This is a genomic window from Tenacibaculum xiamenense (assembly GCF_964513065.1).
Classification (GTDB): domain Bacteria; phylum Bacteroidota; class Bacteroidia; order Flavobacteriales; family Flavobacteriaceae; genus Polaribacter; species Polaribacter xiamenense.
In genome coordinates this window covers 271,067-328,737 of record NZ_CAZEQU010000034.1, presented here as the reverse complement: position 1 = coordinate 328,737, position 57,671 = coordinate 271,067, and the positions used below count along the sequence as shown (strand labels likewise).

51 protein-coding genes (2 of these 51 running past the window's edge) are annotated in these 57,671 nt (G+C 32.1%); 25 read left to right on the top strand and 26 right to left on the bottom strand.

Features of this window, described 5'->3' with window-relative positions; translation table 11 throughout:
* On the top strand, window positions 1–225 hold the end of the coding sequence (locus tag ACKTTV_RS16125; protein WP_408031895.1) for a TonB-dependent receptor. 444 nt of this gene lie to the left of the window's left edge; the window shows 225 of its 669 coding nt (coding positions 445–669); its start codon lies beyond the left edge, outside the window; the stop codon is at window positions 223–225.
* An 18-nt stretch (window positions 226–243) separates the two neighbouring features.
* Here the strand turns inward: ACKTTV_RS16125 and ACKTTV_RS16120 are convergent, their stop codons facing one another.
* The 3 genes from ACKTTV_RS16120 to ACKTTV_RS16110 all read right to left on the bottom strand — a co-directional run bounded on the left by ACKTTV_RS16120 (window position 244) and on the right by ACKTTV_RS16110 (window position 3,217).
* Window positions 244–1,329, bottom strand: a complete 1,086-nt coding sequence (locus ACKTTV_RS16120) for a methyltransferase (RefSeq protein WP_408031894.1) — start codon at window positions 1,327–1,329, stop codon at window positions 244–246.
* Between the two features lie 32 nt (window positions 1,330–1,361).
* A complete protein-coding gene (locus tag ACKTTV_RS16115; protein ID WP_408031893.1) occupies window positions 1,362–2,873 on the bottom strand; it encodes an FMN-binding glutamate synthase family protein in 1,512 nt (503 codons plus the stop codon).
* 92 nt (window positions 2,874–2,965) lie between these two features.
* Window positions 2,966–3,217, bottom strand: coding sequence for a type B 50S ribosomal protein L31 (locus ACKTTV_RS16110; RefSeq protein WP_408031892.1), 252 nt, complete (start codon window positions 3,215–3,217; stop codon window positions 2,966–2,968).
* A 190-nt stretch (window positions 3,218–3,407) separates the two neighbouring features.
* Here ACKTTV_RS16110 and ACKTTV_RS16105 point away from each other — a divergent pair, with 190 nt between their 5' ends.
* The 5 genes from ACKTTV_RS16105 to rlmB all read left to right on the top strand — a co-directional run bounded on the left by ACKTTV_RS16105 (window position 3,408) and on the right by rlmB (window position 11,678).
* The gene (locus ACKTTV_RS16105) at window positions 3,408–4,451 is read left to right on the top strand and encodes a glutaminyl-peptide cyclotransferase (protein WP_408031891.1); all 1,044 of its coding nucleotides are present in this window, start codon (window positions 3,408–3,410) and stop codon (window positions 4,449–4,451) included.
* Between the two features lie 56 nt (window positions 4,452–4,507).
* Window positions 4,508–6,004 (top strand): choice-of-anchor Q domain-containing protein, encoded by a 1,497-nt coding sequence (locus ACKTTV_RS16100; protein ID WP_408031890.1) that lies wholly within the window; start codon window positions 4,508–4,510, stop codon window positions 6,002–6,004.
* Between the two features lie 201 nt (window positions 6,005–6,205).
* Window positions 6,206–9,370: a SusC/RagA family TonB-linked outer membrane protein gene (locus ACKTTV_RS16095; protein WP_408031889.1), complete on the top strand. Its 3,165-nt coding sequence runs from the start codon at window positions 6,206–6,208 to the stop codon at window positions 9,368–9,370.
* A gap of 6 nt (window positions 9,371–9,376) precedes the next feature.
* Complete coding sequence (locus tag ACKTTV_RS16090) at window positions 9,377–10,852, top strand: RagB/SusD family nutrient uptake outer membrane protein (RefSeq protein WP_408031888.1); 1,476 nt, start codon at window positions 9,377–9,379, stop codon at window positions 10,850–10,852.
* A gap of 85 nt (window positions 10,853–10,937) precedes the next feature.
* Window positions 10,938–11,678 (top strand): 23S rRNA (guanosine(2251)-2'-O)-methyltransferase RlmB, encoded by a 741-nt coding sequence (rlmB, locus tag ACKTTV_RS16085; RefSeq protein ID WP_408031887.1) that lies wholly within the window; start codon window positions 10,938–10,940, stop codon window positions 11,676–11,678.
* Between the two features lie 23 nt (window positions 11,679–11,701).
* Here rlmB and ACKTTV_RS16080 read toward each other — a convergent pair whose 3' ends face one another.
* Window positions 11,702–12,418, bottom strand: a complete 717-nt coding sequence (locus ACKTTV_RS16080; protein ID WP_408031886.1) for a rhomboid family intramembrane serine protease — start codon at window positions 12,416–12,418, stop codon at window positions 11,702–11,704.
* Window positions 12,419–12,534: 116 nt separating this feature from the next.
* Here ACKTTV_RS16080 and ACKTTV_RS16075 point away from each other — a divergent pair, with 116 nt between their 5' ends.
* Complete coding sequence (locus ACKTTV_RS16075; RefSeq protein WP_408031885.1) at window positions 12,535–13,806, top strand: replication-associated recombination protein A; 1,272 nt, start codon at window positions 12,535–12,537, stop codon at window positions 13,804–13,806.
* Between the two features lie 53 nt (window positions 13,807–13,859).
* Here ACKTTV_RS16075 and ACKTTV_RS16070 read toward each other — a convergent pair whose 3' ends face one another.
* From ACKTTV_RS16070 to ACKTTV_RS16055, 4 genes are all read right to left on the bottom strand, one after another.
* A complete protein-coding gene (locus ACKTTV_RS16070) occupies window positions 13,860–14,597 on the bottom strand; it encodes a hypothetical protein (RefSeq protein WP_408031884.1) in 738 nt (245 codons plus the stop codon).
* A 52-nt stretch (window positions 14,598–14,649) separates the two neighbouring features.
* A complete protein-coding gene (locus ACKTTV_RS16065) occupies window positions 14,650–16,026 on the bottom strand; it encodes a DUF5723 family protein (protein ID WP_408031883.1) in 1,377 nt (458 codons plus the stop codon).
* Entirely contained in the window at window positions 16,026–16,574 is a 549-nt protein-coding gene (locus ACKTTV_RS16060) for a hypothetical protein (RefSeq protein WP_408031882.1), read from the bottom strand. Before ACKTTV_RS16060 ends, ACKTTV_RS16065 begins: the two co-directional genes overlap by 1 nt.
* A 117-nt stretch (window positions 16,575–16,691) precedes the next feature.
* Complete coding sequence (locus ACKTTV_RS16055) at window positions 16,692–17,372, bottom strand: YjjG family noncanonical pyrimidine nucleotidase (RefSeq protein WP_408031881.1); 681 nt, start codon at window positions 17,370–17,372, stop codon at window positions 16,692–16,694.
* A 62-nt stretch (window positions 17,373–17,434) separates the two neighbouring features.
* Between ACKTTV_RS16055 and ACKTTV_RS16050 the strand changes: the two genes are divergently transcribed.
* Together ACKTTV_RS16050 and ACKTTV_RS16045 are read left to right on the top strand one after the other, a co-directional pair.
* On the top strand, window positions 17,435–18,571 hold the full coding sequence (locus ACKTTV_RS16050) for a glycosyltransferase family 4 protein (RefSeq protein WP_408031880.1): 1,137 nt from the start codon (window positions 17,435–17,437) through the stop codon (window positions 18,569–18,571).
* A complete protein-coding gene (locus ACKTTV_RS16045; protein ID WP_408031879.1) occupies window positions 18,558–19,814 on the top strand; it encodes an oligosaccharide flippase family protein in 1,257 nt (418 codons plus the stop codon). Before ACKTTV_RS16050 ends, ACKTTV_RS16045 begins: the two co-directional genes overlap by 14 nt.
* On the opposite strand, the gene ACKTTV_RS16040 is transcribed toward ACKTTV_RS16045, so the two are convergent.
* Genes ACKTTV_RS16040 through radC form a run of 3 tightly spaced genes read right to left on the bottom strand, consistent with a single transcriptional unit; the run spans window position 19,804 to window position 22,724 of the window.
* Window positions 19,804–20,709 (bottom strand): hypothetical protein, encoded by a 906-nt coding sequence (locus ACKTTV_RS16040; RefSeq protein WP_408031878.1) that lies wholly within the window; start codon window positions 20,707–20,709, stop codon window positions 19,804–19,806. The genes ACKTTV_RS16045 and ACKTTV_RS16040 overlap by 11 nt on opposite strands.
* Entirely contained in the window at window positions 20,709–22,013 is a 1,305-nt protein-coding gene (locus ACKTTV_RS16035) for a DUF7033 domain-containing protein (RefSeq protein WP_408031877.1), read from the bottom strand. Before ACKTTV_RS16035 ends, ACKTTV_RS16040 begins: the two co-directional genes overlap by 1 nt.
* A gap of 24 nt (window positions 22,014–22,037) precedes the next feature.
* Entirely contained in the window at window positions 22,038–22,724 is a 687-nt protein-coding gene (gene radC / locus ACKTTV_RS16030) for a RadC family protein (RefSeq protein ID WP_408031876.1), read from the bottom strand.
* A gap of 98 nt (window positions 22,725–22,822) precedes the next feature.
* Here radC and trkA point away from each other — a divergent pair, with 98 nt between their 5' ends.
* The 9 genes from trkA to ACKTTV_RS15985 all read left to right on the top strand — a co-directional run bounded on the left by trkA (window position 22,823) and on the right by ACKTTV_RS15985 (window position 35,039).
* Window positions 22,823–24,169 (top strand): Trk system potassium transporter TrkA, encoded by a 1,347-nt coding sequence (gene trkA / locus ACKTTV_RS16025; RefSeq protein WP_408031875.1) that lies wholly within the window; start codon window positions 22,823–22,825, stop codon window positions 24,167–24,169.
* The gene (locus ACKTTV_RS16020) at window positions 24,170–25,669 is read left to right on the top strand and encodes a TrkH family potassium uptake protein (protein ID WP_408031874.1); all 1,500 of its coding nucleotides are present in this window, start codon (window positions 24,170–24,172) and stop codon (window positions 25,667–25,669) included.
* A gap of 230 nt (window positions 25,670–25,899) precedes the next feature.
* Window positions 25,900–26,463 carry a phage tail protein gene (locus tag ACKTTV_RS16015; protein WP_408031873.1) on the top strand — a complete coding sequence of 188 codons (564 nt, stop codon included), beginning with the start codon at window positions 25,900–25,902 and terminating at the stop codon, window positions 26,461–26,463.
* 228 nt (window positions 26,464–26,691) lie between these two features.
* Entirely contained in the window at window positions 26,692–27,249 is a 558-nt protein-coding gene (locus ACKTTV_RS16010; RefSeq protein ID WP_408031872.1) for a phage tail protein, read from the top strand.
* A 36-nt stretch (window positions 27,250–27,285) separates the two neighbouring features.
* The gene (locus ACKTTV_RS16005; RefSeq protein WP_408031871.1) at window positions 27,286–31,125 is read left to right on the top strand and encodes a T9SS type A sorting domain-containing protein; all 3,840 of its coding nucleotides are present in this window, start codon (window positions 27,286–27,288) and stop codon (window positions 31,123–31,125) included.
* A gap of 18 nt (window positions 31,126–31,143) precedes the next feature.
* Window positions 31,144–31,308: a hypothetical protein gene (locus tag ACKTTV_RS16000; protein WP_176829879.1), complete on the top strand. Its 165-nt coding sequence runs from the start codon at window positions 31,144–31,146 to the stop codon at window positions 31,306–31,308.
* A 233-nt stretch (window positions 31,309–31,541) separates the two neighbouring features.
* Entirely contained in the window at window positions 31,542–34,352 is a 2,811-nt protein-coding gene (locus ACKTTV_RS15995) for a lamin tail domain-containing protein (RefSeq protein WP_408031870.1), read from the top strand.
* Between the two features lie 16 nt (window positions 34,353–34,368).
* A complete protein-coding gene (locus ACKTTV_RS15990; RefSeq protein WP_408031869.1) occupies window positions 34,369–34,530 on the top strand; it encodes a hypothetical protein in 162 nt (53 codons plus the stop codon).
* A gap of 284 nt (window positions 34,531–34,814) precedes the next feature.
* Window positions 34,815–35,039: a hypothetical protein gene (locus tag ACKTTV_RS15985; RefSeq protein ID WP_408031868.1), complete on the top strand. Its 225-nt coding sequence runs from the start codon at window positions 34,815–34,817 to the stop codon at window positions 35,037–35,039.
* Window positions 35,040–35,117: 78 nt separating this feature from the next.
* Here the strand turns inward: ACKTTV_RS15985 and ACKTTV_RS15980 are convergent, their stop codons facing one another.
* The 3 genes from ACKTTV_RS15980 to ACKTTV_RS15970 all read right to left on the bottom strand — a co-directional run bounded on the left by ACKTTV_RS15980 (window position 35,118) and on the right by ACKTTV_RS15970 (window position 40,377).
* A complete protein-coding gene (locus tag ACKTTV_RS15980) occupies window positions 35,118–38,771 on the bottom strand; it encodes an ABC transporter permease/M1 family aminopeptidase (RefSeq protein ID WP_408031867.1) in 3,654 nt (1,217 codons plus the stop codon).
* Window positions 38,772–38,803: 32 nt separating this feature from the next.
* Entirely contained in the window at window positions 38,804–39,694 is an 891-nt protein-coding gene (locus tag ACKTTV_RS15975; RefSeq protein ID WP_408031866.1) for an ATP-binding cassette domain-containing protein, read from the bottom strand.
* A 152-nt stretch (window positions 39,695–39,846) separates the two neighbouring features.
* Complete coding sequence (locus tag ACKTTV_RS15970) at window positions 39,847–40,377, bottom strand: DUF4136 domain-containing protein (protein ID WP_408031865.1); 531 nt, start codon at window positions 40,375–40,377, stop codon at window positions 39,847–39,849.
* 731 nt (window positions 40,378–41,108) lie between these two features.
* Here ACKTTV_RS15970 and ACKTTV_RS15965 point away from each other — a divergent pair.
* Together ACKTTV_RS15965 and ACKTTV_RS15960 are read left to right on the top strand one after the other, a co-directional pair.
* Entirely contained in the window at window positions 41,109–44,555 is a 3,447-nt protein-coding gene (locus ACKTTV_RS15965) for a methylmalonyl-CoA mutase family protein (protein WP_408031864.1), read from the top strand.
* A gap of 55 nt (window positions 44,556–44,610) precedes the next feature.
* Window positions 44,611–44,910 (top strand): hypothetical protein, encoded by a 300-nt coding sequence (locus ACKTTV_RS15960; RefSeq protein WP_408031863.1) that lies wholly within the window; start codon window positions 44,611–44,613, stop codon window positions 44,908–44,910.
* A gap of 25 nt (window positions 44,911–44,935) precedes the next feature.
* On the opposite strand, the gene ACKTTV_RS15955 is transcribed toward ACKTTV_RS15960, so the two are convergent.
* Both ACKTTV_RS15955 and ACKTTV_RS15950 read right to left on the bottom strand, forming a co-directional pair.
* Complete coding sequence (locus ACKTTV_RS15955) at window positions 44,936–45,670, bottom strand: thioesterase II family protein (RefSeq protein WP_408031862.1); 735 nt, start codon at window positions 45,668–45,670, stop codon at window positions 44,936–44,938.
* 138 nt (window positions 45,671–45,808) lie between these two features.
* On the bottom strand, window positions 45,809–46,426 hold the full coding sequence (locus tag ACKTTV_RS15950; protein WP_408031861.1) for a TetR/AcrR family transcriptional regulator: 618 nt from the start codon (window positions 46,424–46,426) through the stop codon (window positions 45,809–45,811).
* Between the two features lie 76 nt (window positions 46,427–46,502).
* Here ACKTTV_RS15950 and ACKTTV_RS15945 point away from each other — a divergent pair, with 76 nt between their 5' ends.
* From ACKTTV_RS15945 to ACKTTV_RS15935, 3 genes are all read left to right on the top strand, one after another.
* Window positions 46,503–47,618: an FAD-dependent monooxygenase gene (locus ACKTTV_RS15945; RefSeq protein WP_408031860.1), complete on the top strand. Its 1,116-nt coding sequence runs from the start codon at window positions 46,503–46,505 to the stop codon at window positions 47,616–47,618.
* Window position 47,619: 1 nt separating this feature from the next.
* The gene (locus tag ACKTTV_RS15940; protein WP_408031859.1) at window positions 47,620–48,126 is read left to right on the top strand and encodes a DUF2867 domain-containing protein; all 507 of its coding nucleotides are present in this window, start codon (window positions 47,620–47,622) and stop codon (window positions 48,124–48,126) included.
* A 106-nt stretch (window positions 48,127–48,232) separates the two neighbouring features.
* A complete protein-coding gene (locus ACKTTV_RS15935; protein ID WP_408031858.1) occupies window positions 48,233–48,361 on the top strand; it encodes a hypothetical protein in 129 nt (42 codons plus the stop codon).
* A gap of 18 nt (window positions 48,362–48,379) precedes the next feature.
* On the opposite strand, the gene ACKTTV_RS15930 is transcribed toward ACKTTV_RS15935, so the two are convergent.
* The 8 genes from ACKTTV_RS15930 to ACKTTV_RS15895 all read right to left on the bottom strand — a co-directional run bounded on the left by ACKTTV_RS15930 (window position 48,380) and on the right by ACKTTV_RS15895 (window position 52,684).
* Window positions 48,380–49,087 carry a YqjF family protein gene (locus tag ACKTTV_RS15930; RefSeq protein WP_408031857.1) on the bottom strand — a complete coding sequence of 236 codons (708 nt, stop codon included), beginning with the start codon at window positions 49,085–49,087 and terminating at the stop codon, window positions 48,380–48,382.
* A gap of 9 nt (window positions 49,088–49,096) precedes the next feature.
* The gene (locus tag ACKTTV_RS15925) at window positions 49,097–49,576 is read right to left on the bottom strand and encodes an SRPBCC family protein (protein WP_408031856.1); all 480 of its coding nucleotides are present in this window, start codon (window positions 49,574–49,576) and stop codon (window positions 49,097–49,099) included.
* A gap of 3 nt (window positions 49,577–49,579) precedes the next feature.
* Window positions 49,580–50,473, bottom strand: a complete 894-nt coding sequence (locus ACKTTV_RS15920; protein ID WP_408031855.1) for a TIGR01777 family oxidoreductase — start codon at window positions 50,471–50,473, stop codon at window positions 49,580–49,582.
* 88 nt (window positions 50,474–50,561) lie between these two features.
* Window positions 50,562–50,930, bottom strand: a complete 369-nt coding sequence (locus tag ACKTTV_RS15915; RefSeq protein ID WP_408031854.1) for a hypothetical protein — start codon at window positions 50,928–50,930, stop codon at window positions 50,562–50,564.
* 17 nt (window positions 50,931–50,947) lie between these two features.
* Entirely contained in the window at window positions 50,948–51,442 is a 495-nt protein-coding gene (locus ACKTTV_RS15910; RefSeq protein WP_408031853.1) for a pyridoxamine 5'-phosphate oxidase family protein, read from the bottom strand.
* Complete coding sequence (locus ACKTTV_RS15905; protein WP_408031852.1) at window positions 51,439–51,789, bottom strand: hypothetical protein; 351 nt, start codon at window positions 51,787–51,789, stop codon at window positions 51,439–51,441. The genes ACKTTV_RS15910 and ACKTTV_RS15905 overlap by 4 nt, the downstream gene beginning before the upstream one ends.
* Window positions 51,786–52,139: a hypothetical protein gene (locus ACKTTV_RS15900; protein ID WP_408031851.1), complete on the bottom strand. Its 354-nt coding sequence runs from the start codon at window positions 52,137–52,139 to the stop codon at window positions 51,786–51,788. The genes ACKTTV_RS15905 and ACKTTV_RS15900 overlap by 4 nt, the downstream gene beginning before the upstream one ends.
* A 38-nt stretch (window positions 52,140–52,177) precedes the next feature.
* A complete protein-coding gene (locus tag ACKTTV_RS15895) occupies window positions 52,178–52,684 on the bottom strand; it encodes a GbsR/MarR family transcriptional regulator (RefSeq protein ID WP_408031850.1) in 507 nt (168 codons plus the stop codon).
* A gap of 162 nt (window positions 52,685–52,846) precedes the next feature.
* Between ACKTTV_RS15895 and ACKTTV_RS15890 the strand changes: the two genes are divergently transcribed.
* Both ACKTTV_RS15890 and ACKTTV_RS15885 read left to right on the top strand, forming a co-directional pair.
* Complete coding sequence (locus ACKTTV_RS15890) at window positions 52,847–53,329, top strand: RNA polymerase sigma factor (protein WP_408031849.1); 483 nt, start codon at window positions 52,847–52,849, stop codon at window positions 53,327–53,329.
* A complete protein-coding gene (locus tag ACKTTV_RS15885; protein WP_408031848.1) occupies window positions 53,313–53,930 on the top strand; it encodes a hypothetical protein in 618 nt (205 codons plus the stop codon). The genes ACKTTV_RS15890 and ACKTTV_RS15885 overlap by 17 nt, the downstream gene beginning before the upstream one ends.
* A gap of 52 nt (window positions 53,931–53,982) precedes the next feature.
* Here the strand turns inward: ACKTTV_RS15885 and recQ are convergent, their stop codons facing one another.
* Together recQ and ACKTTV_RS15875 are read right to left on the bottom strand one after the other, a co-directional pair.
* On the bottom strand, window positions 53,983–56,085 hold the full coding sequence (gene recQ / locus ACKTTV_RS15880; RefSeq protein WP_408031847.1) for a DNA helicase RecQ: 2,103 nt from the start codon (window positions 56,083–56,085) through the stop codon (window positions 53,983–53,985).
* Between the two features lie 125 nt (window positions 56,086–56,210).
* A protein-coding gene (locus ACKTTV_RS15875) for a S41 family peptidase (RefSeq protein WP_408031846.1) crosses the window boundary here: on the bottom strand, window positions 56,211–57,671 show its end. It continues 1,701 nt past the right edge of the window; only the last 1,461 of its 3,162 coding nucleotides appear in the window; its start codon lies beyond the right edge, outside the window — the gene reads right to left on this strand; its stop codon occupies window positions 56,211–56,213.

The following is a 57,671-nucleotide window of genomic DNA, read 5'->3' as shown; positions in this document are numbered from 1 at the left end:
TACTCTATTACAAACAACATATCTGACATTTATGAATTAGGAGTAAGACCAGGAATTACTTTTTTCCTAGCAAAAAATATTGCTTTTGAAGCTAGTTTTGGTTTTTTAACCTACAACATAGCTTCTACCACATCTGATAATCCATATCAAGAGATCACCTCTAATAACTTCGATTTAGATTTCAATTCTGAAAACTTAGTTTTTGGTCTAGCAATATTCCTTTAAAACGAGTACTTAGAAATACTATTTCAAACACTCATAAATCACAAACCTCCTATTTTCTTTTATGACTCGAACTGAAGTAAATATATTACTCAAATGCGTTCTGTAATTCAAATGTTTATTTGCTACTAACACAAAACGGCCTCCAATTTTTAAACAATCAAACACCATTTTAAATAAAGATAAGCTTACTTCAATATTATTTTCAAACTCAAAATGAAACGGAGGGTTAGAAACTACAATATCAAAGTTGCTTCCTTTAAGATCTTCGATCGTTTCACTACACTTAAACACCGCTTTCTTATTAGCTAAGTTAAGCTTAGAAGACTCTATGGCAAGGTTAAAATCATCAACAAAAGTAACTTCAGCTTCTTGATTTTGTTCAGTTACCACATACCCAATAATCCCATTACCACTAGCTAAATCAAGTACCTTAACTTCATTATTTTTTATTTTGAGGTGCTCAAGAAAGAACTTTGTTCCAATATCAATTCCACTAGAAGAAAAAACACCATAATATTGCATAAATCTTTTGCCCTTAAACTCAAAGGAGTTTATTAACTCTTTAGATGGTATATCTTTCTTAGGATTCTTCAAAACCAATAGTCTAGCCTTTTTCCAAGCCTTTGTTTGTTCAGTGGTTTCAAAATATGATTCCGCTATCTTCAATATACTTTTAGAGAAATATTTGGTCATAAAGCAACAAATAACACGTGTGTTTTTGTGAGCACTTCTATGTATATTATGCAAAAAGAGTTCGAAAAGCTCTAAAGATTTTGGGATTTTTATCAACGCCAAATCAATATCAATATACTCATCTAATGGATTTACATATGGCACATCGATATTCAATGAATTTCTTTTTAAGTTTTCCGATATTGCTTTTTTTTGGCTTGCATGAGTAACCACGGACCGAACATCTAGATCATTCAAAACACAATTCCAAACACCAAATCGATCGTTAAACGTATAAATTTTTTTATCACTACAGTCATCTATGAAATCCAGCACCATTAACTCAGCATTACTCCAAGCACGTAAATTATTATCTTTTGTTTCAGGATATCGTTTTAATAAAAACTTCCCCCTATTTGTATCTAAAACCAATTAGTATATTTTGTTTTTTAAACACTTAATATTTAGTTGTAATATATTTCATCTAGTGAAGCTATTTTCTCGCTCTTATCTCTTCTAAATATATTTTTAGCTTCAACATTTGAAATAGATTCTTTCCCTATAGCCGCAATCATTTCTTTTACAGCAGCCACCGTTTTCTGATGGTAATTTTTTACTCTTTCATTCTTATACTTAACAACCAAAGCCTCAACCAAATCTTCATCTTGAGTTGCCACGCCAACCGGACAGGTATCTAAGTTACATTCACGGGCTTGAATACACCCCAAACTAAGCATAAAACTTCTTGCCATTCCTATTACATCTGCTCCAAGTGCTAGATATTTTACAACATCAAAGGCATCAACTGCTTTACCGCTAGCTATAATTTTAATTTGATCTCTCAAACCATATTTTTTCAATGTTTTGTTCACAAAAACCAATCCTTCAATTAAAGGAGTACCAATGTAATTCGTAAATTCTAATGGTGCCGACCCGGTACCTCCTTCTCCACCATCTACAGCAATAAAATCAGGATAGTTATTTGAATCAGCAAACTCTTTTATCATAGATTCAATTTCATCTGTATTACCAACACAAAATTTAACTCCAACAGGTTTACCATCACTCAAATCTCTAACTTTCTGAATAAATGCAATCATTTCTTTAAAATTAGAAAATGATGAATGACGAGGAGGTGAATCAACTCTCGTAAATGGTTCTACCGATCTGATTTTAGCTATTTCTTCTGTATTCTTTTTCGCTGGAAGAATTCCACCATGTCCAGGCTTAGCTCCTTGAGAAAATTTTATCTCAATCATTTTCACTTCTGGCTTGATTGCATTCTTTTTGAAAATCTCATCGTTAAAAACCCTCTTTCCATTCTTGGTTTCACCTGCTCCGAAATACCCAGTTCCTACTTGAAATATCAAATCACCACCCTGTAAATGATACGGTGAAATTCCACCTTCTCCGGTATTATGGGCAAAATCACCAAGCTTAGCCCCTTGATTCAAAGCCATGATAGCATTCTTACTCAATGAACCAAAAGACATTGCAGAAATATTAATTATTGACGCATTATACTTTTGAGAACACTTATCTGACCCAATTAAAACCCTTTCTCCCGCAATATGATGATGGTCGGTAGGAAAAAGTGAATGCTTTACAAATTCATATCCTTTTCTATAAACATCATGTTGAGTACCAAATGGTATTGTTTCAATTTCCTTTTTTGACCTCTGATACACAATACTTCTTTTTTCTCTGTTAATAGGAGTTCCATTTAAATCATCTTCAATAAAGTATTGCTGAATCTTTTCGCGTTCTTCTTCAAAAACCCATCGTAATCTCGCAACAATTGGAAAAGCTCTCATCAATGAATGTTTCTTTTGAACAAAAGCATCAAAAAGCGCTAATAATGTAAAACCAGTTGAAATGCTTAATAAAATAAAATTCCCCATTTCAGGCATAAAAAACGTTAGCACCCCACACAAAACGTTTAAACCTATGACAACAGCAAGTATCGTATCTCTCATATAATCAAGTTTTAGATTCTAAAAATAGCAAGTTTTATTGCATAAAAAAAGCTCTGATATAATCAGAGCTCTTATATTGTAAAAAATTCAAATTATTTCTTGAATTTTGCGTATTTGCTTTTGAATTTATCGATACGTCCAGCTGTATCAACTAACTTAGACTTACCAGTATAGAAAGGATGAGAAGTTCTTGAAATTTCCAATTTGATTAATGGATACTCAACTCCTTCAACTTCTAAAGTTTCTTTTGTGTTTGCAGTAGATCGAGTAATAAATACATCTCCGTTTGACATATCTTTGAATGCAACCAATCTATAATTTTCTGGGTGTATACCTTTTTTCATCTTAATATTACTTTAAATTTTATAATGAAATTGCTCAAAGTTGGTAAAGCTTTAGGCGCCTTCACAAAAATCAAAAACCTGCAATGGCTATTTGAGGGTGCAAATTTAACCCTTTTTTTTAATTTCCAAACAATAAATTGTTTTAATTTGTAGGGTCAAAAACAAACTTGAATACAAATATCATTTTATTATGAACATTTATAAACACCTTGCTTTTATCTGTTTAGCTGGAATACTACTAATATCATGTAGTGAAAACAACTACAAATTTAAGCTTAATGCCACTAAAAAAGCCAACTTAGGAGCAAAAGCAAATATTAAATTTGAACAATTAAAGGGCGATAAAATTGATTCAGTTCATATATATGTAAACAAGAAGAGGGTTAACAAAAATGAAACAACAGTTTCTTTTAACACTTCAGATTTTGGAGTTGGAAAGCACTTGATTACTGCCATAGCTTTTTATCCAAATAAATCGAAAAAACTAAATAACTCTATTGAAGTTTTTGCAAACAAAGCACCTAAATTACTTGGATTCAAAATAATAAACACTTATCCTCACGACAACAAAGCCTATACTCAAGGGCTTGAATATCACAACGGATATTTATACGAATCTACAGGTAGAAGAGGTGAATCTAGTCTAAGAAAAGTAGACATAAAAACTGGAAAAGTTCTTCAAAAAACAGACCTAGATAAGAAGTACTTCGGAGAAGGAATGACAATTTTCGACAATAAAATCTATTGGCTTACTTGGCAAGCTCGTAAAGGTTTTATTTATTCGTTAGATACCTTCGAAAAAATTGGTAGTTTTGATTATAATAAAAGTAATGAAGGCTGGGGTTTAACACATAATGAATCTGAGTTGATTAAATCTGATGGAACAAATAAAATTTGGTTTTTAAATCCAAGCGACCAAAAAGAAAAGAGAAGTATTCAAGTATACACCAATAAATTAACCATTAAGGAACTAAATGAGTTAGAACTTATTAATGGAAAAATTTATGCAAATTATTGGAAAAAACCACTTATTGCAATAATAAACCCAAAGAATGGTACCGTTGAAGGAATTGTTAACCTTACTGACTTAGTTAAAGAAATGAAAAAAACTCAAAATCTAGTTGATGAAGATGAGGTTTTAAACGGAATTGCCTATGATAAAGAAAATAACAGAATTTTTGTTACAGGTAAATACTGGAATAAATTATTTGAAATAGAAATTATTAAACAATAAATTCCTTTTAAAATTGTTATTTTAGAACCATTAAACCTTTCTTCTAAAATATTTTGATGAGATCTACTGTATTAGTTGTCGGACTTGTTATTCTAATTTTTTCTATAGGTTCTTGTAGAAAAGATTTTGATACGATACCAAATTATGGAAATTTAGAGTTTTCAAAAGACACTGTCTTCTTGGATACAATATTCAGCAATATCGGCTCATCAACTTATAATCTGAAGGTATACAATAGAGGTGATGATGCCATTACAATTCCATCAATAAAACTCCAAAATGGTACAACATCTAACTACCGCTTAAATGTTGATGGCATACCTGGTAAAGAGTTTGATAATATAGATATTTTAGCAAAAGACAGCATATTCATTTTCGTTGAAACTACAATTGACTTCGCGTCAATAACCGATCCTTTGTACACAGACAAAATCTTATTCGACAACGGTAATAATGAACAAGATGTAGATCTAGTTACTTTGGTTCAAGACGCTACTTTCATCTTCCCAAACAGGAACGGTTTAGAAGTAGAAACCTTAACTATCGATGGTGAAGAAACTAACATACAAGGACGTTACTTAACTGATGACGAATTGAATTTTACGGCGGAAAAACCTTACGTCATTTATGGGTATGCCGCTGTACCTTCAGGAAAAACACTTACCATTGAAAAAGGTGCTAAAATTCATTTTCATAATAATTCAGGACTAATTGTCGATAGTAATGCAACTTTGATCGCCAATGGTACTTTAGAAGAAAAAATCACTTTTCAAGGAGACCGTTTAGAGCATCGATTCAATAGAGTTCCTGGTCAGTGGGGAACTATATGGTTCAGACACGGTAGTATTAACAATATATTATCAGACGTGATTATAAAAAATGCAGTAGTTGGGATATTGGTCGAAGGCTTAACAGACTCACCATCAATTACATTACATAATACAGAAATATATGATTGCTCCGCTTATGGTTTATTCGGAAGAAACACCAATATTGTTGGTACTAATCTAGTTATTGGAAGTGCGGGACGTGCATCATTAGCTTGTACCCATGGTGGAAAATACAATTTCAATCATGCCACTTTTGCCAACTATTGGAATAGCAGTTTGAGACAACTCCCCTCAGTAATTATAAACAATCATTTTACTTTTAAAAATGATAATAATGAAGATGTTACTGAAATTAGGGATTTAATCGAGGCCAACTTCTCTAATTCAATAATTGAAGGAAATAACAATGTTGAGTTAGTTCTTGACAAATTAAGTTCAAGTGCATTTAATTATAATTTTAATAACTGCTTAATTCGATTTGATGATTTAAATAATGTTTATGCTAATGTGGAAGAACTAAATTTCAATAACACATCCCACTATCAAAACAATATTATTAATGGACTTCCAGATTTTAACGCTCCACTTGAAAATTTATTTTCCTTATTAAGCAACAGCAATGCCATCGGAAATGGCACACCCACATCCCTTAATTTAGATATAAAGGGTACCCCAAGAATACCATCAATAGATATCGGGGCTTTTCAGTTTGTAGAAGAATAGTTTCTTTTTTCTTAAATTATATCAAATTCTCTTTTTTTAAAATTTAGAATTCGTTAACATATTGAAGATTAGTAAATATTCCTCAAAATGAAGGAATTCCTTTATTTTTAAGGCAATTTCGCTTCATTTTTTTTGTTAAAAAATTGCTTCTTTAAGATTTATTTAAGATTTTAGCAACTAATTAATTCAAATAATTATATAATGAGAACAAAGTTTAATGGAATTTTAACGCTATTGCTGGCGTTGGTTGTGCAAATTTCCTTTGCACAAGACCGAACAATTTCGGGTACTGTTTCGGATGAGTCAGGTCCATTACCTGGGGTTACAGTCTTAAAAAAAGGTACTACACAAGGTACTGAAACGGACTTTGACGGAAACTACTCTTTAAAAGCTAAATCAGGAGATATCCTTGTATTTAGTTTTGTTGGGATGAAAACTGTTGAAAGAGCAGTTAACGGTTCCAACCAAATTAATGTACTTTTAGAAAATGACAACTTACTTGAAGAGGTTGTTGTTGTTGCTTATGGTACTCAATCTAAGGAATCGCTTACTGGATCGGTTGGAGTTGTTAAAACTGAAGAGCTTGAGTTAGTAAGACAATCGAATGTTGTACAAGGTATTGTTGGTAAAGTAGCTGGTGTTCAGGTATTAAACAACTCAGGACAGCCAGGTGCTGCACCTACTGTAAGAATTAGAGGTATTGGTTCAATAAATGCTTCTAGTAACCCTTTATATGTTGTTAATGGTGTACCATTTACAGGTAGTATCAACTCTATTAACCCAAATGATATTGAATCATTTACTGTCTTAAAGGATGCAGCAGCTGCTTCACTTTATGGAAGTAGAGGATCAAACGGGGTTATTATTATAACTACTAAAAAAGGAAAGACAGGAAGTTTAAGTATTAGAGCTGATGTAAGTACTACTATATCTACTCGTGCAGTTGAAGATTATAATGCTATTACAGATCCAGGTAGGTTTTACGAAGCTCACTTCATGGCAATGAAGAACTTCTTAATTAATAATGGTAATACTCCTTCGGATGCCGCAAATATTGCTGCTGAGAATTTAATTATAGATAATGCAAACTTAGGGTATCAACTTGGTTATAATGTTTATAATGTTCCTAACAACCAAGTTATTGACCCAACTACAGGAAAACTAAATTCCAATGCAAAATTACTTTATCATGAGCCTTGGGCCGATTATTTATTTAGAGATGGTTTTTCTACCAAGAGTTTCGTGAGTGCTGATGGTGGTGGAGAAAACTCTAAGGTATATTTCTCATTAGGGCATGAAGAAAATGAAGCATACTTAGTTAACTCGAACTTTGAAAGAGTTACAGCAAACTTCTCTATCGATCATAATTTCAATGATAAATTCCGTCTTGGTGGTTTAATAAATTATTCGCATACTCTTCAAAACGTTCCTGATCAAGGAGGTATTGCAGGTGCATTTAGCTGGAGTAGGTCTATTGCGCCTATTTATCCTGTTTTCGGATATGATTTAGATGGTAATCCAATTCTTGATAATAACGGTGTACATATTTATGATTTTGGAGATGGTACAGGAGGTACTCCTCAAAGAAGAAATTACGGGTCATTTGCAAACCCATATGCTACAGCCTTATTAGATATTAAGAAAAGAACAGTTGATAATCTTAATGGTCAAGCATTTTTTGAATATAACATTCCTTTCTTAGAAGGTTTAAAGTTCAGATATAACTTATCAGCAGATCTATTCTCAAGACATTTAATTTCTTTTGATACAGGTGTTGGAGGTGATGCTGGATCTGTAGGAGGTAGATCAACTCCTCAAGCTGATAGAACATTTACATTAACTCAGCAACAGTTATTAACATGGAATAGAACAATCGGTGACCATTCTTTTGATGTATTACTTGGACATGAATATGCTAGAACTGATAATGTCGTATTATCTGGATCAAAAACTCAATTTTTATTGCCAGATGAAACAGTTCTTGATTTAGGTATTAATATTCAGGGAGTTAATAATAACGAATATAATTATGCTGTCGAGGGTTATTTTAGTAGACTGAGCTATAACTTCAGAAATAAGTATTTCCTAAATGCAAGTTATAGACGTGACGCTTCTTCAGTATTTAGTCCTGAAAATAGATGGGGTGACTTCTATGGTCTTGGTGCTGGATGGAGAATTTCAGAAGAGTCATTTATGCAAGGCGCATCTTGGTTAAATGAGTTAAAACTAAAAGCCAGTTTAGGACAGCAAGGTAATGATAGAATTATTTATCCTGGTTTAACAAGGAGAAATTATTTGGCTTATCAAGACCAATTTACAGTTACCAATAATAATGGAAACTTCGGATTGTCTTTAGCTTACCAAGGTAATGAAGATTTAACATGGGAAAAATCTACAAACTTTAATACAGGTTTCGAACTAAATATATTTGATGGTCTTTTCAGTGTGGATTTTGAGTATTTCCAAAGGGAAGTTTCAGACCTATTATTTAACACTCCACAGCCACCTTCTTCAGGACTTCCTCCTTTCCCTGAAAATGTTGGAGATATGGTTAACAAAGGATTCGAATTTACCGTTAATAGTCAAATCATAAATAATCAGAATTTTGGTTGGTCTGTTGGTATTAATGGTACTCATTATAAAAATGAAATTACAAGACTACCTAGAGAGTTTGTAGATGCAGGTAACTTTAGATACGTTGAAGGAAGATCTATTTTTGACTACTTTAGAAGAGAATTTGCTGGAGTGAATAGTGCCAACGGTGCTGCTCAGTTTTATATAGATGTTCTTGACGCAACTACTGGTGAACCAACTGGTGAACGTGAATTAACTGAAAATCACTCAGAAGCTACACGTTATTTCTTAGATAAAAGTGCTATTGCAGACTTATATGGAGGATTTGGAACAAATTTAAGATATAAGGGTTGGAACTTAGGAATCAATTTTGCTTACCAGATTGGTGGTTATGGGGTTGATAATACATACAATGGATTATTATCTGGAAATGCTGGTACTAATTACCATGAAGATTTTTTCACACAAACTTGGACGCCAGATAACACTTCGGCACCATTACCTCTTGTTGTTCCAAATAATGATTTGAACTATTATAATGCATCTTCATTGCAACTTATAGATGCTTCGTATCTAAGTTTACAGAACATCAACATTTCATATAACTTTAATAGACAATTAACTGAAAAACTAGGAATAGACGAATTGAAAATATACGGTACTATTGATAATGTATATTTATGGAGTGAACGTCAGGGATATGACCCTCGTTTAAGTGTTACAGGAACGAACAATAATAATAACTTCTCTCTTGTAAGAAATGCGACTATTGGTGTTAATTTAAAACTTTAAGAAAAAATGAAAATAATTAAATCGATGTTTGGGTTAGCCTTGCTATCCTTAGTTATAACATCATGTAATAATGAATTGAATTTTGATACTAAAAGATTAGTATCTGATCAGCAGCTAGAAGATCTAGCGAACTCTTCACCTGAAGCTTCTTTGCTTATTAATATTGGTGTTGAAGATGGGCAATACGCCTTTATGCGCGAGTTTGCAACTAATTTCGAAGTTACAGGTTCACGTCATGATGACTTTGGTCAAAAATCGATAGACCTTGGAATGGACTTATTATCAAATGATATGGTTCAGGTTCAAGATCATTGGTTTGGTAACTACTATGCCTACAGAGGAAGAGTACAAAACTTTTCTACGACTAAAATAAACTTTAACTATTATTATTCTATCATTAGAAATGTTAACTCTGTAATTGAACAAATACCTGTTGATGCAACTGATAGCGCTTTAATTCATTTGAGAGCTAGAGCATTAGCGTTAAGAGCTTTTTCTTACTTCGGGTTGATTAGGGTTTATCAGTACACCTATCAAGGAAATCAAGGTGCTGCTGGTGTTCCTCTTTATGCTGGTGATGTAAATATTACTTCTAGAGCAACTGTTCAACAAGTTTATGATCAAATTTTATCTGACATCGATTGGGCATACAATAATATAACTGGATACACAAGAGCGTCTAAAGAGAAATTAAACAAAGCAGTAATTGCTGGAATCTATTCTAGAATTCTTTTAGAAACTGGTACTGACTACAACAAATGTGCTCAATTAGCGAGCGAAGCAAAAGCTTCTGGTAGTTTAATGACTAACTCTTCATATGTAAATGATGGTTTTTCTTTAATTTCTAACTCTGAATGGATGTGGGGAGCTGATATAAATTCAGAAACTTCTACAATCTATGCTTCTTTCTTTTCTCATGTAGCCTCTGGAAACCCTGGATACGCGGGCTTATTAGGTATTTATAAAAGTATTGATGCTAAATTATATGATGCGATTCCTGCAACTGATATTAGAAAACAAAATTTTGCGGATGGAAATGGTTCTTTGCCTAAATATGCAAATACTAAGTTCTTTGATTTTACATTCTTCGAAGGAGATTATGTTTACATGCGTGTTGCTGAGATGTATTTAAATGAAGCTGAAGCATTGGCTAGAGCAGGAAATGATTCTCAAGCTCAAACTGTGTTATTTCAATTAGTTAGCGCTAGAGATAGTGGATATACCCAATCGACTAACACTGGTCAGGATTTAATCAATGAAATCTTATTACAAAGAAGAATTGAATTATGGGGTGAAGGATTCGCTTGGTTTGATATGAAGCGTAATAAAGTTGATTTAAATAGAGATTATCCTGGAACAAATCATACTGCTTTCGGTCTATTTAACTTCCCTTATACAGATAATCAGTTCTTATTCCAAATACCAATTGAAGAGCTTGATAACAACCCAGATATTAATGTAGTGGACCAAAACCCATTATAAGATAATATAAATATTATTCTATAACAAGAAGAGACCGTTGTATCGGTCTCTTTTTTATTTGTAATAATTAAATTACCTTTGCAGCATGCAAGAAAACACAATTATTTTCGGTATTAGAGCAATTATTGAAGCAATAGAAAGCGGTTCTTCAATTAATAAAGTTTATCTCCAGAAAGGACTAAGAGGTGACTTATTTTACCAATTAGAAAAACTGACAAAAAAGAATAAAATTTCTACGAGCTTAGTTCCAGCTGAAAAACTTGATAGATTATCTAAACATAATAATCATCAAGGAGCTGTAGCCAAAATTGCTCCTATTGAGTTTAGTGATCTTGATACTTTAATTTCGACTACTTTAGAAAGTAACGATACACCATTATTTCTTCTTTTAGACCAAGTTTCGGATGTTCGTAATTTTGGAGCCATAATAAGAACTGCGGAATGTACGGGGGTTAATGGTATTATTATTCCAAAAAGTGGAAGCGCACCAGTTAATGCTGAAACAATAAAAACTTCAGCGGGCGCTGCTTTTAAAATTCCTATTTGTAAAGTTGATCATATTAAAGATGCTATATTTCATCTAAAATCTGCCGATATAAAACTCGTGTCGGCTACTGAAAAAACTGAAGACCTTATTTTCGATGTTAATTTTAATCAACCAATTGGTATAGTAATGGGGTCAGAACATAAAGGAGTTAGTAGTTCGGTTTTAAAGTTATCCGACTATAAAGCCAAATTACCTTTATTAGGAGAAATAGAATCTCTTAACGTATCAGTTGCTTGTGGTGCTTTTTTGTACGAAACTGTAAGGCAGCGTTCATTATAAAATAAAAAGAAGGAGATTCAGTGCTATTCTGAATCTTCTTTATATATATATCGATATCGTATTGTTTCTTTATCGAGAAGTTCTTCCTCTTCTTCTACAACAGGAGGAATATAATTTCCTTCGTCATCGAACATATCGTCAAATTCATTCCTTGAAAAAACAAACTTCTCCTTAACAATACCCTTCTTTCGGTAAAAAATAGCTAAAATTAATCCGACCAAAAAACCTGATAGGTGCCCTTCCCAAGAAATTCCCTCTTTTATTGGAAATACATACCAAACCATACTCCCATATAAAAAAATCACTACTAGTGATACCGCAACTAATCTAAAATGTTTCTTTAATATCCCACTAAAAAAAACAAAGCTAAAGAGCAAATACACTATTCCACTAGCACCAATATGATGAGACTCTCTTCCAATTACCCATGTCATAAAACCAGTTATAAGACCACCATATAATAAAGTCCTTATAGCCGCTTCTCGATAGAAATAAAGCATGATACTCGTTAAAACAAATAACGGAATAGAATTATTGAATAAATGACTTGTACCGCTGTGTATAAATGGCGAAAAAAAAACTCCTCTCAATCCAACAAAAGACCTTGGATAAACACCATACTTATTAAAATTTAATCCAAACTTAATTTCAATCCAATAAATAAACCATATTACAAATACCATCACAAATGGTATTACAATCATACTATCCGAAAACTTAAGTTCATACTTTTCACTCATAATATGTTATTATCAAAAATATATCCAAATGAAATTCTATGCTATTTTGTCATAATCATTTGAACTAAATTTAGTCAAAATAATTAGTAACTTTGACTTAAAATACTCTCTTTAAAATGAGCCAACCTTTAGCGGAAAGAATAAGACCAAAATCATTACAAGACTATATAAGTCAGCAACATTTAGTTGGACCAAATGGTATTTTAACAAATCATATCAAACAAGGAATAATTCCTTCGCTTATATTGTGGGGACCTCCTGGTATTGGAAAAACAACACTTGCTAATATCATTGCTAAAGAATCGGAACGCCCTTTTTACACTTTAAGCGCTATTAGCTCAGGTGTAAAAGATGTTAGAGAAGTTATTGAAAAGGCAAAAAAAAGTAGTGGTTTATTTACTCAAAAGAACCCCATTCTTTTCATTGATGAGATCCATAGATTCAGTAAATCTCAGCAAGATTCATTACTTGGAGCAGTAGAAAGAGGTTGGGTCACCTTAGTTGGAGCCACAACTGAGAATCCAAGCTTTGAAGTTATTCCTGCCCTTCTTTCGAGATGCCAAGTTTACATACTTAATTCATTTGATAAAAACGATTTAATTGCTTTACTGAACAGAGCAATAGAAAAAGATGAAATTATTTCTAAGAAAGAAATAACATTAAAAGAAACGGATGCTTTATTAAGAGTTTCTGGAGGTGATGCTCGAAAATTATTAAATACTTTTGATTTACTTGTAAGTACAGAAGATAAGGTTACAATAACAAATGACCTCGTTTTAAAAAAAATCCAAAAGACTCCGGCAAGATATGACAAAACAGGAGAACAACATTATGATATTATTTCTGCCTTTATAAAATCAATTCGTGGGAGTGATCCAAATGCCGCCGTATATTGGCTAGCAAGAATGATTGAAGGAGGTGAAGATGTAAAATTTATAGCACGTAGATTACTAATTTCGGCTTCTGAAGATATAGGAAATGCAAATCCTACCGCCTTAATTCTGGCTAATAATACATTCCAAGCTGTTTCAGTAATTGGTAATCCAGAATCAAGAATTATATTAAGTCAATGCGCTGTATATTTAGCTAACTCTCCCAAAAGTAACGCTTCTTATATGGCAATAAACGAAGCGCAGAGCTTGGTAAGAACAACTGGAGATTTACCTATACCACTACATTTAAGAAATGCTCCTACTAAGTTAATGAAAGACCTTGATTATGGGAAAGATTATTTATATTCTCATAATTATCAAGGGAATTTTATTAATCAGGAATACATGCCTGACGAAGTAAAAAACACTAAATTATACGAACCAGGTAATAATGCTCGCGAAAATCAATTCCGAGAAACTTTAAAGCAACGTTGGAAGAATAAATACAATTATTAATAAAAAAGGAGATGTGTTTTAAACATCTCCTTTTTTATCAACTCTAGCCAATTCTAGAATTTAATATTATATGATTTAGTTATTTTTTTCTCACCTTCATAATATTCCGCTTTCCAAAAACCATTCACTTTATAAACAATGCCTTTTCTATTTTTTAAAATAAATACACTTTCTAATTCAGATCTTAGCATAACAAACACCTTTTCCGGTTTACTATTTACAAGTTGAAATCCATTATTTACTGGCTGTGCATATAACAATTCCAGCTTATCATTTTTAGCCAATTTATCGTCTTGAGATACTGAAATCACTGGAGTTGTAATAGGTTTATCAACTTTAACTTCTCCTTCCTTAACAGGTACGTATTTATACCTTAAGTTTTTAATAGAAACAAAAGTATTTCTTATCGACTCATGGTAAGCCTTTTTAAAATCTTTCAGTTTACTTCTACCCTCTTTTGATGTGAAAAGTATGTTGTTATTACAATCTCTTAATTCCACGAAGTTTTTCGTTACAAACATACTCGAAGCATCTTTAACCACTCCCGTTAATCCTAAACATCTATTTCTACTTAAATCATCTGGCAACGCCTCGTTATCTAAGTAAGCTTTAAAACCATACTTTTCAAATAAAAACTTGGTTAATGAACTCGTTTGATATTGATCATCCTTTTTTAAAAAGTCGAATCTAGTTGGAATAATGACGTATTTGTAACTATTAATTTTTTTCTGACCATAACCTGTTAAAGTTATCGCACAAAAAATAACGAAAAACACTTTGTTAATCTTCATTTATTATTTTTATTATTTTCAACGATGAATATAAGAATATTTGAAATTTATTTTATCTAAAAATTAAATTCACTCCTAATTGAAAAGAAGCTGTATTAGTATCTGCTAAATTTGGTAATCCAAAAATATTATCAACAATACCATAAATATTCACTTTTCCAATCTTAGCTGATAAGCCAGCCCCTATGTTTGTGTAGGAAAAATCATCAACAGTATAAGTAAACTTCCCCATTAATCCTCTTAAAAACCTTCTTTCATAAAATCCTGTAAGAGCTAATCTCGGTCCTGTAGGTCTGAATACTGAAAATACTTGCGCCCCTACTCCATTATCATAATAATCATTATAACTCATATCATAACAGTTTTCTTCCTTTCTAGTTTTACCCCAAACATGTTTAACTGAAGCGTTAAACTTTATAGGTCTCATTACAGAGTACGAATCTCTATTCTCTTCTGTTGGAACCTTTGACTTAAAATCATTACTTAAATCTTCCCAATAGTTGGTATTATTTCCATCATATTGAAATTCTATTCCTGAAAACGAATAACTTCCATTAATATTTGCATTCCTAATATCTTCTGAATAACCGATAAATCCGATATCAAGTAAACTAGCAGTTAACTCCGTATTTTCATCTAACTGGTAAGTAAAACCTAAATCTATTCCTAACCCTAAATTTCCACCTAAAAAGGAACGACCTAGCAAAGTACCAGCTTCAACCACTTCATCATTCTCATCATAAATTCCAGAACTATATCCAGTTGCGTTTATATTATTTAAAAAATGTCTGTAAATATTATCTTGCCCTAATCTTGTTGTAAAGCTCCCAGTATTATTGGTTGTCATAACATTCGCTACTCCAGAATAGATTTTTAATCGACCTCCAACATTTAATTTTTCACTGACCTTTCTTGACAATCCGAAGTGTAAAACACCTAGTGCTTCTGCTTTAAAGTTTCCCTGAGACAAGAAGAATTTCTTATTTAAGTATGCTGCATTTCCTTCATTCAATAATGTAAAAATATCTTTTGGTGCATTCCCAAAAATATCCACTTCTGTATAAAAACCTGCCGAAATAAAATTTTTCTCATCCAACCTGAATCCACCACTAACGACTTCTACTTGAGAATTAAATTGCAAATAATCATCAGCTGTAATTCTATTTAGCGCATTTCTAAATTTTATATTTGGATCTACTCCATCATTCCTAAAAATATCAGCAACTGTAACACCTGTTATTCCAGCCTGAAATGAGATTCCAGACAACAAAGGAATTCCAACTGTATATTTATAGTTTACTCTACTTCCAGGATTTAACAATAATGTCTGAGGAATTTTATCAAACTCATACAACACCTGTTTATTCTGAGCCACAGATGTTATTGATATTCCTGTAAGGAACATCATAAAAACTACTAACTTTTTCATTAATTTATTCCGAAATAAAAGGTTCCTGCTGATTTTAATATAAATGTTTTGTCATCATTGATGTCAATTATAGAACCATCAGTGCTTGGCAGTAACTCTAACGTTACTTCTATTTTAGTTGAGTTTAAAATATTATTATTTTCCGATAATATTATCTCTTCTTTAACTTTATATTTACTTACATTTGGACCCACTGCAATCTGGGGAATCCTATATGTTTCGTCATTTGCTTGATTTAAAAACCTAAAATCTATAGTAAATCTTCTATTGAACGGGTTGGTTATTTCAAAATCAATATCAACTTTTTTCAGTCTATCAGTAACAGAATTTTCAAATATTTCTACTCTTGTTACATCAGTAATTCTACCTATCTCTACACCCGTTGGGCTTACCAAAGAAGTTTGAGGTAGGTTCGAATAAATTAATGATCCGATATAAGTGGGGGTCAACTCTATGTCATCCGCTTGGTCAAAGTCCAAATCTTCTACACAAGATGACAAGCCAAAGGCGACAATAAAAAAAATAATACTAACAATTCTATACTTCATATTTATGTACATATATTTAAGGTTTCTTCTTTTTATTAATAAACTTGTTTAAATTTTAAACAAGCTAGAATATATTTCCCCCTAAAATTTGATTGTTCCCTATAAGTTAACGATATTTTACAAATATTGTTTTAATTCATGTAATGATTTCACAGCAACAAATTCATTTGAATCGTTTTTTTCATCTGCCAAATGAATCGCTTTCATTCCTACTTGCATAGCTCCTAAAACATCTGCCTCAAAACTATCACCAATCATAACAGACTCTTCCGCACCTGCCATTGCCTTTTCCATGGCATGTTCGAAAACCTTTGGGTTTGGTTTTTTAACACCAACACATTCAGAGGTTACAATAACATTAAAATAATGTGATATATCTGATTTTTCAAGTTTTTGTTTTTGAACCTCTTCAAATCCGTTGGTTATGATATGAAGTACATATTTTGATTTCAGATATTCCAACACTTCTACTGCTCCCTCTAATAAATTATTATAATTAGGTAAGTAATCAATATAATCTTTTGAAATAGTATTGATTAATTTATCAGAAATTTCGAAACCTAAATCGTCAAATGTTTCTCTTAATCTTTTATATCGCAATTCTTCCTTACTAATTTCATTATCTCTATATGACCTCCAATACTTCATGTTAATCGGTGAATAGATTTTAAAAAATTCTGAAAAGTCGATTGCAATGCTTTGTTCTTTAAATATTTGCTTAAATGTTAACTCAGAATTTGTTTCAAAATCCCATAAAGTATGGTCTAAATCAAAAAAAAGATGTTTTACATTAGTCATGGGCCAAATTTAAAGGTTTTATAATTTAAAAAGCTATTTTAGCATAAATTTAATATGTACTATTGGTAAAAAAAAAGCTTCATATACTATTTCTATGTGGTTGGTACCCTTCTCGAGTTTTACCACATAATGGAGACTTTATTCAACGTCATGCCGAAGCCGTAGGAGAATATAATTCCGTCTCAGTACTTCATATTATTTCAGATGGATCATTAAAAAAAGATATTGAAATTGAAATATCGAAAAGCAACAGCATTAAAACCTATATAGCTTATATAAAGATAGTTAAAAACCCGCTAAAAAAAGTACTTCTATTTAAAAAAGCCTTTAAACTATTGCTCAAAAAAATTGGAGATTTTGACGTTGTTCACTTGAATAAACTTTACCCTTTTGGTTTCTTTGCTTTATACTTAAAATGGTTTTTAAATAAGCCCTATATAATTTCTGAGCATTGGACAGGGTATCATAAGCCACAATCCAATAACATCGGTAAAATTGAACGCTATTTCACTAAACTTATAACTCTAAAATCTCATTTTATATGTCCCGTTTCCGATAACTTAAAAGAATCTATGATTTCTTTAGGTTTTAAGGGAAATTACCATAAAGTTCCAAATGTTGTTGATTGTAATTTGTTTAAACCAAGCGAGCAAAAGGAAAAGATTTTTACCATTATTCATGCATCTAGTATGAATAATTCTCACAAGAATATCAATGGGATTTTAAAAGCTGTAAAGAAGTTTTCTATAGAGGTAAGTAAATTTCAACTTTTATTGATCGGTGATAATTCGCTTCAGTATGAGGAAGAAGTAAAAAACTTAGGGCTGAGCGAAAATGTAAAGCTTCTTGATCATCAACCACACTCCGAAATCGCATTACAAATAAGTAAAGCCCATGTGTTTGTTCTTTTTAGTAATTATGAAAATTTACCCTGTGTAATATTAGAGAGTTTTTCTTGCGGTACCCCTGTTATTAGTACTGATGTTGGAGGAATATCTGAATATTTTCCTGATGAATTCGGTTTTCTTATAAAGCCAAAAGATGAAAAGGCTTTAACAGATGTTTTATTAAAAATTCGTGGTTCCTTCTTGTTTAATCAAAGGGATATGCACAACTACGCCGTTATTAACTTCAGCAAAAAAAGTATCGCAAATCAGTTTAATTTACTTTACCTAAAAGCTCTAAATGAACCATCTTAAAAAGTACATAATAGATTTCCTATATAGATCAGGAGGGTATATATTTTTTGCTACTATATTCTCAAGGGGGCTATCATTTCTCACCTCTTGGATTACCTTACAACTAATTCCTAATAAAGAGCTCGGAGAAGTCCTATATTCTTGGAATATTATTTCTTTTCTAATGCCTCTTATTGGCTTTGGATTACATCAAAGTTATATTAGATATGGCGCTCTTCCTGAAAATAGTGCCAACAACGATTTTCTATTTTCATATATTGTTAAAAAGGGGGTAATTGCATCAATAGTTTTAACTTTGATTACTTCGATTTGCAGCTTTATCATTCCTTTTGAATTCAGGAATTCCGGAATTTATCTTAGCGCAATGTCTCTTGTATTTGCTCCGGCATTTTTAATTGAGGCTTTAAAAACAAAAGCTCGATTAACACATAAAAACAAAAAGTATGCCTTCATTGACATTAGCTATAATTCCTTGCTTATACTAATGGTTATTTTTTTAAGTTACTTCTTAAAAGAAATTGGATATATAATCGCTCTAATTATTACTCCAACGCTATTATTACTTTTTTATCTAAAAACTTTTTTCAATGGTAACACCGCGAATCGTCCTAACTTCATAAACCGAGAGTTTTGGAAATACGGTTTTTATGCCAGTCTTTCGAACGTTGCTACCCTTTTATTATTCTCAGTAGATATTTTACTAATTGGGAACATACTAGAGCTTCCAGAAAAGGTTACCGCTTTTCGATACATAACCCTTATTCCATATAGCATCCTCTTTTTACCAAGAGTTTTTATTGCTACAGATTTTGTAAAGTTTACGGAAAACATAAGGGATAAAACATATGTCTTTAGATATATAAAAAACTATATTCTTTTATTCTCAATAATTAGTATTTTCTTCCTTTTTATTGTTGTTTCTTTTGGAAACAACTTACTGAGTTTTTTAGATTCTACTTTCGTTATATATACTGATAGCTTTGTGATAGTAGCAATTGGGGTTGTCGGCATCCTGACTTTAAGAGGATTGTTCGGTAATTTATTATCCTCAATAGGGAAAGTTCGATTTAACTACTACATTATGTTTATTGCAATTATTCTGAATATAATCTCAAATTACTTCTTAATTCCTATTTTTGGCATCAAAGGAGCGGCTTTTACTTCTGCTGTTCTCCTTTGGTTTACAGGTATAGCTTCTTGTTTGGGCTTTTTCTTTTTTTATAAAAAATACATTAACGCTTAATTAATTTTAAAAGCTTAGGTAAATTGTTATATGCTAATTGAACATAGTTTTCATCTTTTGCCCCAAAACTTTTATAATATTTTGCAATATTTCTCATTGATGAACCACCAAAATCAAAAACATCGTAGTTCTTCTCATATCTATAAACAGCTCTATCATTCATAAATGTATTAGCCCCGTTTTTTCTATTCTTGAAATCCGAAGAGCACACCAATTCTGTGATTCTATTTCTTTGTTTCAAAAAGAAAGCTCCAGATACCAAATTACCTTTTTTGTCGTATATAGTAAGTAACTCTCCTACTTTCTTTTCAATACATACCTGCATAAGTGTATGTAAATTTTGGTAATCTGATTCTTTTATTTTATGAACCTTCTTTCCCACGTTGTGTTTAAACAGTTTTATAAAACGAGAAGGGTTATCACCCCAATGTTCCGTTAAGTCTGCTTCTAAAGATTTTTTTAATTCTCTTTTCCTATTTCGATTATAGCCCCCCTTGATTGTTTCATAGTCTTTTTTGAGCGATATAACTTGGAGTTGTTTTTCCTTCTGAAACTTGTTTAACATACTGAATGAATTTTTCACATTCATTCTTAGTTCAACAAATCGAAAATCATCGAAAACCTCGATTAAAAATTCATTCTCATCTTCAATCTGCTTTGAATAAATTCCTAACTGTATTATCCAAAGAGGAGGATAAACATATTTAATAAACATTTTCTTTCTCCAAGGTACTGGCATTACAGCCTCATAGTCATTGAGAACATATGCCCCCCATTGTTCACATACAATATCTAAATACCATGAATACCCAAATATATTATACTGAATGGCATTTTCAATACAATAATTATATTTTTCAATATCTAGATTGTCCCTTTCAAAATATGTTATCATTAACTCTTCACAATTTTTAGCATCGAACCATACAACCTACTCCATCCACGCCATCGTTGATAGCCACTTAAACTTTCATTATGAAATAAAGTAATAAATACGCCATTAACTCTTTTTACTTCGTTTTTCAAATCTCTTATTTTACCCAACGCTCTTTTAGGTGTTAACTTCATATAATCATTAAGAGTCGTATCCATTACGGCAAACGGAAAAACCTTTAAAGGTGTTTGAATTTCAAAATCAATGTCATAAAAGTAGAATGGCGTACAAGTACTCGCCCTAAAACCAGCCATACTTGCATACCCCATAGAGTAATCTTCAGTTATTTCTAAATCAATCAGCTTTTGATAAGTATCAGGCAACGTAAAACGTAAATAATGCTGGCGAGAACGGGTTGCAGGAATATTTGTAATTGCTTCCAATCTTTCTTTCTCCTTTTTTAGCATTTCTGTATTTTTCATGGTGTAATAAGAAGGATGTAAGCCCACCCTCGCATAATCTACCATATCTTTTATCAATAATTTGAATTTAGATTTAGAAGCTGAAACATTGGTATCATATGAAGTATAATCACCAATTAAAAAGAAAAAAATAGTTCTTACATCATGTTCCTTTTTGAAGTTAATAATCTTTTGAAAGGTATCAAAAGGATCTTTTTTAATATTAAATCGAACCGCAAATCGATCCCATAAATTAAAAACTTTGACTTGGTAAGCATCCTTCAAAAAGCCCCCAACAGTTCTAACAAAACTTTTATACTTATATGCATAAGCATTATCTACATCAATAGTAGAAATATATTGATATGAACGATTTTTATATCCGTAATCAGGAAATCTTCTTTTTAATTCAGTCAAAAATTTATATGCCCATATATCGATAACTGGTTTTTCCAAAAAACCATTCTTATAAGCTAAGCTTTCAATAGCTTTAAACCGCCCAAATTTATCCTTAATATGTGGCAAATACTCTTCATACCTGGATATTAAATAAAAACTAGCGGAAAATATATCAAAAGGTATATCAGACTTTTCGCCTTGTAAAAAAAAGCAAGGAACTCCTTCCCAATTACTCAATGTTATCTCAATGTCTTTTATTCCTTGTTGAAAAAGTAACTCATGACTTTTTACAAAAAACTCTTTACCTAAAGCTACCTTAGTATATGAAAATTTTGGACCATTATGAGCCACAAACTCTTCCACTTTCATCGTAAAATCGATAGGTATTTGAAGAATTCTTGTCAATATATGTTTAAATATATATCGAACTCTTGGAGTCAATTTGTGGGTATATATTAAAAGCATTGTTGTTTTATCTATGGAAGAAACCTATAAGATTCCTTCATCCGCAAAGCTAAAATACGTTTTTTCACTTATTATTAGATGATCTAATAATTTTATATCAAGTGTTGAGGAGGCTACCTTAATTTTATTAGTTAATTCAATATCTGCTTTACTTGGGCTTAGCTTCCCTGAGGGATGATTGTGACATAGAATAATTCCAACTGAGTTTAATTCCATAGCTTTCTTAAAAATAATACGAACATCTACCAAAGTTGCCGTTAAACCTCCTTTACTTATTTGTTGTTTTGAAATAACTTTATTCGCATTATTTAAATACAACACCCAAAACTCCTCATGATCCAAATCATATAAGACTGGACCTATTATTGGCATTACTTCACTTGAACTTGTTATTTTAGGTAAGAACGCTTTATCTTCAAATTGCCTTCTTTTTCCAAATTCAAGCGCAGTAACAATAGTTATTGCCTTCGCTTCCCCTATTCCTTTAAATTGCATCAATTCTTCTATAGATAACTTTGACAATTTATTCAAATTGTTGTTAATGTATCTTAAGATTCTTTTGGATAAATCAACAGCACTTTCTTGCCTATTTCCAGACCCTATTAAAATAGCCATAAGCTCTGCATCTGAAAGAGATTCTTTACCTTTTAGCAGCATTTTTTCACGTGGTCTATCATCAAGAGCCCACGATTTTATCGATAACTTTTTCATTTGTGCAATTCATTTAATTTTTGATAAATATAAATCATTTTTTGCACAACCGAAACAAGCACAGTATCTTTGTGTGCTATCTTTTTTTATTTTTTGATATGAAAATAATCATAGCCGGAGCCGGAGACGTAGGCTTTCATTTGGCTAAATTGTTATCTTACGAATCGCAAGATACGTACATCATCGATTTCGATGGAGATAAACTAAATTATATAAACAATCACTTAGATGTTATTGCTAAAAAAGGTGATGCTACCTCTATTAAACTTTTAAAAGAAGTAGGAATTGACAGTGCCGATTTACTCTTAGCAGTTACTGACAGCCAGAACACCAATTTTACTATATCGGTTATAGGTAAAGCTTTGGGGGCTAAAAAAACGATTGCCAGAATCAGTAATCCTGAATTTTTAAGCAATGAAATTGTTAATTTCAAAGGTTTTGGAGTAGATTTTATGATATCGCCTGAAGAATTAGCTGCCAAGGAAATAAAATTGTTATTAAATCAATCATCTTTTAATGATACTGTTGCCTTTGAAAATGGAGTTTTCAATGTAATGGGTACCACTTTAGGCTATAAATCTCCTATTTTAGATTTAACTGTTAAAGAGGCAAAGGATAAGTTTTGTTTAGTAGATTTTATTACCATTGCTATTAAACGTGAAGGAGTTGCTCAAACAATTATTCCTAGAGGAGATTCTACCTATAAATTAAATGATCAGGTTTATTTTTCCGTACCAAGCTATAGTATTAATAAACTATATGAAATTATAGGTAAGGAACATATCGACATTAAAAATGTAATGATTCTTGGAGGTAGTAGAGTTGGGAGAAAAACAGCGAGAAAACTTTGCAAGGACAACTTCAAAGTAAAACTTATTGAAAAAAATAAGGAAAAAGCGTTTCAATTAGCTGAAGAATTACGCCATACACTTGTAATCTATGGAGATGGTAGAGATTTAGAATTGTTAGAAGAAGAAAACATCCGTGAAATGGACGCTTTTGTTGCTGTTACTGGTGATTCGGAAACCAATATCATGTCTTGTTTAGTCGCTAAATCAAAAGGAGTTAAGAAAACCGTAGCACTTGTTGAAAACATGGACTACATCAATATATCTCAAACTATTGGTATTGACACTTTAATTAATAAAAAATTAATTGCTGCAAGTAATATTTTCCGTCATATTCGTAAAGGCGAAATTTTAGCTTTAGCCAATCTTCATAACGTTGACGCCGAGGTGTTTGAATTTGAAGTTCAACCTGACGCTAAGGTTACTAGGAAAATTATTAAAGAATTAAGATTTCCGAGAGAAGCAATTATTGGAGGTGTAATTAGAGATGGAAAAGCATTGATGTCTTTTGGTGATTTTCAATTACAAAGTGGAGATAAAGCCATTGTTTTCTGTTTACCAGAAGCAATATCAATTGTAGAAGACTTATTTAATTAGATGGAAAATCTAAACTTTAAAATTATTTATCGCTTTTTAGGTATAACGGCGGTTTTAAACGGTTTATTTATGTGGATGGCCGTTCCATTTAGCTTATACTTTGAAGAAGATCAAGCATTAGGAATTTTAAACGCGGGAATAATTACCATAACTATAGGCGCCTTATTATTCTTTTTTAACAAACCTGATTCAAAAAATATTCAGACCAAAGAAGGATACTTAATAGTTACTCTAGGTTGGCTTATGTTAACCTCAACAGGAATGCTTCCTTATTTATTAACTGGTTCCATCCCTTCTGTTACAGATGCCTTTTTCGAAACTATTTCGGGATATTCCACAACTGGATCTTCAATACTTAAAGACATTGAATCTATGCCAAAGGGAATACTTTTTTGGCGAAGTGCAACCCACTGGATTGGTGGAATGGGAATTATTGTTTTAACCATTGCTATTTTACCTTTATTAGGTATTGGAGGTATGCAACTTTTTATGGCGGAAGCTCCTGGTCCATCTGCTGATAAACTACACCCTAGAATTACAGATACAGCCAAGAGATTATGGCAAATTTATGTACTTTTAACAGTGGTTGAGTTTTTACTTTTGAAACTAGCAGGCATGACATGGTTTGATGCCATTAATCATTCAATGGCCACTGTAAGTACTGGTGGATTCTCAACGAAAAATGCGAGCATCGCACATTGGAATGGCATGCCAATGATTCAATACATTATTATCTTCTTTATGTTTGTTGCCGGAACCAATTTTGTTTTAACTTATCATGCCCTTAAAGGTGAGGTAAACAAAGTTTTGCGAAATGAAGAATTCAAATATTATATGTTCAGTATTATCGGAATTTCAATGATTATTGCGGTAACAATTATCTTCTTTCAAGATCCTAATTTACAAACTTCCATAGACCACCCAATGATCTATGGCGAAACTGAAAGTGCAATACGACATTCGTTATTTTCGGTTATCTCAGTAGTTACAACTACGGGCTTTGTCTCTGCTGATTTTACGATGTGGAGTTTCTTTGTAACGGGTATATTTTTTGCCCTATTTTTTGTTGGAGGTTCGGCTGGATCAACCTCTGGTGGTGTAAAAATTGTTAGACATATTGTAATGCTAAAAAATAGCTTTTTGGAGTTTAAAAAATCATTACACCCGAATGCTATTATACCAGTAAGATACGATGGAAAAGCAGTAAATCAATCTATTGTTTTTAACATACTTTCTTTCTTTATTTTATATATGCTTATCTTTATTGTAGGCACAGTAATCCTAGCTTTTTTAGGTCTTGATATCAAATCTGCTCTAGGAGCATGTGCTTCTTCTTTAGGTAATATTGGACCCGCCATTGGAAGCGTAAGCCCTGTAGATAACTTTTCGCATTTATCTATTGGAGCAAAATGGTTCTGTTCATTTTTAATGCTCATTGGGCGATTAGAATTATTTACAGTATTAATTTTATTAACACCCTTTTTCTGGAGAAAAAACTAACCTGATTTCCAGCACATTAATCAAAAAACAAACTTTCGTTCCAAAAATTAGCACTCTTACGCCTAAAAAGAGTACGCTCATGCTATAACAACCTCTAGTTATGTACAAAAGAAATAACTTTGTATACAGGAAAACAAAATATTTTTTGAGGTAGATAATATTTCCTATATTAACAGAAGTATTAATTTACTCATAACCAAATAGAACATTAACTACTAAATCAATTTACAATGGATGAACCAATGTTAGCGCAAATAATTTTATTTGCTGGCAACTTTGCTCCAAGGGGTTGGGCATTTTGCGATGGACAAATCTTAGCAATTTCTTCTAATCAGGCTTTATTTTCTCTTTTAGGAACTACTTATGGTGGAGATGGAAGAACTTCTTTTGCTTTACCAGATCTTAGAAGTAGAGTTCCTGTACATCAAGGACGCGGACCAGGATTATCTAACTATCAATTAGGAGCTAGAGGCGGTGTTGAAACCGTAACCTTAACTGTTAATCAAATTCCTTCTCACACTCACCTTGCACAGACTACAGCCAATCTTTATGGACAGAGTGCTAGTGGTGATGATGACACTATAGGTACAGGAGTAGTTCTTGCTAGTGGATCAGGTACAGGTTCTGAAGTATATACTTCTCAAGCCGCTAATACTAAAATGGGAGACAGCTCAATTATTGCTCAAACAACGGTACTCAATCAAGGAGGGAGTCAATGGCATACCAACGTGCAACCTTTTCTTGCTTTAAACTATATTATTGCAACACAAGGTATATTCCCGAGTAGAAATTAAAACACGTTTTTTAAACAATATTTAAACTCAAGTTGTGATAGTTATCTTTTAATAATCACAACTTATTGGAGTTTTATATTATCACAAAACACTTTACAAAATATTTAAAAGATGATACCTGCTTATTCAGTGTTGAAGAGGAGAAATTGCAAATTCTAAATGCTAGATTCAACTTTTCCCTATGAATTTTGGGTATTCTGATAACCAAAACCAATTAAATTAATTATTATGAATCCATTTATAGGTCAAATTATGTTGTTCGCTGGAAACTTTGCTCCAAGAGGTTGGGCACTTTGTGACGGACAACTACTCGCAATAAATAGCAATACAGCCTTATTTTCCATCCTAGGAACTACGTATGGTGGTGATGGAAGAACCTCTTTTGGTTTACCTGATTTAAGAGGAAGAGTGCCAATGGGCCCTAGAACAGGTCCTGGTTTGTCTCCTAGAGTCTTAGGACAACGAGGAGGTATTGAAGAAGTTACTTTAAATGTTTTACAGATTCCTTCTCATTCACATATAGCTCAAACAACAGCCAACCTTTACGGACAAAGTGCATCAGGTGATGAAGATACCCTAGGTCCAGGAGTTGTTTTAGCAAGTGGTTCGGGTACAGGCTCTGAAATATACTCAAGTACAACAGTTAACACTCAAATGGGAAATTCAATTGTTGCTAGTACTACCTTAAATAATACAGGAGGTTCTCAATCTCATGACAATATTCAACCATATTTAGCATTAAACTACATCATCGCTTTATATGGAACTTATCCAGCTAGAAATTAAAATATTTTTATTACTAAATCATAAACTACATTAAACATGAAAAAAATTACCTTTTGGTTTCTAATTGTTTTCACGATACTTAACTCCATACCAATCGTCAATGCACAAACCATTATTCATCAACAAGATTTCGAAGGTTCAGACTTTTCTGGATACGCTCTTGGTAATGGTGATACTGGAACAGATTATGCTTCGCAAGTTTTCAAAACAGACGGTGCCGACTATATTAGACGAGATATACCATCAAATTTTACTTTTGCTGGAACTATTACTGGCAATAATACCAATATGATTGGTGGAGAAGATATTAATTTTCTAAATGGAGGTTTTAATGGACATTCTTATATTGAATTAGACCCCGTTAATATTAGTGGAAAATCAAATCTTACTATAGATATTGATGTAGCCTTTCCCAATACTCTTAACACAAGATATGAAGTCGACGATTTTTTAATTGTTGATTATCGAATTGATGGTACAGGAAGTTACACTAGTATTTTGGCTTTTTATGGTAATCCTGGAACACTTGGATTAACTCGTGATGATAATTTAAGTGGAGCCATTGATGGAGGAGAAACTACTTTTGTCAATACCGCTATGACCTCTTTTAATTTAGATTTAGATGCCATTACTGGAAGCACTGTAAGCGGTAATACTATTGAAATAAGAGTGCGCTTTTCTATGCCAGAGTCTCACGAGGAGTTTGCATTTGATAATATAGTACTAAAAGGAACTAGTTCTTGTACTGATCCAGATGTACCAACGGTTACAGCCGCAGCCTCACCTATATGTACTGGGGGAAATACCAACTTAAATATTACAGGTAACTTAAACGATGCTACCAATTGGCATATTTATACAGGTTCTTGTGGAGGGACTCAAATAGGAACTACCGCTACTGGTACCTTTAATGTAAGCCCAACAACCACTACAACTTATTATATCCGTGGTGAAGGAGGGTGCGTGACTCCTGGAAGCTGTGGAAGTGTAACTGTTACTGTAAATAATTTAGATGATGCTTCTTTCTCATATGGAGCTTCTTCTTATTGTGTTGACGCTTCTGACCCATCTCCTACTATTACGGGATTAACTGGAGGATCTTTCTCGTCAACTGCTGGTTTAAGCATTGCTTCGAATGGAACTATTGATGTTTCAGCGTCTACACCTGGAACATATACCGTTACTTATACAACAGCTGGAACGTGTCCGAACTCTGCAACTGCTAGTGTTACTATTAACGCGTTAGATGACGCTTCATTCAACTATAGTGCTTCAGCTTATTGTGTAGATGCTTCTGATCCTTCGCCAACTATTACTGGTTTAACTGGAGGATCTTTCTCGTCAACTGCTGGTTTAAGTATTGCTTCGAATGGAACTATTGATGTTTCAGCATCTACACCTGGAACATATACAGTTACTTATACAACAGCAGGAACGTGTCCGAACTCTGCAACTGCTAGTGTTACCATTAATGCTTTAGATGACGCTTCATTTAACTATGGTGCTTCTGCGTATTGTGTAGATGCTTCTGATCCTTCTCCGACTATTACTGGATTAACGGGAGGTTCTTTCTCATCAACTCCTGGTTTAAGCATTGCTTCAAATGGAGCTATTGATGTTTCAGCGTCTACACCTGGAACATATACTGTTACTTATACAACAGCAGGAACGTGTCCGAACTCTGCAACTGCTAGTGTTACTATTAATGCGTTAGATGACGCTTCTTTTAACTATGGTGCTTCTGCGTATTGCGTAGATGCTTCTGATCCTTCTCCGACTATTACTGGTTTAACTGGAGGTTCTTTCTCGTCAACTGCTGGTTTAAGCATTGCTTCAAATGGAACTATTGATGTTTCAGCGTCTACACCTGGAACATATACTGTGACTTATACAACCGCTGGAACATGTCCGAACTCTGCAACTGCTAGTGTTACCATTAATGCTTTAGATGACGCTTCATTTAACTATGGCGCTTCAGCTTATTGTGTAGATGCTTCTGATCCTTCGCCAACTATTACTGGATTAACTGGAGGTTCTTTCTCATCAACCGCTGGTTTAAGTATTGCTTCGAATGGAACTATTGATGTTTCAGCTTCTACACCTGGAACATATACTGTGACTTATACAACAGCGGGAACGTGTCCGAACTCTGCAACTGCTAGTGTTACCATTAATCCTTTAGATGATGCTTCTTTTAGTTATGCAGCTTCATCATACACAACAGAAGATTCTGATCCTTCTCCAACTATTACTGGGTTAACTGGAGGTTCATTCTCGTCAACCGCTGGATTAAGTATTGCTTCAAATGGAACTATTGATGTTTCGGCTTCTACACCTGGAACATATACTGTTACTTACACAACTGCTGGAACATGTCCAAATTCATCAACTTTTAATATAGACATATATTACAATACTTATACTTGGACTGGAAGTGCTGGTAACAGCTGGAGTAATGCTTCCAACTGGAACAATAACGTTGTTCCTCATACTGGAGGAAATGTGGTTATCCCTAATGGGTTAACAAACTATCCTACAGCTACATCTGGTGTAACCGTTAACAGTATAACTTTAAACAATGGTGCATCATTTATCGCTCAATCTTCTGTTAATGGAACTGTTACTTATACTAGAAACCTACCAACTACGAATTGGTATTTAGTTTCTGCTCCTGTTGCTGGAGAAACGCTGCAAGATGTTTTGGCAAATCATATTTTCGCTTCAGGAACGGGTGGTAACTTAGGTTTAGGATACTATAGTAATGTTACAGGACCAGCTTGGCTTTACGCACAGGCGGGACAACTAGGAACCATTGCAAATGGAATTGGTGTTTCAGTAAAATTAGCGTCTGCTGGAGACTTGACAATCTCTGGAACAATAAATACTTCTAACGTACTTACTCCAATTTCAGGTGGTACAAGAACAAACTTTAATTTATTAGGAAACCCATTTACATCTTATGTAAACTCGGCTACTTTCACAGCGGATAATACAGGGGTTCTATCAGAAGAAACAATTTGGTTGTGGGACGGTACACAATATGTAACATACAATGTTATCTCGCCAATTGAATTAGCTCCTGGTCAAGGTTTCTTTGTTGAAGCTGCTTCTGCAGGTAGTACAAATGTTACTTTTGCTTATGCAAATCAAAGTCATCAGACTACAGATACTTTTATGAGAAGTTCAGAAAGTTCTTATCCAACTTTCGAATTGTTTGTTGAAAGACAAGATGAGAAAAAGTCTACTAAAGTATTTTATGTAGATGGAAAAACAACATCTTTCGATAATGGGTATGATTCTAAAATGTTCAATGAAGATACTTCTGATTTAAAAATATACTCAGAGTTAGTTACAAATAACGAAGGAAAAAAGTTAGCTATTCAAACATTACCTAATAGTGATTTTGAAAACATGATTATTCCAGTCGGAGTTAAAGCAAAAACTGGAGAAATAACAATCTCTGCTAATGCATTAAACCTTCCTACTGATATTAAAGTTTTCTTAGAAGACAGAGTAAATGAAACTTTTACTAACCTATCAGAACAAGACTATTCAATCACATTAACAGAGAGTATCGATGGAATTGGACAGTTTTATATCCATACAACTAGACAGGTTTTAAGTAACGATCCAACTCAATCTTTAAGTAATGTAAGTGTTTACAAATCTTCTAACAGTACAATTACAATTGCTGGATTAAAAACAGAAAAAGCTACGTTAGCTTTATACTCAGTAGTTGGAAAGAAAATTATGACTACTAAATTTGATTCTAACGGAACTACTAATGTTACTATACCTGATTTACCAACAGGAATTTATTTAGTAGAGGTTCGTTCTGATTTAGGAAAAGTAAGTAAGAAAATTATTATTGAGTAATTACAATTTTGACGACAAATGAAAAAACAAAGTAACAATACAGATATTTCACGTAAAGAAGCTCTTAAAAAAATTGGAAACTATGGTAAATACACAGCCCTAACGGCTTTAGGAACATATTTATTATTAAACCCAAAGAAAGCTCAAGCTCAAAGTCCTGAAGCACCTGGAGAAGACTTCTAATAATTCGCTTTATAAAACTAAAACCTCAAGCTTCAACTTGAGGTTTTTTTTTTATTTAAACAACTGATTAACCGAACTTAAAAACAAAAAAAAGTTTCAAAAACTACTTTTGTTATAGATATTTCTTTACTTTTAAGCTATGCTATGGATTTGAATACTCGTCTTTTTTCTAAAGGTGATTAAACTTTCCAATACATATTATTATTCAATTTAAAATCTAGTAAAAAAAGTCTATGAACAAAATCTACTTTTACAAGATGATTACATGTGCTATGTTAGTATTTTTCTGCACACGATCATCTTACGGACAAGGCCATGAAACCTTTGATAATATCGATACTAGTTCTTCTACTCGATATAAAACAAGAACTTGGACAGGCAACGATGGGTCTATTTGGACAGCTACTAATTCTCGAACGAATGGAGCCGATATTAATGGAACCGCAGCTGGTCTTAATGATGACACAGCAAACACCTATGTTGAGTCAGGCACAATTCCCAATGGAATTCAATCAATAACCTTAACCTTTAAACAATTCTTCTCAGGAACTGATTCTGGTACATTAACTATTTATATTAACGGCTCGGAAATTGGAACTGTATCTTACAATGGAGATGAAAACTCTCCTGCAACAACTGCTTCTATTAATAATATTAATATAGCAGGTAATTTCGTTCTTAGAATAACTAACAAGATAGGAGGTGACAACGGTGGAGGTGATAACCGTATTGCCGTTGACGATGTTATTTGGACAGCCTACTCAACTTCAAATCCAACCGTTGGTTTCGAATCTAGCTCGAGCGTTAAGACGGAAACTAATAATCCATTCAATACAATGATACCTATTAAAATGGTTAATTACGATTCAAATGTTACAATAAATTTATCCATTGATGAAAGTAGCACAGCCGAAGCTAGTGATTATGTGCTAAACACAACTTCCTTAAATTTTAATGATAACGGAACAAAATATGTTTCCTTAGATATAAACCATGATACCGACATTGACAATGAAACTATTGTCTTGAATTTGATTGTTACTAACGGAACCGCTGACATTTCAATTTCCGAACATACAATATCTATATTAGACGATGACAAGGCATTGGTTATAAATGAAATTCATGCAGACCCCGATTCTTCTAATGGTGACGCAAATGGTGATGGAATAATTGATACAGCTGATGATGAGTTTATCGAAATATATAATAATAGTGGAACTGATTTGGATATATCAAATTGGCTATTACAAGATGCTACCAAAATACGACATACGTTCCCTAACGGCACCATTATTCCAAAAGAAGAAACTATCGTAATTTTTGGCGCGGGAACCCCCGTAACGGTTCCAGGATTAGTTCAAGTAGCATCTTCTGGCTCTTTAGGTCTAAACAATAGTGGAGATATTATCTCTATTAAAGATGAAAACAACAATTCCATTTTAGTCGAAACATATTCCTCTGCAGGAAATAATCAATCTATAGCCAGAAATAATGATGTTCATGGATCTTTTGTAGATCACTCAGAGATTACGACCAATCCTGGTTTATTTTCTCCTGGAAGAAATAACAGTAATAATACAGCATTCTCGTCAAAAATAAAATGGGTTGGAATAACTGACAATAACTGGAACACTTCGACGAACTGGCTTGACGGCAATATTCCCTCCTATAACTCCGATGTAGTTATCCCTTATGGTTTAACAAACTACCCTAACGTTTCTAGTCCTGTTAGCATAAATTCTTTAAAAATGAACTCAGGAACCTCTTTAATTGCAAATGCGAATCTTATCGGTAATGTTACCTATGAAAGAAATTTACCAACTTCAAATTGGTACTTAATTTCTTCCCCTCTTTCTGGAGAAACAATTGAAAACTTAATTAATAATCATACGTTTTCTTCTGGAACAAATTCAAATATTGGTATAGCTCCATATAAAAATGATGGTACCTCTTGGAATTATCAAACAATAAATTCAACAGGATATTTAGTTCCAGGTCAAGGAGTTTCTGTAAAATTGGCTTCCCCTGGCTCTATTTCTTTTACAGGAACCTTAAACAATGAAAATGTGGGTTTTCCAATTACCCAAAACGTAAATAATTTTAACCTAATTGGAAATCCATTTACCTCTTATGTTAATTCAGCTACATTCGCCACTTCAAATACGACATTATTGTCGGAAGAAACTATCTGGCTTTGGAATGGTGAGCAATATGTAACCTATAACGCTGCATCACCAATTGAATTAGCTCCAGGGCAAGGATTTTTTATTGAAGCTTCAGAAAATGGTAATTTAATATTCGACGTTTCGAACCAAAGTCATCAAACCAACGATACTTTTGTAAGGAATTCAGTAAAATCTTATCCCACTTTTGAGTTATTCATTGATAGTAAAGGAAAACAAAAATCTACGAAGGTGTTTTTTATAGATCATAAAACCACAGGTTTTGATAATGGTTATGATTCGAAATGTTTTAGTGAAGATACTTCCGACCTAACTATATTTACTCAATTGATTTCAGACAATAAAGGACAACAATTAGCCATTCAAACTTTACCTAATAACCATTATGAAACTTTAGAAATTCCTATTGGAATAAAATCTAAAGCTGGGCAAGTTACGTTTTCTGCTACAGCATTAAATTTTCCTGCTGATATAAAGCTAATATTAGAAGATAGAGTCAATAAGTTTTTTATAAATTTATTTGAACGAGCTTATCCAGTTGTTCTAAATGAAGAAGTCGATGGATTTGGCCAATTTTACATACACACTAAAAAGAAAACACTAGACATTACTCCTCTTGAACTATTAAACAACGTTAGTATTTACAAATCAACTAATAATTCTATTACAATTACTGGACTACAAACAAAAGAAGCTCCTTTATCATTATACTCAATTATTGGAAAGAAAATTATGAGCACCAAGTTTAACTCTAATGGAAACACAACAATTAAAATACCACAGTTATCAACTGGAGTTTATTTGATAGAAATATATTCTTCATTAGGAATGATTAGCAAGAAAATAGTTATTAAGTAATTACAATTAAAAGAAAATGAAAAAAGAAGTCAACAAAAACATATCAAGAAAAGAAGCTATTAAAAAAATAGGGAATTACGGTAAATATACAGCTCTTTCCTCATTAGGAATGTACATTTTACTTAATCCCAAAAAGGCACAGGCTCAGAGCCCAGATGCCCCCGGTGAAGGATTTTAAAACTAAAAAATCAACATTTATAAAGCTCGATGGAAAATCGAGCTTTATTCATTAATGAACTTTCAAATCAAAATTGCTTTCATATCACCACAATGTAAAAAAACACACAACTACCTAACTACAAGAAACTTACACTAACCCACAGTAAAAAAGACTTGATCTATATTTAATCCTTTTTCATTCTTTTGCTAGTATCTTTAAATTAAGTTCATATCCGATAAACTATGGCATATAGTTTGAGATAATGAAAATCACCTTAAATAATTAATTAAAAATATATAGTTATGATTACTGATTTAACCTTAACAAAGCTATCGTTCAAAAATGCAGGATATGATTCGTTTTTAAACGCTATTCATTATAATTTTATACATCCAACCAAAGGAAAATTTATTGCTGTTATGCCTGATAAATACTCAGAAGTACAGGTTGATTCCGTTGACTACACCATCAATCTTGTATTCAGTAACCTACAAGACTTAAAAGAATGGATATTAGATAAAATATAAAAAAGAGGTGAATTAACATTCACCTCTTTCTATTTTACTTTACTTCTAAAAAACTCTTTTTAATTAAAACGTATATTTTTATAGCTTTCTCCTATTATCATCTGATTTAGTATCAATTAATTTATTGTAAGGATCTACCCCTACCTCTACTGGCTTCTGATCAACAATAAGAGTGATTTTGTTGTTAATTTGAGTGATTTTATGTTTTTTCAAATATAACTCTACTTCTTCTTTTTTACCATCTACATCTTTCTCTCCAAAAATTCCAATATCAATATAATCGTTTAACGGAACTGATAATATAGGCTTTCTCATTTTTTCCGTTTTGTAAGAAATAGTATCACCCATTTTTTCTCCAAAGTATCGTTTACCTTTATCATCATTTCTATATTTACTTACATTAAACTCAATATCTACTTGATACTTGCCACCTCCTAATTCTTTCGAACTAACATCTATAATTCGATTTCTGTACAACGTAATAGTTTCAAACATATCTTTAATGGTATACTCTAAGCTATCTGGTACTACTTTTCTAATATAATCTACCATTTCAATGGAGGTTGTATAAGGAGGAGATTGAAACTTTACTTTATCAACATATTCTTTCAAAGCTCCGTTTAACTTATCCTCACCTATATAATCACTCAAGGCATAAAGTACTAAAGAACCTTTTTGATAATGAATATAACCCTGTCCGTCATTATACATTAGAGGCTTTTCTCTTTTTCTCTCAAAAGTTCTTCTTGTTAAGTAATTATCTAAAGACTTCTTTAAGAACTTTCTCATTTCATTTTTACCAGCTTTATGCTCTAACACCTTCAATGAAACATATTCAGAAAGACTTTCTGATAACATGGTAGCACCTAATACATCTGCTCCAATTACTTGATGAGCCCACCATTGATGCGCTAACTCATGTACAGTAACCGAAAATGGATAATCAACTCCTTCATCTTCTTTATTTACATCTGCTATAAATCCTATAGATTCTGAAAAAGGGATGGTATTTGGAAATGATTGAGCAAAAGACCCTCCTGTTTTTGGGAACTCTATAATTCTGACTTGCTTATGTTGGTATGGACTAAAATTTTCTGAATTATACTCTAAAGAAGCTTTTATTCCATCCATCATTCTGTCTAAATTATACTCATGTCCTTTATGATAATAAATTTCAAGATTTACATCTTTCCATTTATCTCTTTTAATTTCATACTTCGCAGAATTGAAAGCAAAAAAGTTTAAAATCTTACTATCCATTTTGTAATGAAAGTACCTTCTACCTCCTTCATTCCATTCTTTTTGTAAGTATCCGGGAGCTATTGCTATTTGATCTTCATCCGTACTAACCGTAGCTTCGAAATCAATCCAATCACTATCTCTTGAAATATATGTGTTCCCTAAAGCTGTGCTATCTGAAGGATGTGGTTTTAAATCGTTTTTAGCCAATCCATACTTCTTCCTTGTTTTATCATCACGAAGCTCACCTTGAGATGAATACCCAAAAGAAGGATAAATTCCACTATTGATAAATGTTCCATTTTCCCTTACTCGTGAATTCTTTCTAAAGAAAGTATTCGGTTTATTTTTCAGTGAAAAGGCGAGTTCTAAGCTATCACCAGGTTGCAAAGGAGTTTTCAATTTATAGATATCAAAATTGTGAATCGTATCTTCTGAAACTAAATCTACTGGTATATTAAATTTAAAAGTACTTGGATAATTGTTATGATTTAATAATAATGAATCAATAACCTCATTCGTTTTATTAATCATTTTATAAGTACCGGAAGAGTTAAAATCGTAGGTCTTAGGAAAAATATTCATATTTACATTCACTGCTACAATTCGCGGCTGTGCTTTTCCTTCATATTTTTTATATTTTTTCTCCCACTCAACACTAAGTTCCTCGTTTTCTTTACTAGAAGTTCGTTTATTTAAAATGTTATTTTCGTAATAAATTCGTGCTCCTAATCCAAAGAAAGCAATTGTAAGAACAACCAAAACAACGCTGGTTTTTAATGAGAGCCTTTCCTTTAAAATAGACAGTCTCTCCTTAAAAGAGCTAGGAATTCCTCTAACCCAAAACAATCCAGATAACACTACCAATATAAGACCTCCTAAAGTCCAATACCCTTTATAAATTAGATAACTTTTTAAGGAAGAACCATAACCATTCATATCTGAATACCTGAAACTTGGTCCTTGGTTATATTTAAAAATAGACTGCTCAATTCCTGCTTTATCTAAAAATGGAAGTCCCCAATTGATAAGAATTAAAATAAAAAGACCTATATAAGGATTCCCCACAAGTGTTTGTATAAAAAGTGCCATAAAAGCCCAAATAGCTAAGTGAACAAATTTTAATACAAATAATTCGAAAAAATAATGCCATAGTTCATAATTATAAAACCCGTTATAAGTTTGAAACAGTACTCCCGATATCATGATAATAAGCAGCAATACTAGCTGAACTTTTAATAATGCAATTAACTTCGATAGCCATAACACCCAGTTTGGTGTAGGAGTTACATCAACCAAATGATTTACTTTAGCCATCTTACCACGATGAACTAACATACCTGCGTACAAAAATGTTATGATATTTATTGATAAAGTAAAGGCTCCAGTTCCATATTGAAGTGTTTTCCAAGTAACAGGTAATGTTTTCGTACCAAACAACAGCCCTGTTTCTGATAATGAAACTATAATTAGAATTAGTCCTACCAAGACAATTGCAGCAAAAGGAACAGCCTTTACAACATATTTAAAATCTACTTTTGCTAATTTCCAAGTCGTTTTTAAATTTTGAAAAAAAGAAAAACTATAAGTAACTTTAGGTAACTGTACTTTGGTAATACCTCCAAAATTAGACTTAACTACTCTATTTCCTTGTTTCTTTCTAAAGATTGATAAAGACAAAGGGTTTTGAGCAAAAGAAAACTTCTTATAAACAAAACCAAAAATTAACGATGAAATTCCTAACCAAAGCAATCTGTTATAGACTATTAAACCTTTAAAAGGTAAAGCAACCTCATTTTGTTCTGCTACAGTCCAGTATCTTGTATAATATTTTAGCGCAGAATCTCCATAAGGGTCAATAAGCCCTGCAATAAATCTATTTTCTTCTTCAGATAGTAAACTCGACATCAACCCTTGAATAAACATAACAATGACAATTGCAATAAATCCTGAGGCGATGTTTCTCGTAAAAGTAACTACAGCGAAAACTATCGCACCAAACAAAATTGAATTTGGAATTACATAAACCAAGTAGGTGTATACATAAGAAGAGAAGTTAAAAGTTTCAATTATTTCTGAGTTTGTTCCAGGTAACCTAAAACCTATAATTACACCTAGCCCTACAGAAAGTACTATTATGGAAACTATTAGAAGTCCGCTTAAAAATTTTGCAAATAAGTAACTACTTTTTGTAAATGGATAAGAATACAAAATAGAGTGCATTTCACTCTTGTAATCTCTAAAAATAGTTACACCAATTATTGATGGAAATAGGAAAAAAATCAATTGTGCCATTCCATTGAACATTCCGTGAACTCCCAATGGAGAATTTACTATTTTATTTCCACCTACACTCACAACAAGACCATCAAAAAAACCAGCGCTTGCTGCTGAGAAAAAAAGAGATACAACGAAAAAAATTGAAAGATATATATAGAAGGCTGGTTTCTTAAACCAGTAATTCACTTCATGTTTAAATATTGTAGAAAACATATATTTTGTTTTTATAATTTAACTAAAAGCAACTAGGCAGATTTTACTGATTCATCTTTCTTTAAAGCTATAAAATACACGTCATCTAATTGTGGAGCTGCATTAACAAACTCCTCATTTGGTTTTTCATCCGAAAAGACACGAATGTTTAAGGTATTATCTTGATTATAATTGGCCGACAGTACGTTAAACATAGATTCATGTTTTTCTAAATCATCTCTATTTACAATTTTGGTCCATATTCTCCCTTCAATTTCCTTTGTTGATTCTTCAGGAGTTGTATGTTTTAAAATACGTCCTCCATTCAAAATAGCCATTTCATTGCACAATTCTTTTACATCATCAACAATATGTGTAGAAAAAATCACTGTTGAATTTGTTCCTACTTCTCTTAACACATTTAAAAATCGATGTCTTTCGGCCGGATCTAAACCTGCCGTTGGCTCATCAACTATTATAAGTTTTGGGTTGTTCAATAATAGTTGCGCAATACCAAAACGTTGTTTCATTCCTCCAGAATAACCAGCTACATGTTTTTTTCGAACATCATATAAGTTTGTTATCTCTAAAACATTAGTTATGATCTTATTTCTATCAGATTTAGAAGAAACTCCTTTTAAAGTCGCAAAATAATCCAATAAATCTTCAGCAGACATTTTAGGATATACCCCAAAAGATTGAGGCAAGTACCCTAAAACTTTTCTAAAGCTCATTGGGTCCTTTAAAACATCAATACCATCAAAAGTAATCGATCCCGTATCTGGGCTTTGTAGGGTTGCTATCGTTCTCATTAGAGAAGATTTACCAGCACCATTAGGACCTAGAAGTCCGAACATTCCCGTGCCTATACTAAGGTTCAAATGATCAATAGCTTTTACACCATTTTTATACGTTTTAGCAAGATTTTCAACAACTAATCTCATAAGTAAAATATTATGTTTGTTTAATTCAAAAGTTTATTGTTAGAAGCTTGCTTTTCTCTTTTGTTACAGAAAACGATAATTTATTAAATACAGAAAGAGGAGTTCAACCTCGGTTAAAACTCCTCTTTCATCCCCTTATATAAAAAAACACATTATCGTTTTTGGCTCCCAGGAGGGTATTCAGCCATTATTTTATTTACAAATTCTTTGATTCGTTCCTCTCTTTGTTCTACATTTCTCATATTAAGAGCTCCCGTTCCAACTCCTTGCCAAATAAGTTCCTTATTACTTGCATCTAACAAATCAATAAATAAAGTTCCCTCAGTATGTTGAGAAACAGTAACAAGATTTGGTCCATAGTACCAAGGATACCAGAAGCCTCCAAATCTATTGTCGTTAACATTAATTCTTTCTCTTGATTTGGTAAACAAACTTATTAATATATCAGGAGCTGAAGATTTTGTCATTCCTTTTGCCAATAACTCAGCTTCTACCGCTCTAAGAATTCTTTTTTTATCCAAATCATTAATAGGAGCTTTATCAATTCCTGTCTTATAAAATGCAAATGTTTTATATTTTGCAAAGTCTGCTTTAGTATCATAATCGGTAGATACTCTTACTGAACTACATGAAGTAAACAGTAACGCTAACATGGGTATGAATAGTAACTTTGATAGTTTCATCTTTTATATATTTAAAGGTTTTCTGATTAGAAATTCGCATGGAATACACAAATTTTATCAGAAACTGTTGGACATTCGTTCATCTGATTTTCGGAAGCCTTTCATAACTAGCATTTACAAAATTAGTTCTATAGCGGAACAACTTCTTTTACATAATATACAACAAAACAATCATTTCTTGAAAAAACTCAAAAAAGAACGTCTAAATGTGTTAAAAACACATCAATAAACATGCCAAAAAGTTAATTTTTTCAATTGTTTTATTATTTAAACGATTAATTTGAAAATTTAATCTGTAGTAATCACATTACTCGCAAATTATAAGTACTTTTGGCACGTGATACTTATTTCAAAATATCTTGTCCCCAACGGTTTTGTTGGTTTGGCTATCTACCCTTTTATTTTTTTAAAGAAAGATGAACTAAAAAAAGATATTTTTTTGATTAACCATGAACAAATTCATTTAAAACAACAGCAAGAGACCTTGGTTATTTTTTTCTTTGTTTTTTATGTACTTGAATGGTTTGTTAAATTAATTAAATACCAAAATACTGCATTGGCTTACAAGAATATAAGCTTTGAAAAAGAAGCTTATTTAAACGAAGGAAACCTTAACTATTTGAATAACAGAAAATTTTGGTCTTTTATTAATTATATATAATTTTCAAAAAATTCCGTTTTTTTTTAAGTTTTCCGTAAATTGCAGTCCTATTATTCAACCTAAATTACGAATGGAACAAATAACTCCTTATAAACCTAAACACAAAGTAAGAATTGTAACTGCCGCATCTTTATTTGATGGACACGATGCAGCTATTAATATTATGAGACGAATTATTCAATCAACTGGGGTTGAAGTAATTCACCTCGGACATGATAGAAGTGTTGAAGAAGTTGTTAACTGTGCAATTCAAGAAGATGCTAATGCTATAGCAATGACATCTTACCAAGGGGGACATAATGAGTATTTTAAATATATGTATGACCTACTAAAGGAAAAAGGTGCAGATCATATTAAAATCTTTGGCGGTGGTGGTGGTGTAATTCTTCCAGAAGAGATAGAAGAATTAATGGACTATGGGATTACCAGAATATATTCACCTGACGATGGTCGAGAGCTAGGCTTACAAGGAATGATTAACGATTTAGTTCAGAAATCTGACTTTCCTATAGGCGATGCTTTAAATGGAGAAATTGAAACGCTTACCGAAAAAAGAATAGGAAGTATTGCCAGAATTATTTCTTCTGCCGAAAACTTTCCTGACATAGCTAAAACTACTCTTGAAACTATTCATGAGAAAAATAAAACGTCAAAAACCCCTGTATTAGGTATTACAGGTACAGGTGGGGCTGGAAAATCAAGCCTTGTTGACGAGCTAGTACGAAGATTTCTAATAGATTTTCCTAATAAAACTGTAGGTTTAATTTCAGTAGACCCGTCAAAGCGTAAAACTGGAGGTGCTTTATTAGGTGATCGTATTCGCATGAATGCTATAAACAATTCTAGAGTTTATATGCGATCTTTGGCTACACGTCAATCTAATTTAGCTTTATCAAAATATGTAAACGAAGCAGTCGAAGTACTAAAAGCTGCCGAGTTTGATTTGATTATACTAGAAACTTCTGGTATTGGGCAATCAGATACGGAAATTATTGAACATTCTGATACTTCTTTATATGTTATGACGCCCGAATTTGGTGCTGCAACTCAATTGGAAAAAATAGACATGCTTGATTTTGCGGATTTAGTTGCTATTAACAAATTTGATAAAAGAGGAGCTTTAGATGCACTTAGAGATGTAAAGAAACAATACATGCGTAATAATGATCTTTGGGATACCCCAATGGATGAAATGCCTGTATTCGGAACGATTGCTTCTCAATTTAATGATCCAGGAATGAACTCTTTGTATAAAGCTATTATGGACAAAGTTGTTGAGAAAACTGGAGCAGACTTAGAGTCTACTTTTGAAATAACAAAAGAAATGTCTGAAAAGATATTTGTTATTCCACCTGCTAGAACAAGGTATTTATCAGAAATATCTGAAAATAATAGAGCTTACGATAAAAAAGTTGATGAACAAGAAAAAGTAGCTCAGAAACTTTATGGAATTTATCAAACTATTCTTTCTGTTGCTAATATCGACAAAACAGAAACGTCATATCTAGATAAATCTGGAATCAACGAAGAAGAAATTCTTGCTTTTTCTACAAATGAGGATGATAAACAGTTCTTGTCTTTATTGATTAAAGAATTCGATCGTGTTAAAATGAATCTTGACCCATACAATTGGGAAATCATTTTGAATTGGGATACTAAAGTTAAAAAATATAAAGATCCTATTTACACTTTTAAGGTTCGCGATAAAGAAATAAAAATTGAAACCCATACCAAATCTCTTTCTCATTCGGATATACCAAAGGTTGCATTACCAAAGTATAAAGCTTGGGGTGATTTACTTCGCTGGAACTTGCAAGAAAATGTTCCTGGTGAATTCCCATACGCCTCTGGATTATACCCTTTCAAGAGAACTGGAGAAGATCCTACAAGGATGTTTGCAGGAGAAGGTGGTCCTGAACGTACAAATAGACGTTTTCACTACGTTAGTTTAGGTATGCCAGCAAAGCGTTTATCTACAGCTTTTGATTCGGTTACTTTATACGGAAATGACCCTGGACATAGACCTGATATTTATGGAAAAATTGGAAATGCAGGTGTTTCCATTTGTTGTTTAGACGATGCTAAAAAGTTATATTCTGGTTTCGATTTGAGTCATGCAATGACTTCGGTTTCCATGACTATTAATGGTCCTGCTCCAATGCTGTTAGGATTCTTTATGAATGCAGCTATTGACCAAAACTGTGAGAAGTATATCAAAGAAAATGGTCTTGAAAGTCAAGTGGAAGCTAAACTTAAAGAGCTGTATGATAGCAAGGGAATTGAAAGACCTAGATATAATGGTGAGCTTCCTGAAGGAAATGATGGTTTAGGTTTATTACTATTAGGTATTACAGGAGATCAAGTTTTGCCTGTAGAAGTTTATAATGAAATTAAAGCAACTACATTATCACAAGTTCGTGGTACTGTTCAAGCGGATATATTAAAAGAAGATCAGGCTCAGAACACTTGTATTTTCTCAACAGAATTTGCTCTACGTTTAATGGGAGATGTTCAGGAGTATTTCATTGAAAAAAATGTACGTAACTTTTATTCCGTTTCAATCTCTGGATACCATATTGCTGAGGCTGGGGCGAACCCAATTACTCAGCTGGCATTAACTTTAGCTAATGGATTTACTTATGTAGAATACTATTTATCGAGAGGAATGGACATTAACAAGTTTGGTCCTAACTTATCTTTCTTTTTCTCAAATGGTATTGACCCAGAATATGCGGTAATCGGTAGAGTTGCTCGTAAAATTTGGTCAAAAGCTTTAAAATATAAATACGGTGCAAATCCAAGAGCTCAAATGTTAAAGTATCATATTCAAACTTCTGGGCGTTCGTTGCATGCTCAGGAAATAGACTTTAATGATATTAGAACTACATTACAAGCTTTATACGCTATTTACGACAACTGTAACTCGCTTCACACAAATGCTTATGACGAAGCTATTACAACTCCAACTGAAGAATCAGTGCGTCGTGCTATGGCTATTCAGTTAATTATCAATAAAGAGCTTGGATTAGCTAAAAATGAAAACCCAATTCAGGGATCATTTATTATTGAAGAGTTAACTGATTTAGTTGAAGAAGCGGTACTTACAGAGTTCGATAGAATAACGGAACGTGGTGGTGTATTAGGAGCTATGGAAACCATGTATCAGCGCTCGAAAATTCAAGAAGAGAGCTTGTATTACGAAACATTAAAACATACTGGGGAATTCCCTATTATTGGTGTAAACACCTTCTTAAGTTCTAAAGGCTCTCCTACGGTTACTCCACAGGAAGTCATCAGAGCTACAGAAGAAGAAAAGTTATTCCAAATTAAAACAAAAGAAAACCTGAATGAAGCAAACAAACAAAAGGTTTTAGATCAATTAAAATCTATACAACAAGCTGCAGTTCAGAATGAAAATATATTTGAAAAATTGATGGATGCCTCTAAGGTATGTTCCTTAGGTCAAATTACTTCTGCTTTATTTGAAGTAGGAGGTCAATATAGAAGAAATATGTAATTAACATAAAGAGCACCTTTTTAGATAGGTGCTCTTTATTTAAAAAATTTATGCTATGAAAAATGCTCCGATTAACTTTAAGAAATGGAGTTTTAGATGTCTTATCTATACTTTTATAACACAAGCGACACTTACTTTTCTTATCTCTTCATTTAATCCGCTAATTGAAGATCAAAATACTTTTGGTAGAAACCTTCAAGTATTGTCTGTAATAAATATAATTACGTTAATTATTGGAGTTTCTTTCCTTATTATCTCATTAATTAATAAAGAGGAAAAAAACTATCAAATTTATGCAGGTATTGTTTTATACCCTGTTTTAGCCATTCATACACTGTTATCCTTCATTGGATAATTAAAATATAGCTTGACAGTTTTCATCATATAATTAGTGTAGGACTTTTTACCGACTTTTGAAATGCGTCAACGATTTTTACTATAATCTCCTTTGGATGAGCTAAAATAAAAAAGTGGTTACCTGGAATACATTCCAATTTTTGCAGAAACTTGGTTTCGTTACCCCATGCCCTAATAGAAGTCAATAGAGTTTTATTCTTGCCTTCACCAATTTCATCTTCCCCCATACAAATAAATATTGGTATTGAAAACGGAGTATTCATAGGTTCATAGTTGTATTCTTCTAGCGCTTTAAAATCCGCCTTTAAAATAGGATATTGTAACTCTAAAAGTTCCTCGTGCTCTAAAATCTCACTTGGTAAACCTCCCATTTCTTCCACTTGCTTCCAAAATTTATCTTTAGGTAGCTCAGACTTTTTTTCTATTTTCTGGGTTCCTGGTGCTCCCCTACCTGTAAAATATAAACATTCTGGTAATTGACATTTAAATTTCACTAACATTTTTGTTAATTCATACCCTAATAATGTACCTAAACTATGACCATAAATCATGTAAGGTTCCTCGTTTAAATGTGGTTTTAATTGGGAGAATAGATCATTTACCATTGAGTCTATGTCTTCAAGAATTGGTTGACCAAATCTATTTCCTCTTCCCGGTAACTCTAAAGTCACCCACTCAATAGTATTAGGAACGTATTTTTCAAGTTCTTTGAAGCTATATATATTGCCTCCTGCGAATGGCAAGGCTATGATTTTCATAAATTATTTGCTTAGATTGTTTTCGCCGCGAACTTACTGTTTTTTTAATGGAGTCAATAAAAATTAACAGATAATGCTACCTTTAAATCTGTATTTTTAAATTAAGGCGAATTCCGGTATTTATATTATTGATAAAAGCTAACCTTTTGTATAGGTAAAAAATTCGTCTTTCCCTTTATCTGTGAGATATGGGAAAACAGTTTGCATAATTAGCTCATTATTAAAACTTATCTTACTAGGATTTAACTGTGATTCGATACTTGCATGTGAAAACCAAAAATCGCCAATAATTTGTATGCGCTTGTACAAATTCAAATATTCGTTTTCCAGCTGCTCTTCTCTTACAAAATCTCTCGAAATTAGATCATTAAATATCTCTAAAAATTGTTGCTCTCTAATTCTTGTTAATAAAACATAATGTTTCTTTATTTTACTATGTTCCCGCATTATTTGCATGAAATCGAGCATAAAAAATCTATATTCATAAAAGATATGGGCTATTGTTCTATTTAGGTTAAACAACAATTTAAGCTCTATTTTATTAGTAATTAATAATTCTATTTCTTTATTTATTTGCTTTACCATTTCAAAGTATATCGTTTCAATTATATCCTCCCGTTTTTTAAAATGATAATTCAAATTTCCCTGACTTATTCCCATTTCCGCTGCGATTGTTCTTAAAGTTACCTTTGATAGTCCTTGTTCATTAAAAAGAAATATGGCCGTTTCTAATATTCTATCTTTTGTTTTTCCCATTTTGCAAATATAAAAATTAGTATAGTTGACCTAATAAATATTTTTTTAGTAACTTTGACCTAATTTATTTAAAACTATGAAACACACTATCATTGGAGGGGGTATTGGAGGACTAACCTTAGCTCTTCTATTAGAAAAAAAAGGCTTTAATGTTGAAATTTACGAGCAAGCTGAATCATTTCAACCTATTGGTGCCGGAATTATTTTAGCTATTAATGCTATGAAAGTCTACACTCATTTGGGTATTCATGAGCAAATAGAACATCATGGAATTGAGTTATCAGAGATGAACATTACCAATCCGAGTTTTGACATCTTATCAAAAACAGATTTCTCTAATTTAAAAAGCAAGTTTCAAACAAAAACTATTGCCATACATAGAGCCCAACTTCAAAATATTTTATTGAAAAACTTATCTACTACACAAATCCATCTTGGTAAGAAGTTAAAATCTATTAACAAGCTAAAAGACGAGTATGAATTAACATTTCAAAATGGAGATGTTATCAAAAGAAAAATGCTAATTGGAGCTGATGGTTTGCGATCTAAAGTTAGACATTACATATTTCCAAATTCAAACATTAGAAATGGGCATCAAGCATGTTGGCGTGGTGTTACTTCTTTTAAATTAAGTACTTTTCAACAAAACAAGTTATTGGAAGCTTGGGGAAAGAAAGTTCGTTTTGGTTTTGTTCCTATTGATAATGAAAAAGTCTATTGGTATGCTTTAAAAAGCACCCCTTCAAATGAAAAGCCAATATTCGATTTTAATAACATGTTTAAGAACTTTAACCCTTTAGTAACAGAGCTTATTAAATCAACACCTCAAAATTCCATTCATTACGCTCAAATTGAAGATTTACTCCCCATGAAAAATTGGTATTACAATTCAATCTGTCTCCTGGGAGACGCTGCTCATGCCACAACACCCAATATGGGACAAGGCGCCTGTCAAGCGATCGAAGATGCTTATGTACTTTCTGAAAAATTAAGTACTGAAAATATTAAAAATGCTTTTTCAGAATACCAACAAGAACGTTATTCAAAAGCCAGTACTATTGTAAAAAATAGCTGGAGAATTGGTAAAATTTCCCATTTAAGCAATCCTATTTTAGTTACATTAAGAGATACTATCATGAAATTAACTCCATCAAGTGTAGGTCAAAAACAACTAGAAAACATCTTTAATTAAAATGGGTACAACAAATTCCTTTAGAAAAGTAGTTGAAGAACCTGTTAGTTTAAAGAAAAAACACCAAGAGTTACTTAAATTAATTGACTTTAGCGACACTTTTTCAACTACAAATCATAGTAATAGCATTAAAGAAATCACGCAGTTAATTTTCAATTATTCACCAAAATGGATTGATACTTTATTTTCTATAAGAAATAAACTAGCGGCAATAGTAGGACTAAAAAATAGTGTTCCAGAAGACTATAATAATGATTTCAAAATTGGTGGTTATGTAGGCTTTTTTAAAATTTATGATTTGGAAGGTGCTGAATGTATTTTAGGTTTAAACGACTCTCATTTAAATTTTCGAGTAATTATAGCCAGACAAACGTTAGAACAATATAATGTTAAGGTTACTACATTAGTTGAATACAATAATCTGAAAGGGAAAATATATATGACTATAATTAAACCATTTCATCGTATTGTTGTAAAGAGAATGGTTGCCAACGCTTTTAGTTCTTAAATTATAAGCAAAACCAATAAAAGAAGGCTTTCCAATCACTTATATTGTTAAATATAATACTTTAGATAATAGTTCAACATCTCTTTTTGTCCTTAATAGCTCCACAGTGAATCAAAGTTTTTTTGATGAAATTGTACCAGCAACTATGAAACAAATACGTTTTTTAAAAGGTCTTGAAGCCGCAACCTATGGATCAAGAGGTGCAAATGGTGTTATTATCGTTGAAACTTTTTAAATTATAAATCGAAATAGTCTAGATCATTTCGATTTTATTTTCAACAGAAATTTCAGATCCCTCAAGTAAAAAAACCGAAGCTGGTGTCGTTTCTTTAAGAAATTTGAAGTCAATTCCATAAGTTTCTTTAAAATTGACATCGATTTTCCATTCAACTACAGGATAGTATTTCCATGATGGATGCACAACTTCATATTCATTAGTTTTTAATTTATGTTTTGCATATCCCCAATAGTGCTCGGCTATAAACTCCACTTCTGAATCTTTCTCTATATCAATTAACGTATTTTCTGCTAAAACCGATATACTGTTCCAGCTAGAACTACTTTTCCATAAATAATCTACCTCAATATTATTGTTATCTATTTTCCATGAATGTTTCATTGGAAGGGTTTGATAGTTTTCATTATATATGGTATTCGCTACAAAGGTAATTGCCGGTTTCGGTACAATTTCTTTAATAAATACTACTCCCCTTTTCCATACATTTTTATCTTTTCGTTTCACATAGAAACGTAAATTTACTTCTTCAAAATTTGTATGAAATGGAATTTTAACTCCAAGTAACTTGGTGTTTTTAAACATAAAACCTATCAAACTTACATAGCAATTACCCTGAAAAAAATCTAATTCAGTTCCTACAGGAACATATGATTTTAATAATTCGGGAGTTACTTTATAATTTATCATTACCAATTTTCTCCATTCTGCTTTTAAAAAACTCATACTATAAATTTAGGCTATTAATACTATTTCCTTCCATTTTTCACTTTCAGCATATTCTTTTATTGTTTCATTTCTTTTCTTTAAAAAATTTGCCATGTACGTTTTCAAAAAAAGGAAATCCACAAGTTTTCCAAGAACACCAAAAGGCGATTTAAATTCTAATACATCAATTTGAAATGTGCAATCGTTCTTTTCAAAAAAATAATGTTCATGCTTAAAACTCTCAAAAGCTCCAGAAGTCATTTCATCTGCAAAATATTTGTCCGTTTCACATCCAATAATCTTTGAAGTAAAATTTTGATAAACACCTAAGTGCTTGGCTCTCCATGTCACTGTTTCTCCCAATTCTATTAATCCACTTTTCCTTCCTCCTACAACCTTCTCTTTATTTTTCTTTGACGAAATCAAATGTAATTCTATGCTCCGCGAAAGATTGAAAACAATTGATTTGTCCGCTTGTATTCGAGTTAATAACGTAATTGTAGGCATCTACTATATTTTAAATTCATTAAAAGATACCGTTTGAAAATTGAATCCTAACTTTAGTAACTTTTCAGGAAATACTTTCCTACTTTTCAATAATAATTCCGTTTCAGTTCCCATTATTATCGCTCCTAAATTCAAAACCATCTTTGGAAGGTTTAAGCCAAAAGGAACCTTCATTTTTTTACGTAGTAAGTTTTGAAACAATCTATTGGTAATGGGGTTTGGAGAGCAAACATTATACACTCCTTCTTCTTTATTAATTAAAAAATCAATTGCCTTCACATAATCATCTTCAGATATCCAACTAACATATTGGGTTCCTCTCCCTTGTTTTCCTCCAAGTCCAATACTAGTCATTTTCTTCATTAAAGGAAAAGCTCCCCCTTTATTACCTAAAACAATTGAAGTTCGGGTAATAATCTTTTTAGTTTGAGCCAAATTGTAATTATTAAATACTTTTTCCCATTTTTTGCATACATCCATAGAAAAATCTATTCCGATATTCCCTTTCGATTCTGTCATGAATTTATTTTCTGAATGTTCATATATAGTCGCTGAAGATGACTGAATAAATACTTTTGGCGGTTTATTAAGATGTTTAACAACTCTACATAATAAATCGGTGGATAATAATCTACTATTGTAAATTTCTCTCTTGTTTGATTCGGTGTATCTACAGTTTACAGACTTCCCCGATAAATTTATCAATACATCTGAATTTTCTAAAAACGAAACCCAATACCCAACTGTAACTCCGTTCCAATTTAAATAGCGAACATTATCATCATCCAACTTATGAGATCTTGTTAAAACATAAATTTGATTTTCTTTATCTCTTTTGTAATATTCAATTAGCAACTTTCCCAAATATCCAGTACCTCCAGCGATTATAATTTTCATCTGTTCATTTTTTATTACTTACATGTAACTTCCGATAAACACCTCCTTTGAGTTGAGATTTATCTTAACTTGTTCCATGAAAATAGTTTTACATTGTTTGTTCCAATTGACTTTTACTAGCCCTGCGACCTTTAAGAAAAAATATGATAAAAAAGACCATTGTCACTCCTAAGTAAATAGTAAAACCACCAATCTTTTCACTTAAAGTTTCAACAAGACGTTTATAGCTAGAAATATTATATACATGGATAATTCGTAAAGCGAAACCAATGTTTAATAAGTAAAAACCAATTTTAAATAATTTATTCGTTGCCAGAGCTATTTCCTGCTTTTGATTGAAAATATCGAGCATAAATATTTTACTATTCTTAAATAACTGTTGAGAGACAAAAGTTGTTAGCGCAATAGCTACTGGTAAATAGATCAAATAGGCTATTAATTCAAGTGAAGTATTCATAATATTAAGATTTATTGTTATTTTAAATTTCTCGTCATTTTTGCCAGGTTAATTGCTTCTGCTTTTGTAAAGGTTATTTCACGTATTTGACTCATCTCTTTCCAGAGATAATCGTGCCCCTTTAAACCTTTTGCTCCACGTACACGTCTTTGCATTGCTCTCATTTCTCTTTCTGTTGCTTCCCTTTTTTTACCTAATTCGCCATATAATTTAACTCCCGGATAAGAATCGAATCGTCCTTTAAACAAAGACTTTAACCAAAACCACCTTCCATTATTTACCGAAAGCACACATATACTTTTGTTATTAGGTGCATTCTGTCCAAGTTTTGAAGCAAACTTTTCAAAGTAAAATCCTGTACAATCATTATTAAGAAATAGCGAACCAATTGGTGTTATTGTTGGTTCATTGTCAGCGTTCACCGAGGCTATTGAAACAAACATATTTTTTTGTCTGTTCTTTTTTATATGTTCTTTAATTAAAGACCACTGTGTTTGTAGATTTAGTTTCATCTTTTATAAGTTTTAAATTTTTTATGTATTCGGTAAATTGCATAGAGATTAATGTGATGGAGGGTCCCTACTATTAAAATGATAGAACTTAGCTTTAATGCTATTTGCAATATGGTTTGTTCAATTGTAAAAACCTCATCGATTGTACTCAAATTCCATATGGACAAACCAAGGTTTAAACAGTAATAAGAAATGAGTAAGGTATTATTGATTGCATTTGCCAATGCTGTGTTTTTAGGAAAGTAGTTATTGATATAAATCTTTCCATTTTGATAGCATTCATTCCCAATATAAAGAACAACTACAAAAGACAGCAAAAGGTAGATTGCATATACAATATTTGTCATAACATTCGTTTCTTTAAGTTTTCAAGAATATATGTGTAATAAGCTGCCAAGCTCATTGGAATAAGTATTACCCAAAGAAACGTCTCATAAAACTCTGGTCTATTTAAAAGATCAAAGTATAAAAACAAAAAAAGATAGATAGTTGTTGTAAAAATGTATGCACAAATTCGTTTACGTTCTAAATTGTCTAGATGTTTCCAGAATACAAAAAGTATAAGCGCAGAAATTACATGAAAGCCTCCTAACAGTATCTCAGCTAGCATTCCTCCCATTATAGTTAAAAATAAAGCACAAGTAATAATCATCAAAAACCTATTTATGTAAGTAAATATTTTAATTGTATTTTTCATAGTTTCAGAAATTTTTGAAAGTTTAATTGTAAAATTTTTTATTTTTTAACTATTCTAGTCAAATTAGATAATAACCAATGCTCATCAGCTTTTATTGCCTTATCTAAAATGCTATTTACTGTATTGGTTACATTTGCTAGGTCATTCATTAACTTTTTAAATTCCTCTGCTTCTTCAGAGTTTTCTTCTACTCCCTCTTTTAATTCTTCCAAAACTTTCAAAACAGGTTCTACTTCCCTTCTCTTTCTTTCTTTTGTCACCTGCTTGAACAACTCCCATATATCTTTATCTGCTACAAAAAATTCTTTACGCTCACCTACGACAATCTCTTTTCGAACAATTCCCCAATCGATTAATGCTCTAACATTCATGTTCACATTTCCCCTTGAAATTTTCAATATTTCCATAATTTCATCAGCAGATAAAGGTTTTGTTGACGATAATAACAATGCATGCACTTGCGCCATTGTTTTGTTAATTCCCCAACTAGTAGCTAAACTACCCCATGTATGAATGTATTTTAATTTCGCGTCTTCTAACTTCATACCACAAATATACAATTATTTTTAAAACTTTCAATAATTATTGAAAATAAAATAATTTAAGTTTCATGTAATATTTGAATTCTTCAAAATACTAACTAAATAAACAATCAATAATCTTTACTTTGATAGCAGAAACAAAGTAATTATACTAAAACAACCAATTTGAGTAACGACTTTTACAACACATCTATTTTACCTCATGCGGGAATTATAATTAAAATATGTAGAGCATATACTGACTCAGAACCTGATTTTGAAGATTATTATCAAGAGGTTTGCCTACAAATATGGAAGAGTCGTAATGCCTTTAAAAATAAGTCAAAATGGTCTACATGGATTTATAGAATTGCTTTAAATGTTTGTTTAACTCTAACTAAAAAAAAGGTAAGAACGAGTTCTGTAGACTCAAAAATACCAGAGAATTCAGAGGAAAATAAAGCTTTTCAAAATGAAGATTTGAACTTGTTGTACGATGCTATTAAAAAATTATCGGAAGTAGATAGAGCAATTATCTTATTATATCTAGAAGAAAATGCAAATAAGGAAATTGCCTCTATTATAGGTACCAGTCCGAATAACGTAGCCGTACGAGTAAATAGAATTAAAAAACAATTAAAAATATTACTAGATGGAAAAATCAATTAAAAAAATATGGGATGAATCATTTGTTAATGAAGATTCCTTGATCGCCCCTAAAATAAATGATCTATACAATCAAAAATCAAAATCAATTATTCATCGTATCAAAAGAACCTATGAGTTTGACAATAAAGGGCTCATTCCGATGGCAATCCTGATCTTTATTGTTATGACAGCCATTTCTGAAGTAGTTATTGGATCTTACGCAGCTCTTTTAATTTTAAGCTTGTTCTTTTATAATAGAAAACTATTAAGTAACTTCAAAACATTAGATGTAAAATCAGATACCTTAACTTATTTAAAGGAATATAGAGGAATTACGGCATCAATTACAAAAGCTACAAAAAAACTTTTTGTCTTTATTTTACCTTTAGCTGTCTTATCTATTTTTGTATTGGCTTTTTTTATTAAAGAACAAAGTTTTTTGTCAAAGTTTATTTCAAAAGATATGTCCTTCTTACAAGTTTTAGGAATCGGTTTCCTTATGGCAACTATTATTTCCCTAATTTGTAACGCTGTTTATGCCATTTCAACACAACTCGTATATGGCACATTATTCTCAAAACTAGACGACCTTATCAAAGAAATGGAAGCCTTAAAAAACTAACCATTTACCTTATCACAATAGTTTATCTATAATCAAAAAAGCGCTAATGAGACTAGCGTTTTTTTTGCAATATTGTGAGCCCTATTCTGATTTGTTCATAAGGTATTTTTTCACCTAAAAACTCAAAATATGGCTTTAATGCGACTTCCCCTTTTAAAACTTTTTTAGCATTTGCTATTTCTTTAAGTATATCAGGCGTTATAAATTTATCTAAACTAACATCTTTACCTTCTAAATACAGTTTGGACAAATGTGAAAAAATAGTTGTTGTCTTTAAGTTTCGGGTTTCAGCAATTTCTTCTACCGTTAAACCATCATTATATAGCTTATATGTTTCTATAGTTGTATCTTTTTTATTCTTTTTCTTTTCGTTCAGAAAGCTTTTAATCTCTTCCATAAACTCCCCTCCATATACTTCAAGTTTTCGTTGACCTACTCCGCTGATTGATAAAAACTCATTATCTGTTGTGGGTCTATTCTTTTCTATTTCTCTTAAAGTAGCATCGTTAAAAACCAAATACGCCGCAATATCTTCCTCTTTCGCTATGCGATATCTCAATTTTCTTAAGCGTTCAAATAAAGTATTATTCAAAGCCTCTTTCTTCTTCTTTTTAACAACTCTTTCTTCTTTTTTAACTTCAACAGGACTTGTTAATTTAATTTTTTCTCCCTCAAAAAGTACTTTCTTTGAAAACTCAGTTAACTGTAACGAATTATTTAAATGAAAAGCTATTTGGCAATATCCTTGATTCATTAGCTGAATTAGATAATGTTGCCAATCTCTCCAAGCAATATCTCTTCCTGCTCCATATGTTTTTAATGATTGGTAATTTTTATCTAAAACGGCAGCATTTTGTGCTCCTCTGAGCACATCAATAACAGTTCCCATTGCTTCTTTTCCCTTAAGTCTATATATTGCCGATAATGCCTTTTGAGCAATCACTGTTCCATCAAAAAACTTAGGAGGATTCTTACATACGTCACAATTACCACAATCTTTCTCTATTAGCTCTCCAAAATAACTCAACAAAACCTTTCTCCTACAATCTGTAGCTTCAGCGAATTGTTTCATTCGTTCTAGTTTAGCCTCTTGTACATCCTTATTTCCTGTGTTTTCAATAAACTGTCTTAACTGAATTACATCTGCATAACTATGAAATAATAATGCCTCCGACGGTAAACCGTCTCTTCCTGAACGTCCTATTTCCTGATAGTAACCTTCAATATTTTTAGGCATATTGTAATGAATCACCCATCGTACATTTGATTTATCGATTCCCATTCCAAAAGCTATTGTAGCGCAAACGACCTCAACATCATCCTTTATAAATGCCTCTTGAGCTCTCGCTCTTTCATCAAAGGAAAGTCCTGCATGATAGGCAATGGCAGAGATATTACTTTTCTGTAGTTTTCCAGCTAATTGCTCCGTTGCTTTTCTACTTAAACAGTAAATGATTCCACATTGATTCGGTCTATCTTCAATAAAGCTAATAATTTGTTTTACTCTATCATTCGCTGGACGAACTTCTAAAGTAATATTCTCTCTATTAAATGAACTAATAAACCTTGTAGCATGCGGAATTGCTAATTGATCGACAATATCTTCCTGAGTTGCCTTATCAGCTGTGGCCGTAAGAGCTACAACAGGAACATCTGGCAACGATTTTTTTAAAAAAGCTAATTGCTTATATGAAGGCCTAAAGTCGTGCCCCCAAGATGAAATACAGTGCGCTTCATCAATTGCAATACAACTAATGTAATTTTGGTTTAGAATATTTTGTAATAATGGTAAACTTTCAGGAGCTACGTATAATAATCTGATTTTTCCGCTAGCAATTCCATCAAAAACTTGTTCATGTTCTTCTGATGATTGGCTACTATTAAAGAAAGCTGCGGAAATACCGTTCGCTTTCAAACTATCTACCTGATCTTTCATTAAAGCAATTAGAGGAGATATTACTAAAGTAATTCCTTTAAAAAACAAGGCTGGTAATTGATAACAAATGGATTTACCTCCACCCGTTGGCATAATTACCAAAGTATCTTTTTTAGCTAAAATGTTCTCTATTATTTTCTGCTGTTCAAGTCTAAAACTATCGTACCCAAAATTGGTCTTTAATTTTGCCAGCAATTCTTTTTCCTCAATCTCTACCATAAAGCAAAAATAGGTAAATAGAAACACTCATAAAACTACTTTGTATATTCAAAACTTCTAAATTAGAACAAAAAAAAACGAAGATGTGGCAGCATCTTCGTTTCATAGTAGTAGGCTAAGTATTATTAATTAATATCTTTTAATAATACTTCCACAGCTTTCTTTAGCTGTGCATCTTCTCCTCGACTTTTCCAGCCAGGGAAATTCTTTATTAAATAATCTGGTGTTGCAGGAGCATCATTCTCCATATTTTCTCCTGAATTCTTTACATACCATGCTCTAAACGGCATACGAATATATCCATTTTGTAAACTTTGGCCACCAGTAGAAATAACCGCACCGAAAGTTGGTTGCCCTACCAATTTCCCAAGATTCAAACTTTTAAATGCATGCGAGAAAATTTCAGCGTTTGAGTAACTATTCTCATTACATAACGCTACTAAAGGCTTGGTATTAACGGATAAGATTGCTCTTTCGTTAAAAGGATAATTTCCTGTAAAGTTTTTATGATTCTTTAAGCTATTTGTTGCTCCTCTTGGAATTGTATAGGCATGTTGTGTAACATTTAAAACAGCCATTAATCTATCGGTAGTCCATCCACCTCCATTATAACGAACATCAACAACAATTCCTTTTTTACCATATCCACTTGCTTTTAATTCTCTTTCGAATCTTTCAAAACTTGTTAAATTCATTCCTTGAATGTGAATATAACCTAATTGCCCATTCGAATATTCATCTACTAACTTTTTTCTTGAATTTACCCATTCTTCATATTGTAAACTTTTTAAAGAGCGTTGTGGTCTTAAAACAACGTTTTTTCCAGTTGATAAAGTCACTAAAGTTTCATTTCCTCTTGAGTTTTTTAATAAACTATAAAAGTTGGTTCCCTTCTTTATTGCTTGACCATTTACTGCAGTAATAACATCTCCAATATTTAACTTACTCTTCGATTTGTCTGCAACAGAATTTGTTAAAACATAGTCTACCTTTACTCCATTATTTACATCAGAAACTTCCAATCCTAATAAACCAACATTTTCGCTTTTAACCTTTTCAGGATTACCTCCTCTATATCCCATATGACTTGCATTTAACTGACCTAATAAAAGATTAAACATATAGCTATAATCTTGTTGAGTCGAAGCTGCTAGTACCCAAGGTCTGTATTTCTTTACTAAGGCATCCCAATCATATCCATGGAATTCAGGATCATAAAAACCAGCTGTTAATGCTCTAATTCCTTCTTCAAAAACTTGCTTTCTTTGTTCTTTATAGTTGATTGTGTAAGTTGCTTTGTGAGGAAAACTTTCAACTTTATCTGATTTTCCTTTAAACATTTTAACTCCACCAGTAGATAAGAAATATAACTTTCCTTTTACTTCCGTAAAATCACCAGCTCTTTTTACTCCTTTAACTTCTTTAGGTTTGCTTCCATCCCATTTCACTTTATACAAACTTCTTTTTGTAGTGGCTGGATTTGTGGCTGAGAAATATAAGAATTCACTATCTGGATTAAATGCCAAACTATACTCATCATCAGAAAGAGAAGTTACTTGAACAAGTCTATCATAAATTTTATCTTC

What these genes read in the sequence shown, in the direction of transcription:
- ACKTTV_RS16115 (WP_408031893.1), bottom strand. Translation starts at nt 2,873, where the DNA reads ATGAGAGATACGATACTTGCTGTTGTCATAGGTTTAAACGTTTTGTGT.
- ACKTTV_RS16110 (WP_408031892.1), bottom strand. Translation starts at nt 3,217, where the DNA reads ATGAAAAAAGGTATACACCCAGAAAATTATAGATTGGTTGCATTCAAA.
- ACKTTV_RS16105 (WP_408031891.1), top strand. Translation starts at nt 3,408, where the DNA reads ATGAACATTTATAAACACCTTGCTTTTATCTGTTTAGCTGGAATACTA.
- ACKTTV_RS16100 (WP_408031890.1), top strand. Translation starts at nt 4,508, where the DNA reads ATGAGATCTACTGTATTAGTTGTCGGACTTGTTATTCTAATTTTTTCT.
- ACKTTV_RS16095 (WP_408031889.1), top strand. Translation starts at nt 6,206, where the DNA reads ATGAGAACAAAGTTTAATGGAATTTTAACGCTATTGCTGGCGTTGGTT.
- ACKTTV_RS16090 (WP_408031888.1), top strand. Translation starts at nt 9,377, where the DNA reads ATGAAAATAATTAAATCGATGTTTGGGTTAGCCTTGCTATCCTTAGTT.
- rlmB (WP_408031887.1), top strand. Translation starts at nt 10,938, where the DNA reads ATGCAAGAAAACACAATTATTTTCGGTATTAGAGCAATTATTGAAGCA.
- ACKTTV_RS16080 (WP_408031886.1), bottom strand. Translation starts at nt 12,418, where the DNA reads ATGAGTGAAAAGTATGAACTTAAGTTTTCGGATAGTATGATTGTAATA.
- ACKTTV_RS16075 (WP_408031885.1), top strand. Translation starts at nt 12,535, where the DNA reads ATGAGCCAACCTTTAGCGGAAAGAATAAGACCAAAATCATTACAAGAC.
- ACKTTV_RS16070 (WP_408031884.1), bottom strand. Translation starts at nt 14,597, where the DNA reads ATGAAGATTAACAAAGTGTTTTTCGTTATTTTTTGTGCGATAACTTTA.
- ACKTTV_RS16065 (WP_408031883.1), bottom strand. Translation starts at nt 16,026, where the DNA reads ATGAAAAAGTTAGTAGTTTTTATGATGTTCCTTACAGGAATATCAATA.
- ACKTTV_RS16060 (WP_408031882.1), bottom strand. Translation starts at nt 16,574, where the DNA reads ATGAAGTATAGAATTGTTAGTATTATTTTTTTTATTGTCGCCTTTGGC.
- ACKTTV_RS16055 (WP_408031881.1), bottom strand. Translation starts at nt 17,372, where the DNA reads ATGACTAATGTAAAACATCTTTTTTTTGATTTAGACCATACTTTATGG.
- ACKTTV_RS16045 (WP_408031879.1), top strand. Translation starts at nt 18,558, where the DNA reads ATGAACCATCTTAAAAAGTACATAATAGATTTCCTATATAGATCAGGA.
- ACKTTV_RS16040 (WP_408031878.1), bottom strand. Translation starts at nt 20,709, where the DNA reads ATGATAACATATTTTGAAAGGGACAATCTAGATATTGAAAAATATAAT.
- ACKTTV_RS16035 (WP_408031877.1), bottom strand. Translation starts at nt 22,013, where the DNA reads ATGCTTTTAATATATACCCACAAATTGACTCCAAGAGTTCGATATATA.
- radC (WP_408031876.1), bottom strand. Translation starts at nt 22,724, where the DNA reads ATGAAAAAGTTATCGATAAAATCGTGGGCTCTTGATGATAGACCACGT.
- trkA (WP_408031875.1), top strand. Translation starts at nt 22,823, where the DNA reads ATGAAAATAATCATAGCCGGAGCCGGAGACGTAGGCTTTCATTTGGCT.
- ACKTTV_RS16020 (WP_408031874.1), top strand. Translation starts at nt 24,170, where the DNA reads ATGGAAAATCTAAACTTTAAAATTATTTATCGCTTTTTAGGTATAACG.
- ACKTTV_RS16015 (WP_408031873.1), top strand. Translation starts at nt 25,900, where the DNA reads ATGGATGAACCAATGTTAGCGCAAATAATTTTATTTGCTGGCAACTTT.
- ACKTTV_RS16010 (WP_408031872.1), top strand. Translation starts at nt 26,692, where the DNA reads ATGAATCCATTTATAGGTCAAATTATGTTGTTCGCTGGAAACTTTGCT.
- ACKTTV_RS16005 (WP_408031871.1), top strand. Translation starts at nt 27,286, where the DNA reads ATGAAAAAAATTACCTTTTGGTTTCTAATTGTTTTCACGATACTTAAC.
- ACKTTV_RS16000 (WP_176829879.1), top strand. Translation starts at nt 31,144, where the DNA reads ATGAAAAAACAAAGTAACAATACAGATATTTCACGTAAAGAAGCTCTT.
- ACKTTV_RS15995 (WP_408031870.1), top strand. Translation starts at nt 31,542, where the DNA reads ATGAACAAAATCTACTTTTACAAGATGATTACATGTGCTATGTTAGTA.
- ACKTTV_RS15990 (WP_408031869.1), top strand. Translation starts at nt 34,369, where the DNA reads ATGAAAAAAGAAGTCAACAAAAACATATCAAGAAAAGAAGCTATTAAA.
- ACKTTV_RS15985 (WP_408031868.1), top strand. Translation starts at nt 34,815, where the DNA reads ATGATTACTGATTTAACCTTAACAAAGCTATCGTTCAAAAATGCAGGA.
- ACKTTV_RS15980 (WP_408031867.1), bottom strand. Translation starts at nt 38,771, where the DNA reads ATGTTTTCTACAATATTTAAACATGAAGTGAATTACTGGTTTAAGAAA.
- ACKTTV_RS15975 (WP_408031866.1), bottom strand. Translation starts at nt 39,694, where the DNA reads ATGAGATTAGTTGTTGAAAATCTTGCTAAAACGTATAAAAATGGTGTA.
- ACKTTV_RS15970 (WP_408031865.1), bottom strand. Translation starts at nt 40,377, where the DNA reads ATGAAACTATCAAAGTTACTATTCATACCCATGTTAGCGTTACTGTTT.
- ACKTTV_RS15965 (WP_408031864.1), top strand. Translation starts at nt 41,109, where the DNA reads ATGGAACAAATAACTCCTTATAAACCTAAACACAAAGTAAGAATTGTA.
- ACKTTV_RS15960 (WP_408031863.1), top strand. Translation starts at nt 44,611, where the DNA reads ATGAAAAATGCTCCGATTAACTTTAAGAAATGGAGTTTTAGATGTCTT.
- ACKTTV_RS15955 (WP_408031862.1), bottom strand. Translation starts at nt 45,670, where the DNA reads ATGAAAATCATAGCCTTGCCATTCGCAGGAGGCAATATATATAGCTTC.
- ACKTTV_RS15950 (WP_408031861.1), bottom strand. Translation starts at nt 46,426, where the DNA reads ATGGGAAAAACAAAAGATAGAATATTAGAAACGGCCATATTTCTTTTT.
- ACKTTV_RS15945 (WP_408031860.1), top strand. Translation starts at nt 46,503, where the DNA reads ATGAAACACACTATCATTGGAGGGGGTATTGGAGGACTAACCTTAGCT.
- ACKTTV_RS15940 (WP_408031859.1), top strand. Translation starts at nt 47,620, where the DNA reads ATGGGTACAACAAATTCCTTTAGAAAAGTAGTTGAAGAACCTGTTAGT.
- ACKTTV_RS15930 (WP_408031857.1), bottom strand. Translation starts at nt 49,087, where the DNA reads ATGAGTTTTTTAAAAGCAGAATGGAGAAAATTGGTAATGATAAATTAT.
- ACKTTV_RS15925 (WP_408031856.1), bottom strand. Translation starts at nt 49,576, where the DNA reads ATGCCTACAATTACGTTATTAACTCGAATACAAGCGGACAAATCAATT.
- ACKTTV_RS15920 (WP_408031855.1), bottom strand. Translation starts at nt 50,473, where the DNA reads ATGAAAATTATAATCGCTGGAGGTACTGGATATTTGGGAAAGTTGCTA.
- ACKTTV_RS15915 (WP_408031854.1), bottom strand. Translation starts at nt 50,930, where the DNA reads ATGAATACTTCACTTGAATTAATAGCCTATTTGATCTATTTACCAGTA.
- ACKTTV_RS15910 (WP_408031853.1), bottom strand. Translation starts at nt 51,442, where the DNA reads ATGAAACTAAATCTACAAACACAGTGGTCTTTAATTAAAGAACATATA.
- ACKTTV_RS15905 (WP_408031852.1), bottom strand. Translation starts at nt 51,789, where the DNA reads ATGACAAATATTGTATATGCAATCTACCTTTTGCTGTCTTTTGTAGTT.
- ACKTTV_RS15900 (WP_408031851.1), bottom strand. Translation starts at nt 52,139, where the DNA reads ATGAAAAATACAATTAAAATATTTACTTACATAAATAGGTTTTTGATG.
- ACKTTV_RS15895 (WP_408031850.1), bottom strand. Translation starts at nt 52,684, where the DNA reads ATGAAGTTAGAAGACGCGAAATTAAAATACATTCATACATGGGGTAGT.
- ACKTTV_RS15885 (WP_408031848.1), top strand. Translation starts at nt 53,313, where the DNA reads ATGGAAAAATCAATTAAAAAAATATGGGATGAATCATTTGTTAATGAA.
- recQ (WP_408031847.1), bottom strand. Translation starts at nt 56,085, where the DNA reads ATGGTAGAGATTGAGGAAAAAGAATTGCTGGCAAAATTAAAGACCAAT.